At 43.7% G+C, this 57,671-nt stretch carries 48 protein-coding genes and 1 pseudogene (2 of these 49 running past the window's edge); 11 read left to right on the top strand and 38 right to left on the bottom strand.

Going from position 1 to position 57,671, the window contains the following annotated elements:
- The 6 genes and pseudogenes from IGI76_RS06115 to IGI76_RS06090 form a co-directional block, all read right to left on the bottom strand.
- A protein-coding gene (locus tag IGI76_RS06115) for a DUF4091 domain-containing protein (protein ID WP_194192968.1) crosses the window boundary here: on the bottom strand, positions 1-551 show its start. It extends 1,150 nt beyond the left edge of the window; the window shows 551 of its 1,701 coding nt (coding positions 1-551); it begins with the start codon at positions 549-551; its stop codon lies off the left edge, out of view.
- A gap of 2 nt (positions 552-553) precedes the next feature.
- A complete protein-coding gene (locus IGI76_RS06110) occupies positions 554-1,525 on the bottom strand; it encodes an alpha/beta hydrolase (protein WP_194192969.1) in 972 nt (323 codons plus the stop codon).
- A gap of 3 nt (positions 1,526-1,528) precedes the next feature.
- Positions 1,529-2,892: pseudogene (locus IGI76_RS06105) on the bottom strand (glycoside hydrolase family 1 protein).
- Positions 2,885-3,790, bottom strand: a complete 906-nt coding sequence (locus IGI76_RS06100) for an ROK family protein (protein WP_194192970.1) — start codon at positions 3,788-3,790, stop codon at positions 2,885-2,887. The pseudogene IGI76_RS06105 and the gene IGI76_RS06100 overlap by 8 nt, the downstream one beginning before the upstream one ends.
- A 9-nt stretch (positions 3,791-3,799) precedes the next feature.
- A complete protein-coding gene (locus IGI76_RS06095) occupies positions 3,800-5,152 on the bottom strand; it encodes a PTS sugar transporter subunit IIC (RefSeq protein ID WP_194192971.1) in 1,353 nt (450 codons plus the stop codon).
- Positions 5,153-5,171: 19 nt separating this feature from the next.
- Positions 5,172-7,373 (bottom strand): glycoside hydrolase family 3 N-terminal domain-containing protein, encoded by a 2,202-nt coding sequence (locus IGI76_RS06090; protein WP_194192972.1) that lies wholly within the window; start codon positions 7,371-7,373, stop codon positions 5,172-5,174.
- 100 nt (positions 7,374-7,473) lie between these two features.
- On the opposite strand from IGI76_RS06090, the gene IGI76_RS06085 reads away from it, so the two are divergent.
- Positions 7,474-8,709 (top strand): helix-turn-helix domain-containing protein, encoded by a 1,236-nt coding sequence (locus tag IGI76_RS06085; protein ID WP_194192973.1) that lies wholly within the window; start codon positions 7,474-7,476, stop codon positions 8,707-8,709.
- Positions 8,710-8,818: 109 nt separating this feature from the next.
- The gene (locus tag IGI76_RS06080; RefSeq protein WP_194192974.1) at positions 8,819-9,076 is read left to right on the top strand and encodes a hypothetical protein; all 258 of its coding nucleotides are present in this window, start codon (positions 8,819-8,821) and stop codon (positions 9,074-9,076) included.
- Between the two features lie 163 nt (positions 9,077-9,239).
- Here the strand turns inward: IGI76_RS06080 and IGI76_RS06075 are convergent, their stop codons facing one another.
- Positions 9,240-9,362 (bottom strand): hypothetical protein, encoded by a 123-nt coding sequence (locus tag IGI76_RS06075; protein ID WP_438792254.1) that lies wholly within the window; start codon positions 9,360-9,362, stop codon positions 9,240-9,242.
- A 74-nt stretch (positions 9,363-9,436) separates the two neighbouring features.
- Between IGI76_RS06075 and IGI76_RS06070 the strand changes: the two genes are divergently transcribed.
- Positions 9,437-9,622: a hypothetical protein gene (locus tag IGI76_RS06070; RefSeq protein WP_074931802.1), complete on the top strand. Its 186-nt coding sequence runs from the start codon at positions 9,437-9,439 to the stop codon at positions 9,620-9,622.
- Positions 9,623-9,672: 50 nt separating this feature from the next.
- On the opposite strand, the gene IGI76_RS06065 is transcribed toward IGI76_RS06070, so the two are convergent.
- The 3 genes from IGI76_RS06065 to IGI76_RS06055 all read right to left on the bottom strand — a co-directional run bounded on the left by IGI76_RS06065 (position 9,673) and on the right by IGI76_RS06055 (position 14,148).
- Positions 9,673-11,142: a glycoside hydrolase family 1 protein gene (locus tag IGI76_RS06065; protein ID WP_015509445.1), complete on the bottom strand. Its 1,470-nt coding sequence runs from the start codon at positions 11,140-11,142 to the stop codon at positions 9,673-9,675.
- Between the two features lie 91 nt (positions 11,143-11,233).
- A complete protein-coding gene (locus IGI76_RS06060; RefSeq protein ID WP_010747921.1) occupies positions 11,234-13,135 on the bottom strand; it encodes a beta-glucoside-specific PTS transporter subunit IIABC in 1,902 nt (633 codons plus the stop codon).
- Between the two features lie 170 nt (positions 13,136-13,305).
- Complete coding sequence (locus tag IGI76_RS06055; protein ID WP_005225677.1) at positions 13,306-14,148, bottom strand: PRD domain-containing protein; 843 nt, start codon at positions 14,146-14,148, stop codon at positions 13,306-13,308.
- A 1,065-nt stretch (positions 14,149-15,213) separates the two neighbouring features.
- Here IGI76_RS06055 and IGI76_RS06050 point away from each other — a divergent pair.
- The gene (locus IGI76_RS06050) at positions 15,214-16,077 is read left to right on the top strand and encodes a helix-turn-helix domain-containing protein (RefSeq protein WP_194192975.1); all 864 of its coding nucleotides are present in this window, start codon (positions 15,214-15,216) and stop codon (positions 16,075-16,077) included.
- Positions 16,078-16,334: 257 nt separating this feature from the next.
- Here IGI76_RS06050 and IGI76_RS06045 read toward each other — a convergent pair whose 3' ends face one another.
- The gene (locus IGI76_RS06045) at positions 16,335-18,128 is read right to left on the bottom strand and encodes an oligopeptide ABC transporter substrate-binding protein (protein ID WP_194192976.1); all 1,794 of its coding nucleotides are present in this window, start codon (positions 18,126-18,128) and stop codon (positions 16,335-16,337) included.
- A gap of 376 nt (positions 18,129-18,504) precedes the next feature.
- Between IGI76_RS06045 and IGI76_RS06040 the strand changes: the two genes are divergently transcribed.
- The 5 genes from IGI76_RS06040 (at position 18,505) to IGI76_RS06020 (ending at position 23,262) form a co-directional block, all read left to right on the top strand.
- A complete protein-coding gene (locus IGI76_RS06040; protein WP_194192977.1) occupies positions 18,505-19,806 on the top strand; it encodes a DUF1576 domain-containing protein in 1,302 nt (433 codons plus the stop codon).
- Positions 19,803-20,153: a hypothetical protein gene (locus tag IGI76_RS06035; RefSeq protein ID WP_005225673.1), complete on the top strand. Its 351-nt coding sequence runs from the start codon at positions 19,803-19,805 to the stop codon at positions 20,151-20,153. The genes IGI76_RS06040 and IGI76_RS06035 overlap by 4 nt, the downstream gene beginning before the upstream one ends.
- A gap of 167 nt (positions 20,154-20,320) precedes the next feature.
- The gene (locus IGI76_RS06030; RefSeq protein ID WP_010747916.1) at positions 20,321-20,683 is read left to right on the top strand and encodes a YxeA family protein; all 363 of its coding nucleotides are present in this window, start codon (positions 20,321-20,323) and stop codon (positions 20,681-20,683) included.
- Positions 20,684-20,690: 7 nt separating this feature from the next.
- Entirely contained in the window at positions 20,691-21,443 is a 753-nt protein-coding gene (locus IGI76_RS06025) for an ABC transporter ATP-binding protein (RefSeq protein WP_194192978.1), read from the top strand.
- Positions 21,444-21,456: 13 nt separating this feature from the next.
- Complete coding sequence (locus IGI76_RS06020) at positions 21,457-23,262, top strand: ABC transporter permease (protein WP_194192979.1); 1,806 nt, start codon at positions 21,457-21,459, stop codon at positions 23,260-23,262.
- Positions 23,263-23,366: 104 nt separating this feature from the next.
- Here the strand turns inward: IGI76_RS06020 and IGI76_RS06015 are convergent, their stop codons facing one another.
- From IGI76_RS06015 to IGI76_RS05905, 23 genes are all read right to left on the bottom strand, one after another.
- Complete coding sequence (locus IGI76_RS06015) at positions 23,367-24,074, bottom strand: demethylmenaquinone methyltransferase (RefSeq protein WP_194192980.1); 708 nt, start codon at positions 24,072-24,074, stop codon at positions 23,367-23,369.
- Positions 24,075-24,322: 248 nt separating this feature from the next.
- Positions 24,323-28,366 (bottom strand): pectate lyase-like adhesive domain-containing protein, encoded by a 4,044-nt coding sequence (locus IGI76_RS06010; RefSeq protein ID WP_194192981.1) that lies wholly within the window; start codon positions 28,364-28,366, stop codon positions 24,323-24,325.
- A 21-nt stretch (positions 28,367-28,387) separates the two neighbouring features.
- Positions 28,388-29,014, bottom strand: a complete 627-nt coding sequence (locus tag IGI76_RS06005; RefSeq protein WP_087627265.1) for a hypothetical protein — start codon at positions 29,012-29,014, stop codon at positions 28,388-28,390.
- Positions 29,007-29,630 carry a hypothetical protein gene (locus IGI76_RS06000; protein ID WP_194192982.1) on the bottom strand — a complete coding sequence of 208 codons (624 nt, stop codon included), beginning with the start codon at positions 29,628-29,630 and terminating at the stop codon, positions 29,007-29,009. The genes IGI76_RS06005 and IGI76_RS06000 overlap by 8 nt, the downstream gene beginning before the upstream one ends.
- A 2-nt stretch (positions 29,631-29,632) precedes the next feature.
- Complete coding sequence (pilM, locus tag IGI76_RS05995) at positions 29,633-30,679, bottom strand: type IV pilus biogenesis protein PilM (protein WP_087627264.1); 1,047 nt, start codon at positions 30,677-30,679, stop codon at positions 29,633-29,635.
- A gap of 107 nt (positions 30,680-30,786) precedes the next feature.
- Complete coding sequence (locus tag IGI76_RS05990) at positions 30,787-31,539, bottom strand: prepilin peptidase (protein ID WP_008378680.1); 753 nt, start codon at positions 31,537-31,539, stop codon at positions 30,787-30,789.
- A 71-nt stretch (positions 31,540-31,610) separates the two neighbouring features.
- Positions 31,611-32,129 carry a prepilin-type N-terminal cleavage/methylation domain-containing protein gene (locus IGI76_RS05985; RefSeq protein ID WP_074536889.1) on the bottom strand — a complete coding sequence of 173 codons (519 nt, stop codon included), beginning with the start codon at positions 32,127-32,129 and terminating at the stop codon, positions 31,611-31,613.
- 80 nt (positions 32,130-32,209) lie between these two features.
- A complete protein-coding gene (locus IGI76_RS05980) occupies positions 32,210-33,421 on the bottom strand; it encodes a type II secretion system F family protein (protein ID WP_074536890.1) in 1,212 nt (403 codons plus the stop codon).
- Between the two features lie 3 nt (positions 33,422-33,424).
- The gene (locus IGI76_RS05975) at positions 33,425-34,735 is read right to left on the bottom strand and encodes a type IV pilus twitching motility protein PilT (RefSeq protein ID WP_015509432.1); all 1,311 of its coding nucleotides are present in this window, start codon (positions 34,733-34,735) and stop codon (positions 33,425-33,427) included.
- A gap of 91 nt (positions 34,736-34,826) precedes the next feature.
- On the bottom strand, positions 34,827-36,401 hold the full coding sequence (locus IGI76_RS05970; protein WP_008378687.1) for a GspE/PulE family protein: 1,575 nt from the start codon (positions 36,399-36,401) through the stop codon (positions 34,827-34,829).
- Between the two features lie 14 nt (positions 36,402-36,415).
- Complete coding sequence (locus IGI76_RS05965) at positions 36,416-38,464, bottom strand: type II secretion system protein (RefSeq protein WP_194192983.1); 2,049 nt, start codon at positions 38,462-38,464, stop codon at positions 36,416-36,418.
- Positions 38,451-39,137 (bottom strand): type II secretion system protein, encoded by a 687-nt coding sequence (locus IGI76_RS05960; RefSeq protein ID WP_074536892.1) that lies wholly within the window; start codon positions 39,135-39,137, stop codon positions 38,451-38,453. The genes IGI76_RS05965 and IGI76_RS05960 overlap by 14 nt, the downstream gene beginning before the upstream one ends.
- Positions 39,138-39,180: 43 nt before the next feature.
- Positions 39,181-39,876: a type IV pilus modification PilV family protein gene (locus IGI76_RS05955; RefSeq protein WP_194193209.1), complete on the bottom strand. Its 696-nt coding sequence runs from the start codon at positions 39,874-39,876 to the stop codon at positions 39,181-39,183.
- Positions 39,877-39,901: 25 nt separating this feature from the next.
- Positions 39,902-40,225, bottom strand: a complete 324-nt coding sequence (locus IGI76_RS05950) for a hypothetical protein (RefSeq protein ID WP_016610400.1) — start codon at positions 40,223-40,225, stop codon at positions 39,902-39,904.
- 38 nt (positions 40,226-40,263) lie between these two features.
- Positions 40,264-41,718, bottom strand: coding sequence for a hypothetical protein (locus IGI76_RS05945; protein ID WP_194192984.1), 1,455 nt, complete (start codon positions 41,716-41,718; stop codon positions 40,264-40,266).
- A gap of 13 nt (positions 41,719-41,731) precedes the next feature.
- Complete coding sequence (locus IGI76_RS05940) at positions 41,732-42,775, bottom strand: hypothetical protein (RefSeq protein ID WP_061054321.1); 1,044 nt, start codon at positions 42,773-42,775, stop codon at positions 41,732-41,734.
- Positions 42,768-44,147 (bottom strand): glucosaminidase domain-containing protein, encoded by a 1,380-nt coding sequence (locus IGI76_RS05935; RefSeq protein ID WP_194192985.1) that lies wholly within the window; start codon positions 44,145-44,147, stop codon positions 42,768-42,770. The genes IGI76_RS05940 and IGI76_RS05935 overlap by 8 nt, the downstream gene beginning before the upstream one ends.
- The gene (locus IGI76_RS05930) at positions 44,080-44,454 is read right to left on the bottom strand and encodes a hypothetical protein (protein ID WP_005235091.1); all 375 of its coding nucleotides are present in this window, start codon (positions 44,452-44,454) and stop codon (positions 44,080-44,082) included. The genes IGI76_RS05935 and IGI76_RS05930 overlap by 68 nt, the downstream gene beginning before the upstream one ends.
- Positions 44,451-45,758 carry a hypothetical protein gene (locus tag IGI76_RS05925; protein WP_194192986.1) on the bottom strand — a complete coding sequence of 436 codons (1,308 nt, stop codon included), beginning with the start codon at positions 45,756-45,758 and terminating at the stop codon, positions 44,451-44,453. The genes IGI76_RS05930 and IGI76_RS05925 overlap by 4 nt, the downstream gene beginning before the upstream one ends.
- Positions 45,759-45,895: 137 nt before the next feature.
- The gene (locus tag IGI76_RS05920) at positions 45,896-46,981 is read right to left on the bottom strand and encodes a DivIVA domain-containing protein (protein ID WP_167826742.1); all 1,086 of its coding nucleotides are present in this window, start codon (positions 46,979-46,981) and stop codon (positions 45,896-45,898) included.
- Between the two features lie 790 nt (positions 46,982-47,771).
- On the bottom strand, positions 47,772-48,500 hold the full coding sequence (locus IGI76_RS05915; protein ID WP_194192987.1) for a GntR family transcriptional regulator: 729 nt from the start codon (positions 48,498-48,500) through the stop codon (positions 47,772-47,774).
- Between the two features lie 101 nt (positions 48,501-48,601).
- The gene (gene celB / locus IGI76_RS05910) at positions 48,602-49,957 is read right to left on the bottom strand and encodes a PTS cellobiose transporter subunit IIC (protein WP_016610408.1); all 1,356 of its coding nucleotides are present in this window, start codon (positions 49,955-49,957) and stop codon (positions 48,602-48,604) included.
- A complete protein-coding gene (locus tag IGI76_RS05905; RefSeq protein WP_194192989.1) occupies positions 49,941-50,453 on the bottom strand; it encodes a hypothetical protein in 513 nt (170 codons plus the stop codon). The genes celB and IGI76_RS05905 overlap by 17 nt, the downstream gene beginning before the upstream one ends.
- Positions 50,454-50,871: 418 nt before the next feature.
- Here IGI76_RS05905 and IGI76_RS05900 point away from each other — a divergent pair, with 418 nt between their 5' ends.
- A complete protein-coding gene (locus IGI76_RS05900) occupies positions 50,872-51,240 on the top strand; it encodes an iron chaperone (protein ID WP_077454582.1) in 369 nt (122 codons plus the stop codon).
- Positions 51,241-51,318: 78 nt separating this feature from the next.
- Here the strand turns inward: IGI76_RS05900 and IGI76_RS05895 are convergent, their stop codons facing one another.
- Positions 51,319-52,659: a peptidoglycan DD-metalloendopeptidase family protein gene (locus IGI76_RS05895; protein ID WP_194192990.1), complete on the bottom strand. Its 1,341-nt coding sequence runs from the start codon at positions 52,657-52,659 to the stop codon at positions 51,319-51,321.
- Positions 52,660-52,943: 284 nt separating this feature from the next.
- Here IGI76_RS05895 and IGI76_RS05890 point away from each other — a divergent pair, with 284 nt between their 5' ends.
- A complete protein-coding gene (locus IGI76_RS05890; RefSeq protein WP_194192991.1) occupies positions 52,944-53,375 on the top strand; it encodes a GNAT family N-acetyltransferase in 432 nt (143 codons plus the stop codon).
- A 197-nt stretch (positions 53,376-53,572) separates the two neighbouring features.
- Here the strand turns inward: IGI76_RS05890 and IGI76_RS05885 are convergent, their stop codons facing one another.
- The 3 genes from IGI76_RS05885 to IGI76_RS05875 all read right to left on the bottom strand — a co-directional run.
- Complete coding sequence (locus tag IGI76_RS05885; RefSeq protein ID WP_438781210.1) at positions 53,573-54,979, bottom strand: glycoside hydrolase family 1 protein; 1,407 nt, start codon at positions 54,977-54,979, stop codon at positions 53,573-53,575.
- Between the two features lie 13 nt (positions 54,980-54,992).
- The gene (locus tag IGI76_RS05880; RefSeq protein ID WP_074535112.1) at positions 54,993-56,879 is read right to left on the bottom strand and encodes a beta-glucoside-specific PTS transporter subunit IIABC; all 1,887 of its coding nucleotides are present in this window, start codon (positions 56,877-56,879) and stop codon (positions 54,993-54,995) included.
- A 95-nt stretch (positions 56,880-56,974) separates the two neighbouring features.
- Positions 56,975-57,671, bottom strand: the 3' portion of a protein-coding gene (locus IGI76_RS05875) for a PRD domain-containing protein (protein WP_074535111.1). It continues 143 nt past the right edge of the window; 697 of the gene's 840 nt are visible here — the last part of the coding sequence; its start codon lies off the right edge, out of view; it ends in the stop codon at positions 56,975-56,977.

Raw genomic sequence — 57,671 nt, 5'->3', positions numbered from 1 at the left:
ACGTCAAAGGTGCGAGCCAAATTGCTGGGCTGCTGCCACATATTTAAGTGGAACGTCTCTAAATAGTCTTTTGGAAAAGTAAAGCCATCCACTTCAATCGTTAGGTTCTTTTCTAACAAGCACTCCTCATGGCTAGTCAAGTGTGCCCGATAGACCTTGATTTTCACGGGATATGCTTGTGGTTTGATCGTCTCATCGATCTGCCACTCTAAATAAAGAGGCGCAAAGCGATCGCCAGGATAGGTTTTGGCAGTTCGTTCAAGCAATTTATCGGCGTACGCCAATTCCTGCTGACCGACATAATAATCGACGAATTGCGCTTTGACCGGCAATTCGCTAAAAATCTCAACACGTATCATGGGAATCTCGATTTCATCGGGGATCGAAAACTCGTCGCCAATAATATAATGATTGCGATTGCCATCGTGCAGCAGCAGCTGACAAGCAGCAGTACTGTTACGAACAGCTGATAACTGTTCAATCGCTTGTGGTTCTTGGGTGATCAATTCTGTTGAAGCCTTATAGCTTTCATGGACCAGGATTGCTTTCATTTTTACTCTTCCTTTCTAGGATCAATCAGCTGCGATACAAGCTTTTGATAAGAAACATTTTCAAACGCTTCTGGCATGATTGTTAGTAGTTGCTGCAAGCTGATGTTTTTTACGATTTTTAAGCGGCTTTTGTCTGCCCATGATGGAAAAGCCTGCAACAGCAAGCGTCTGTTTTCCCCTGATTCAAGCAACGCTCGAATTGGCCACTGCCCTAAATCAGGAAACAAAGCTGGCTGGGCAACTTTATCTGCCCAGTTCAACTCTAGCCATTCGACGCATTCATCAAACCAACGGGCAAAGCGTGGATCGACCATTTCTTTGCGATTACCGAAGCGTTCGGTCGCCAAAGAAAGACCGTGACGTCCTTTTTGGAAAATATGACTTTCAAAGGGAACCTCGTGATCTTCTAGGGCTTGCAGATACGCCAATGAATTTTCGATAGGAACGACATTGTCTTCAAAGGTTGAAAATAAAAAGGTGGGCGGCGTATCTTTTGTGACACATTCATTTAATGAAGGCGCGTCAATCTGCATGACTGTGGCAAATGAGGACAAAATCGCTGGATAGCCTAACAGACATAAACTTGGTTTCATATGGGAGATCGTCGATAGCGCCGCCGCTAGATGACCGCCGGCCGAAAAACCGATCACAGCGATTTTTTCGGCGTCGATTCTCCATTCACTGGTTAGTTCTTGGATTTTAGCAATCGCTTTTTCGGCATCTACTAAGGAAAGGCTGAAACTGCGATGCACCCCCACATGATAGCGTAAGACCCCGGCGTGAAAGCCTTGGGCAGCAAAGTTTAAAGCGATCGGCTCGGCTTCTCGCTCACTGCAAAAGGAGTAGCCACCGCCAGGGATCACCAAGACAAACGGTCGATCCCCCACCCGATCATACTCCGCTTTTTCCTCGTGCAGATAAACCGTCAACCCGGCTTGTGCTTCTTGATCAAATAGATATTCCTGAATAAACACCGCTTACTCTCCTAACCCGTTTTTATCGATGACGTTTTGATACCAATAAAAACTGTCTTTCTTGTATCGCGCCAAGTCCAACAGCTGCTCATCCGTGCGATTGACATAGATAAACCCGTAACGTTTAGCGATGCCTTCATGAGTACTGACAAGATCGATGGCACTCCACGGGCAATAGCCGATCACATCGACGCCGTCTTCGATCGCCAATGCCAGCTGCTTTATGTGCTGCTGCAAGTAGTCGATGCGATAATCATCGTGGATTTTTCCATCAGTTGTCAAAACATCTTTGGCACCGATCCCGTTTTCCGTGATCAAGAGCGGTAGACGATAACGGGAATAGATTTCGTTCAACGTAAAGCGAAAGCCCTCTGGATCAATCGGCCAGCCGAATTCAGTCATGGGCAAATGAGTATTTTCTACTGCTTGGAAAAAGCCAGGAATCCCGAAACCAGACTGTTGATCGAGTTTTGTCTCTTTTTGAAAATAGCTGCTGACGGTCATCGTATTATAATAATTCAATGCGATGTAATCACAGGTTCCAGCTGCCAAATCTTTCGATCTGCTTCAGTGACTGTCGGTGCTGCACCAATCGTCTCTAACAAATGCCATGCGTTATGGTTGTATGTGCCGAAAACAGCCGCATCTAGGAATAACCAATTTCTCAGCGCACTCATAGAAAGAGCTGCCAGCTGATCAGCTGGTTTTTCAGAAGCTGGATAGACACTGGCGATATTCGGTGCTGGGCCAATCTTGCCGCTAAAATTACCTGCATGAAACTGTTGGGTGACCAATGCTTGGGCCACTAGCATATGGTGATTTTCTTGAAATTTTTCTTTCATGGATTTTTGACTCGTCCCAATGACCGAACCAGCAAGTGCCATCACATTTTGCTCGTTGATGGTTTGCCATAGCGGGACTTGATGACCAAAGTTTTCGAACAGTACTTGGCAGTAATCAGCAAATGCTTGGATCGTCTCTCGGTTTTCCCACCCACCTTGCTTCGCGATCGCAACAGGCAGGTCAAAATGGAAAACGGTGACGATCGGTTGAATCTCGTTTTCTAGTAGCAGATCGATCAGTTTTTGATAAAACGCCAATCCTGCTGGGTTGACCTGACCATCGGGCATGACTCGACTCCATGATATGGAAAAACGATAGGCTTTTAACCCTAATTCTTTAAACAATTTCACATCTTCTTCATATCGGTGATAGTGGTCTGATGCTACTTTAAAATCAGTAGTCCCTTGCGGAATCTCTTTGATATCTTGCACTGAGGGACCTTTGCCGTCTTCTGCCCATGCGCCCTCTACTTGATAAGCACTAGTGGATGCTCCCCACAAAAATGCTTCCGGAAATTTACTCATCCCACGGTTCCTCCTTGGCTGCGCCGATCAAATTGGCGTCCGCTTGAAAATAAGCGGCTTGGATCGCAACTGGCTGCAGCGTTTTCTCAATGATTGGTGCGGTTTTAAAAATAGCTTGATAGCTGCTAGCTATGGCTTCGATCAAGCGTGGTTGACGGCTGATTCCGCCACCGATAACGATTTTCTCCAGAGCTAAAAGACACTGAAGATCGAAGCACAAGACAGCGATTTCTTTGGTATAAGCTAAAAATAATGCTTCTGCCTCAGGATCGGCAGTTTTCGTAAGGGTATCAAAGACCAAAGGACCCTCAGGCGCAACAGCCATACTAGCAGCCAAACGCTCAATCAATCCGACAGCCGAAAGACCGATCCCCACAAAAGAGTCCGCGCCTCTCATTTGTCGGTCACGAATCATAAAACTGACTTCACCAGCTTGTCCATGATGCCCGCGATAGAGTGTTCCATTGAGACAAAGGCCGACCCCTACGCCAGTTCCTAAAATGATCGCCGCACCATTTTGGATCCCTTGCAGATTGCCAGCTTTCATTTCCCCTAGCGCGGCGGCTTTTGCGTCGTTTTCGACACTAACCTCTGTCACCATGCCATCGCTTAACTGGCAGATCAATTCTGGCAAATTTACCCCATCAAGGTATGGCAAGGCACCACCAAAGAAGACCGTCCCTGTTTCATTAACTGAACCAGGGACTGCGATCGCCACTTTAGTGAAAGAAACTTGACGGGCATAGCTTTGCAATAGCCCTTTGATAGCTTCTTTAAAGGGTTCCAAAGCTGTAGGAGTTAAAATGGTCTGCCGTTTGCTGACCTCGTTGTGTTCGACCCATCCCGTTTTGATGTGCGTCCCACCGATATCAATTCCTAAATAAACCAAATGTGCCACTTCCTTTGTTTACGCTTGAATTTCTTCCACGACTTTTTCTGTCATTTTTGCTGCTTCACTTGCTTGCTTTTTTTCAGCAGCCATTTCTAATTCGTACTCTTTTTTATCCGCAATTTTTAGGAACGGATACCACATCACAATACCGATCAGCATACAGATGATCATTAAGATCGTGTAGTTAAGCCCTCCTGAAAAGGGCATTTTGATAAAAGTCGGTGTCGTCCATGGCAATAGACTCATGGTTGGATTCAAGCTGATTGGGAGGATCGTAGTCGCCAATCCCCAGGTCACAAAGCCAGCGATCAATTGTGTGAAGACTTGCGGAATAAAGAACAACGGATTCAAAATAATCGGCATCCCGAACATGATTGGCTCTGTGATATTAAAGATCGACGGGATAAACGACAATTTTCCTAATTGTTTCATTTTTGCCGATTTGCTGCGGATCATAAAGAAGGTCACAAAGCCCATGAAGCCAGCAGCATACATGCCCATATAAATCACTGAAGGAATTAGATAAGGCAGGTCTTGTCCTTGTTGGTAAGCGGCAATATTCGAAACGACCATGGTCATACTAATCGCGCCGAGCGGTCCTTGTAAAACTGCATTATGAATTCCGAAAAACCATAAAACGGCTAATAATTCCATAATGATGATGATCGATAGCGGGCTGGCAACTAAGGAGTTCAGCGGCGCATTGATCACATCGATAAAGAATTGGAAAATCGAACCAGATGAAGTAAACCCAAATAAGACACGTAAGACAAAGACGACTGCAAAAATGATCGTGACAACAAAAACTGGTGCTAAGGACTGGGTCACCATTGGGGGAACACTGTCTGGCAGTTTGATCATAATATTTTTTCTCGACAAGAAAGCATAAAAGCGAGTGACCAACAAAGCGGTCAGCATGCCGATAAACAGTCCTTGACCGCCTAAGAAATCAAGCTTCAAAGCACCAATCGTTTGTTCCACTGCTTGGCCATCTTGCATGACAGTTGTTGCGACGGTTTGGGGCATCAACATAATGAAACTAGCTAAAGAAATAATCGCCGAGTTGCGTTCGTTGCTTCCTAACTGTTTTGCGTAAGAATACGCCAAACTGTATACGACATACAAGGCAAAAACGCCAGTTGCTCCGTTGGTGATCGCTTCAACATGTTGGAAAATGCCAATTTTCGTCAAATAGTCCGTCCAACCGGGAATCGGAAAATTTCCAATGATTGTGATAAACGCAATTCCTAAAGTGATGGGACTTGTTCGAATAAAACCCTCCATCAAAGCGGCCAACACTTTGTTTTGTTGTAATTTTTGTGACATTGGTAATAGTTTGCTACTTAAAAATGCTTCTAATTTTTCCATTTTTTCTCACTCCTTTAGTTTAGATCGTTACACTAAGCATCGTTTCTTTTTGATCGATCCGCATTAGGAATCGATAAGTACCTTTGGTAAAATGTTTGGACCCTTGATTGTCATAGTAAACAAGTTCTGACAACGGCAGTGACAATCTGCGCTCTTTTTCTTCTTGGGGCGCGAATGAGATGAGGTCACTTGCGATTAATTGACGACTTGGACGAACCATTGCCGCTGGGCGCTGCATGAGATAAATTTGGATGATGGTTTCTGCAGCTGTTGCTGATTGGTTTTTCACTCGATAAGCCAATTGGATCGTCTCGCTAGATACTTCACTACCAAGCCATTCACCAGTAAACGTACTGTAACTAAGACCTGTACCAAATGCGAATAAGGGTTCATTTGATTCATCGCGGTATTTTGACAAAAAGCGATCAGAATGCTCACTATCTGTCAAAGGTCTGCCTGTTGGCATCTGGGCACTGTATAGTGGAATCTGTCCTTCACTACGAGGAAAGGTCATCGCCAGTTTTGCCGTCGGAGAAGCCTGCCCACTCAACAGATTGGCGATCCCGATCCCGCCCATCGTTCCTGGATACCAGACGAGCAACAGACTATCAAATAATGCTTCCACTTGTGTTAAGACTAACGGTCTGCCAGTGTAAAGCACGCCAATCAATGGCTTACCAGTTTTTTTCAACGCTTGGATCAAACGCATTTGTTTCATTGGTAGCTGCAAATGAGCTTTTGATGCCCCTTCGCCGCTCTCCAAAAATTGTTCCCCAAAAGTCAAGACGATGACCTCTGCAGCCTCAGCCGCTTTGACGGCTTCTAAAAGCAGCTGGTCTTCTGGTTCGATCGGTCCATTCAGCTGTTCGATCCCGACTTTTAAAGGACCAAATTGCTCATACGAATCGAATAGATTGTATCCACGTGCAAAGATTAGGTTTTCGGGTGCGAAGTGCTTCAGCAAACCAGTTTTTAAAGGAATCGTATCTTGTGGCTTGCCGCTAACTGACGCCCAAAAGCCTAACGTCAACCGGCTTTCTCCATAAGGACCGATCACAGCGACGATTTGGTCTTTTTTCAAAGGTAAGCTGCCCTCATTTTTTAAAAGCACGCAACTTTTTTCCACTAACTTAACGGCTAGCTCTTTGGCTTCCTCCGACAAAACCTCTCCAGTCTGTTGCGTTTTCAACCCTCGATAGGGTTCCTCAAACAAACCTAATTGATTTTTTAATACGAGAATTCGCCAGACTGCTTCATCCAGCAACGCGGCTAATTCGGGTTGTTTGATCAGTTCTGGCAAGTGCGTCGCATAGACCGATGTCATCATATCAAAATCAACGCCCGCTTCCAAACCTTTCTGAGCGGCCTCCCGTTCATCTTTGGCAAAGCCATGAGGGACCAATTCTTTGATGGCCGCATGATCGGAGACCAATACCCCATCAAAACCGAATCGTTCGCGCAAAATCTCTCGGTTCAGCCAGCAGCTACCCGTTGCAGGTTCACCATTCAATAGGTTGAAGGCCGTCATCACTAGCAGTGCTTGCGCTTCGATCGCCGCTTGATAGGGTTGCAAATATTCATTGAATAAGCGCTGATTCGACATATCGACCGTATTGTATTCTCTGCCTGCTTCGGGTGCACCGTAACCAGCAAAATGTTTGATGCAAGCAGCAACGTGATTGTCTGCCACTCCTTGATCAAGATTACCTTGGTAACCGGTCACGACGCTTTTAGCAAAACGTTTGGCAGTATAAACATCTTCTCCTGGCGACTCCATCACCCGCCCCCAGCGAGGATCGCGAACAAGATCCAGCATGGGTGAAAATATCACATGAAGGCCATTTTGGTAACATTCTTTGGCGGTCATCTCAGCGGCTTGCTCGATCAGGTCAAAATCATAAGAACCTGCTTGCGCAAGGGGGATCGGAAAAATCGTCCGAAACCCGTAGATGACATCAGACATAAACAGCATGGGAATCTTAAGTCGGCTGTGTGCCAACGTTTCCCTTTGTAACTGAATCAACTTTTGGTAATCGTTCACATTATAAATCGAACCAATCTCGTGAATCTTCAAATTTGGTGGAAGCCCTAAATCTTGCATTGGGCCAGTAGACATCACCTCATTTTCAATGACTAAACTGCCATTCAATTGAATCGTCTGAGCGATTTTTTCTTCTGGCGTCAATTGCTGAAACAATTCTTTCAATTTTTTACTATCCATGTTTGCTCCTTCCTGTAACCGTTTTATTTATCTGAATTATAGGAAGAATTCTTCCTTAGATATACTAAAAAAATATTATTTATAATAAAATATTTATTGAATGCGAAAAAATTTACGTTATACTAAAAGAAAAAACAATGTTTGGACTTTGAGGTGTCTCATGAACAAAACAACACTTACGACCGCCATGGATCTGCTGTATCGCAAATATTTGATCCCGATGATCCTCTTGGATCAAGAAGGAACTCCTTTGTATCCCCCACTCACCTTAACAGCCCAGAATCCTCTGAAACACTATTTGGAAGAAACGAACGGCCCAGTTGCGAATCTCTATCATTACGGCAAATATATGCTTGGTTGTTTTGCATTTCAGTTAACTGGAAAAACCTGTTATATGGTCATAGGCCCTTGTGGTGTGATTGGTACACCAGATACGTCTTACCTATTTCTTGAACACGAATACCACTACAATGTGCACTACTCAAAAGAAGACAAATACTCCTTTGAAGAGTACATCCAGCTGCTTTATACGCTGTTTGCGGAGCAACCTCTTGCAAAAGACCAAATTCATTGGCATTACCAAAACGAGCCTCATGACCGATCAATGCAAACAGATCTTAGTTTGGAAACCAATCTTTACGAACGTCGGGTGCATGAAGCCACTTTTGATTCCTACCATTTTGAATTGCGTTATCTCGACTACATCAAACGTAATGAGCCTGAAAAAGTGGTTTGGGTGTTCAACAAAATGAAAGAGACCTACAGCGTTTCGCTCTCTCCTCATGAACTTGAAGGCTTAAAACTAAAATTTTCGGCATTTGTCGCTGTCGTGACCCGCATGAGCATTGATGAAGGAGTACCAGTCAACCAAGCATTCGGCTTATCTGATTCCTTGATTCAAGGTCTGGTTTATATTCATTCTGCAGAGGAATGCCTTCGCTATATCAAAGAAGCGACCTACCGCTTCATGGAGCTTTTACATAGCTACCCGCTAGCGCAAAAATCACTGCTAGTCAAAACGATCGTGAATCATGTTGATAGCCATCTCTACGAAAAAGTGACCATTGATGACCTCGCTGCCATTACTCAAAAACACAAGACCCATCTGTGCAATCAATTCAAAAAAGAAATGAACAAAACGATCCACAGTTACATTCAGGAACGAAAAATCAGTGAAGCCAAACATTTATTGTTGTTCACAGACTATTCCTACGAAAAAATCAGCACCCAATTAGCCTTTGCCAATCAGAGCCATTTTATCCGCAATTTCAAAGCAGTGACGGGGCAAACACCAAAAGAATTTAAAGAGCAGCATTACGCCCATGCCTTAAGTTGAAAACACACGCTTCGAAAAAAAAATACTCATAAGCAATGGCTATCATTTTTAATAACAAGCGTTTTAAGCTATCCTTTTACTCAAATCAATACGAATGAGGAGAGATAAAATGATCCAACTTGCTCGCTTGATCTTTTGGGTACCAGTCATCTTTTTTTCGTTAGGTTTGGTCTTCCTAACCAAACGACTGCCGCGTTTCACATGGGTTTCTCTAACGATCACTGTTTCTTTGATCATCTTTGTTTGTAAAATCTTAGAATACTCCTATGTCATGCCAGATATGAAACTAACCGTTTATTTTATGGGTTTCTTGAATTCTGCTAGTCTGCTTGGGTATATTTTTTATTTGCGTAGTAGAAAACGTTGACTGCAGCTGCGCCTGACTCGCGCCAAAACGCCCTCTTAATGCCTTTTGACTACAACAAAGACGATCTATACCTATGAAGTAGCTCCTTTCATCCCCTTCGTAAGGATTACGGCTCATGATCCCCTTTCGAGGGGATTTTTTTATTATTCATCCTCACTCATTCTTATTCAATCTGCTTTGATGAAAAAATCACTTTTCGCCGATCAATGCGTGCCAAGTCTTTCTCTCTGATTCCTTTCGTTGCGACACTTGCGATTCCCACGTACACATTGCCTTTCCGAAACATTAAATATATAATGAAATTGTAAATTACCACACCGAAACAAAGAATCATCAAACCTCTTGAAAGGAGCGTTTCCTATGAACTGGCTGACCTTTGTCGTCCAACCACTGACCCTGCTATTTTTTCTCACGGTTTTTTCCCTTGTGTATTTGATGCCTGAATCCGTTGTGCCTAAGCCAAAAATGAAGAAGTGGGCGCTGACTGTATCTTTGATTTTTCTGGCATGGCAGCTGCTGATTCCCTTTTTCTTCTTTGTTCTCTAAACACAGCAAAAAAAGCGGCTCTCACAAAAGAGAGCCGCTTTGGTTTATTTTTAATCCTGTAACAAACTACCGCCATTGGTGGCAATGACTTCTTTGTACCAGTAGAAACTATCTTTGCGAGAACGGTCAAAGCTGCCGTTTCCTTCATCATCCGCGTCTACATAGACAAAGCCATAGCGTTTCGACATTTCTGATGTGGAAGCCGAAACTAAGTCGGTACAACCCCAAGGCGTATAGCCCATCAATTCCACACCATCTTCGATCGCTTCATACATTTGCTCGATATGCGCCTTCAAATAATCGATGCGATAGCTGTCATGGATTGAACCATCTTCTTCCACCGTATCCAAGGCACCTAAGCCGTTTTCAACGATAAACAACGGTACTTGGTAGCGGTCGTACAAGTTATTCAAAGTCACACGCAAGCCGATTGGATCGATTTGCCACCCCCAGTCAGAGGCTTCCAAGTAAGGGTTTGATTCGCCTAAAGAAAAATTGCCAGCAGTTGCTTCGCCGCCTTCTTCAGGATTGTGGCGAGCAATAGAACTCATGTAGTAAGAAAAGGACATGAAGTCGACAGGGTATTGCGCAAGAATGTCTAAATCGCCGTCTTCGAAGGTCACTTCGATGCCGTTTTCTTTAAAGAAGCGCTTCGTATATGCGGGATACTTCCCACGAACTTGGACATCAGAGAAGAAAAGATTCTCGTGGTCACGCTTGATTTCTTCCATCACATCTGCTGGATTTGGTGTAGCTGGGTAAGCTTGCATCCGTGCTAACATCATCCCTACTTTGATGTCAGGATTGATTTCGTGGGCAAATTTTGTTGCTAAACTAGAAGCCACAAATTGATGATGCACAGCTTGATACATGTCAGAAAGGTTTTGTGTGCCGTCTTCGGATAGTAAGGCACCGCCAACATAGCCAGAGATCCCCATGATATTGATTTCATTGAAGGTCAACCAGTATTTGACTTTGTCTTTGTAGCGGGTCAACACGGTTTCTGCGTATTTGACGAACAAATCGATCACTTGGCGATTTTTCCAGCCGCCATAGTTTAACGCGATCCCAATAGGTGTTTCGTAGTGAGAGAGAGTCACTAAGGGTTCGATCCCGTATTTCGCACACTCATCAAACACATTGTCATAAAATTGCAAGCCTTCTTCATTTGGCTGAGCATCGTCACCATTTGGAAAAATTCTTGACCAAGCGATGGACAGACGGAAGGTTTTGAAGCCCATCTCTGCGTACAAGGCGATATCTTCTTTGTAGCGATGGTAAAAATCTGACCCCCAACGTTTTGGATACAAGCCTTCTTTGTCATTTAAGGCAAACAAGACTTTTTCCCGTGTCATTGGTGCAGCAAATTCTGCCATGTTTTTGCGGTCTTCTGGTTTGACAGCGATCGCTGTATCAGATGTGGCTGGACCACGTCCGCCTTCGTTCCATGCTCCTTCAAATTGGTTGGCTGCAGTGGCGCCGCCCCATAAAAAGCCTTTTGGAAATTGTTTTTCTGTCATGATTAGCCTACTTTCTTTTTCTTTAATAATCGACACAGCAGATCAGCAAGAAAGCATTCTTACTGATCCGACGACGTGCCGTTAAATGCATTTATTTTACGACTTCGATCAAATCGTCCTGCGCTGTTACTTCTTTTGACTGTGTCGTTTGGATGTCACTGTAGTCGTTAGAGTTCGTGACGATGACTGGTGTCAGTAAAGAATAGCCTTCCGCACGAATCGCCTCTGTATCAAAAGAGATCAGTTTTTGACCGGCTTTGACTTTGTCTCCTTGGTTGATGTAGGCAGTAAAGTGATTGCCTTCAAGTTCTACCGTATTCATGCCGATGTGGATCAATAGTTCTGTTCCATCTTCTGTCACTAAACCGATGGCATGTTTTGTTGGAAACAAGATTTTGACTTCTGCATCTGCTGGCGCAGTGATTTCACCGATCGCTGGTTCAACGGCGATCCCTTTTCCCATAGCACCTGAAGAAAAGACTTTGTCTTCCACATCTGCTAAAGCAACCACTTGACCGGTTACTGGGCTTTTGACTGTTTCGTCTTTGACGCTAGCAGAAACGGTTTTTGCTTCTGGCGCTGGCGCTGCTGGTGTTGCTTGACCGTCGACTGGTGAATCAACAGTTGTATACAATGTTGGTACTTTCAACAACATCATGATGATAAATGACGCTACGATCGCAATCACTGTACCGATCGCCAAGTGGATCACGCTATGGAAGCTGCCTGTTGCTGGATCGATATATGCAGGATACAAGAAGATCCCCATACCACCCATTGCATAACCAGTGACGTTAAAGATTGACAAGTAGATACCGACGAAACCTGAAACTAAACAAGAAACGATAAATGGTGTTTTCATTGGCAACGTGTACCCGTAGATCGCAGGTTCAGTCACACCGAAGATCGATGAGATCAATGCTGGCATTGCGCCTTGTTTGACTTTTGGTTCTTTCGTTTTCAACCAAATCGCTGCTAACACACCCGTTTGCGTGAAACATGGTAGCACTGCTGCGGTCAAAATAATCGAAGAGCCGTTTTGCGCCATATCCATGATCGCCAATGGCACAAGACCCCAGTGAAGACCAAACATAACTAATACTTGCCATAATGCCCCTAAAGCAAATCCGTAAATGATTGGGCTGAAATCGTACACTGCTTGGAAAGCAACACCGATCCAGCTAGAGGCTGTATTTGCGACTGGACCTACCACAAAGAAGGTCAACGGCACAGTGATCAAAATCGTTACAAACGGAACCACAAACATTTTGACTACGTCAGGTGTGACTTTGCGCATAAACTGCTCAATTTTTGAAGCGACAAAAATCGCTAAAATAATTGGCAATACGCTGTTGAAGTAGCCGCCTGCTGGCAAGGTCAAGGTTAGACCGAAGACTTTGCTCGCTTCAGCCACACTTTCTGCTAAGCCAGGATAGACCATTGCACCTGCGATCGCTAATGCTGTATAGGTGTTCATCTTGAATTTCTTCGCTGCAGTGACGGCTAAGATCATTGGTAAGTATTGGAACAAACCATCGCCTAGAGTATTCATTACTACATAGATACCATTGGTCGCTTCCATCCCTGTTGCTGCCAGCAACGCCGTGATCCCTTTTAAGATACCGGCTGCCGCTAATGGGCCTAAGAACGGTTGAAACAAGCTTGAGATGACATCGATAAAGCGGTCAAACAAGCTGCCTTTTTGCCCGTCGCCTTCATCGATATCAAGACTGCCACCATCGGCTAATCCGCCGACTTTCAACACTTCATCATAAACATCTGGCACATGATTGCCGATAACGACTTGGTATTGTCCGCCTGCTTTGACGACGGTCACGACACCGTCACGTTTTTGCAAATAATCAGTGTCCGCTTTGCTTTCGTCTTTTAAGTGGAACCGTAAGCGAGTCACACAGTGTTTTACAGATGAGACATTTTCTTTGCCACCAACGTGGGCCAAAATGTCTTGCGCTAATTCAGTATATTTTGCCATTTTGATTGCTCCTTTTTTATTGGTCATTTAATAAAAATAAAAAGACCAGCCATTTCTACAATAAACAAGCATGAGAGACCCCCTAAAAAAAGAGCGAGGGGTTTCCTCATCGAGTATTGTAAGAAAGTGCAGGTCTTGCCAGCCGAACTGTAACGAATCCATTTCCATTCTTAGGTTAATTTTGAGTGAGCGGCTAAGTTACCGATATGCAGAATCAAATACATCAATTCCATATCGTTGACATGCCAGCCCTTTTGTTCAAATAAGTATTCTTTGATTGAATCTGCGGTTTCTTTTTCTTTTGGATAGCTGCTGAAGGCCAAGGCAATCATTGGATTTGCCAATACTGGTTCTTCTTTTTCTTGACTTTGTCGAATTAAATAATAGCGAATGTGGGTCACGAACCGTTGGAAGTAAGAAGAATTCTCATCAAACTCGATGTTCATGCTGTACTTAACGATCCGTAAAATATTGTTCGTCAACTCGGTGTGCTCATAAGCACTTTGATTGGCGCTTTTTTCAATTTGCGCATTGACGAAATGCAAAGTGATAAACGCAGCTTCTTCTTGAGAAAAATCGGGATACAGCTCTTTGCGGATCAACTCGACCGCTTGGACACTGACCGCATATTCCTTGGCATAGATTTTCTTGATTTCCCAATGCATGGGATTGGTCAAAACAATTTCTTGCTTTTGACGACTGATGGCAAACAAGATATGATCCATCAGTGTGAAATAAACGTTTGGATTGAAATCGGTTCCAACACTATCCCGAAAAAGACGCACGATTTCATAAATGACGGCCATTTGTTTTTCGTCAGCCTTCGTCATGACTTTCGACATATGTTCCACTGTCAAATCATCTTCTGGATAGTATTTTTTTTCGATTCGCTCAGCTGGAATCGGGTCACCCGGTTTCGTTTGAAAGCCGATCCCTTTTCCCATTAGGATCACTTCAACTTCATCTTCTTTTGAAAGTACAACATTGTTGTTGATCCTCTTGATAATCTTCACGAACGATCCTCCTTGATCAGCATAGCCCGTAAAAAACGTTGCATCCTTTGACGTCTATGCAGAAGGTCTTGTATTTTTTTCTTTCTCTGACGTGCCGTTAAGTGACGAGGTGATTGACTGCTCCAGATAGTGCTGCAGGCTATCGTCAAACCTAGCTGGCAGTTCATTGCGTTTTACTTCTCCCCTCCTTTGCTGATCAATGACTGGACCTTACCTTGGAACCGGTTCTTTTTTTAGCGAATAGAAATAATGGAGCAAAAAAAGAAGACCAAAGCAAAAAAGTGTACAACCCAAGAAACTTTGGGTAATCAACGCACTTTTTTCCTCTGGTCTTGCCTGCCGAACAGTAACGAATCCAGTAATGAGAACACTCTCATGTTCCGTTGAGATAATAGTACTCATTCTGAGAAAAAATGTCAACACTTTTTTTGCAAACGTTTTTCTTTTTTCGTTTTTGGCTTCGTTTCACTCTGATTTGCTCGTAGTTTTCTTACTGATAGTGAGGATATTTTCTGTATAAATCCTCTGAAACAGCTTTGGCATCTTTTATCCAACAGCACACAACACAAAAAACCGTAATCTTCGTACATTACGGTCATAGCTAGAAGGATGATGCTTTACAAAAAACGATCAATCACAAAGAATCAAAGAATTGGGGAAGGTCTGGTGCATGACAGACATTCAATGTGACTGACCGCTTTTAGCGATTCATGCGCTTCATGACTTCCACAAACGAAAAGGTGTCTTTGAGAGGGGGAATCAATCAAATAACCTTTCGATTCTTCAAGATGTTGCTCGATCCTGCGATGAAGACCGCAGAGAGCGAGGAAAATGCTGTTCCTATCATAAAGGAAACAGTCACAAGACTTATCATTGAAAGGTCAACGATAAGGTTTCGCAGAAAAGGCAGTACTAGTTTTTAAATGGGTTGATTTCCCAAGGGCCGAATGGTTCAAATTCCATGAAAAACTACCTCCTTTATTATTTGCTATACCTTATTATATTTGATAACATGTTATTAAAATCACATTGTTCAGAAATGCGTCACAATTAAGGAGGTCCCCCATGAAACAGCAAGGCTCTTTAATCAAAAAACTGCGCACAGATCGCAAAATCTCGCAAGCCAAGCTTGCCGAAGGTATTTCCTCACGTACTACCCTTTCTTCATTCGAAAATCGTAAAACAAACCTCTCTTCACAAACCCTGTTTGACTACTTAGACAAAATGAATATTACGGTTCATGAGTTCAGTCTGTTGATCGACAGCGAAGCCACGGATCAGAAACGTCAGCTGGTGCAAGATTTCTATACCCGTTACTATGAGCGAACACTGACTCTCGACTACTTGACTAGCCTGGAAAAACGCTACTTTGAGACACAAAATTTTTTCTATTATTCTTTGTATGTCCAAGGATTGCTGCTGCTCAACCGTGAATCATTTCTGATGAATCAAGGAGCTTACACCCAAGAAGTCGAACTGGTAAAGCAATACTTGTTTGATATCGAAACCTGGGGGCGCTTTGAGTTAAATTTATTCTCAAATTTGTTATTTATTTTTGACCAAGAAACAATCAGTTATTACTTAGATCACGGGATCAAAAAAATCCTTCGCTACGCCAATGATCCATTTTATGCAAATCTGTTAAGTGTCGTGATCCTAAACGGCTGTGCCTTTGCCAGCGAAAATAAAGATGCCTATCTGCTTAACAAGTTTCTGCTCTTGTCTGAACCGCTACCCAATACACCCCTCTATTTTTATTTAAAAATCCATCAAGTGCTGTATCAGGAAATTTACTCGTATTTGCAATCCGCTCAGTTGAACAAAGAGATTCTTAAAAACACCTTAGTCGTTATTGAACAAGCGGGTTACCAGAACCATAAAGACGATCTCCAACAGTTGCTTGCTGCTGTTACCAATCGTGCGATTTAGCCGCTTATTAAATGGGCATTTATGTAATGTTATCTATCAAAAAAAGCTGATCTGTCAACGGAGCTCAGCTTTTTCGTCAATGTCATTCCAACCCGCCCACGAAACAGCCGCTCGAAATGAAGGGGTCAACATTAGACTTGCTTCTTCCTTCTGCATTGACCAAGAAAAAACCAGTTAGGTTTTAGCCCTAACTGGTTTTGTTTGGCAAAAGCAACGAACACGCTGCTGCCGTTTCATTTGTGTAATTTACTAACCGATTAACGAGATTCTGAAGTCACACCGATGGTTGCCCATGGGTTATGATCGGCGTCATATGCCCAGGTAAAGTTTGCGACACGATCAGAGATTGGTAAGATTTGATTTCGATACAACGTTGGGATCGCAAAAGCTTCTTCAATCGCATATTCTTGCCATGCATCAAAAGCAGCCTTCCGTGTTGCTTCATCAAAGGAATCGATTGAATCGATCGCAGCTAACAATTCAGTATTTTCATCTGACTCAAAACGAGTGTAGTTAAATGCTGAATTTGGTCCCCATAAGCTTGTTGGTGATGGATCTGAACCAGTAGACCAAGCAGCTTGGAAGACATCGATATCTGGATCGTCGTTTTTCAACTTGTCATAGAAGGCTTGGAAATCGATCAAACGACCTGTTGAATATTGAACATCTAAACCGATTTCTTGCCATTGTTGAACATAGTAGTCCGCCAATGGTTGGGCAACTTCCCCACCAGACATTGACGCAAAGTTGATGGTCAATTTGTTGCCATCTGGATCTTCCCGGAAGCCATCGCCATCCACATCGATAAAGCCAGCGTCATCTAGAAGTTGGTTTGCTTTCTCCATATCTAAATGGTATCCTTCAGCATCGCTATTGTGCAACGTACCATAAACAGGTGGTATCAATGTTGAAGCATTTGAACGCAAGCCGTGGTAGAAACGCTCACCGATCGCATCATTGTCGATGGCATAGCCCATTGCTTGACGCAATGCTTTGTTCGCCATTTTTGCATTTGGATCAAAATCAACACTGTTTGTTTCATCATTCCATGAACCTAAATTAAAGCCAAGATACGTGTAAGACTGTTCTGGACGACCTAACATTTGGTAGCCATCCATGTTTTGATACGTATCAAAGGTATCTGTTGGCATTTTTAAGACTAAATCGTATTGCTTCGCATTTAATGCTTCATTGATTGAAGCAGAAGGGACGTTACGCATCACGATTTTTTCTAAGGTCGGTGTATCGCCATAGTAATATTCATTCGGTACATATTCCACCGTTTCACCTGGTACGATATTACTCATTTTGTATGGGCCAAAACCGATTGGATTGGTTCGAACGGGATCACTTGAAGGCATATCTGCTACTTCAATGCCTTCAAAGGCATGTTTCGCTAGTGCAGAATGCCAGATCGCTCCACCGGATTGCTGCATACCTGGATGCATTTCTTTAAACTCGATTTCAACGACTTTGTCGCTGACTGCTGTGATCCCTGAGATCGTATCGGCATCGCCGCTGTGGTATTCTTCCATACCAACGATATTCGTAAAATCATTGTTGTAACGAACGCCATCATAGTCTTGATGTCCAATCACTTCATAAGAGAAGATTACGTCTTCAGCCGTTACATCAACCCCGTCAGACCATTTCAAATCCTCGCGCAAAGTGATCGTTGCTTTGTTGTTATCGACATCTAATTCTAAATCAGCTGGTCCACCATTTACAACTCGAAAATCTTCATCTTGTAGGAACAAATATTCATGGCTTGGCAACATGAAGTCACGGTCATAAGCATCCCGATAAAACTCCCATTGAAACAACCCTTGGAATTGCGTATCTGTTACTACCGCAACATCTAAGACGCCCCCATCGATCACTTCATCGTTATTTTCAACTGCAAGCTGCAAATCATTGATATCAAATCCAGCTGCCTCAGTTGATGATTCTTGTGTATCTGTCGAACCTGTTCCACCTCCGTTACTTTGTCCGCAAGCCCCTAAAACAAGCGCTGCCAATAAAGTAATCATGCCAAACTTCGTTTTCTTCATACTCTTCCTCCTTATTTAAATCCCTTCCTCGTGATTCAGTGACCACTCGATCTTCGAATAAAAAAACCAAGCAAACAGTTTTTTTATCTTAAAATGGCTTTTTTATTAGAAAATCTGAACGAGATTAACTAAATTATAACAATTTTCGTAAAATTCTTTCTGTCAATAATTTCACCGATTGATGAAATTATTGAAAAAAGGGCGATTCTCCTTGATACATCGCCGTTATTTTTATTCGCATTTTCTTAAATTTTTCTTTTTCTCCCTTTTTTTGTTCTCATTTACCTTGTTCTCCCGCTACTTAAAACTGTCAAAAAATACTTTTTTGTCGCTAAAAGGTGTGATACTATGAAAAAAAGGAGCGTTCAATGAAACTATGGCAGATAAACGAGTTTTCTTACAAACAAAATCGAAACCCTTTGCACCTATCTCACAGCTCTTAACCCAGCGCTTGCTTTTGGCGTATAGCATCGTCTTGATCCTCATTGGCTTGGTTGCTTCCCCTCCTCAAGCTTTGTGGCAAGGCTCGCTGGCAATCTTAAATGCCCCCAGCAATTTGATTTCTGATTATTTTGCGATCGGCAATCTTGGAAGCGCCTTTTTAAACAGTGGCTTATTGACATTGATCAGTATCCTCCTTGCGAAAAAGCAAGGAACGATTATTAGTGGACCAATGATCGCTGCTTTTTTTACCATATCTGGCTTTTCTTTTTTTGGAAAAAACATCTTTAACTCGATTCCCATTCCACTTGGTGTCTATTTATACTCTTACATACAGCAACGCCCCGCAACACAATATTCACTGGTTGCCTTATTTGGCAGTGCCGCCTCGCCGGTGATCAGTTACTTAGCATTCGGTTTAGGGTTGCCTTTACCAGTCGGGATCGCTTTCGGTTATGGGATCGGTCTATTGATCGGTTTGGCGCTCCCTCCTCTAGCAGCTCAATTTTTACAATTCCACCAAGGTTTTTCTTTGTATAATATTGGGTTTGCTGCTGGCATCATCACTATGTTTTTCACGAGTTTTTTACGCCTGTTCGACTTAGAAGTCTATTCAAACAAACAGTTGACAACGGAGTATCACTATTACCTGACTGCGTTCTTGCTTCTTCTTTGTCTTGCCATGTTTCTTATCGGTTATCTTCTAAACCAGCGATCCCTCAAAGGCTTGCCTGAGCTTTTTCAAACGTCAGGGAAATTAATGACGGACTATGTCACGATTTTTTCCCTTGGGGTCACGATGATGAACATGGCAATGATGGGAATGTTGATGCTGTTCTTTGTCTTCTTCTTACAAGGCGAACTATCTGGTCCCCTTTTAGGCGCAATACTGACCGTGATTGGCTTCAGTGCATTCGGGAATCACTGGAGAAATAGTTTGCCTGTCATGATTGGGGTGGTTTTAGCAACCAAGGTCGGTTTGACCTCTGATGTATCGACCTTCAGCTTATTGCTGACAGCGATCTTCGGTACCAGTCTAGCCCCCATCAGTGGGTATTATGGTCCAGTTGCTGGCGTGATCGCTGGGGTGGTCCATGCAGCCTTGGTCACAAATATCACCTATTTACATGGAGGATTGAACTTATACAATAATGGCTTTTCCAGTGGATTTGTCGCGGCAGCAATGGTACCATTGTTAGATGAATACCAGCAAATCAGAAGGCGGAGAAAAAAATGATTGAAAAAGAACGGGCACGGCGAATCGTCGATGAAGTGGTCACCTACTTTTTGTCCCATGACTGTCAAAAGATAATAAGTGAGATGGCCTTTGAAGCAGAGGGGTTTAAAGCAGTTGTGCAAGGTCAATTTCCAGAGCAGCCCTCTGATTTAGAACACTTTATCGACATGCTCAACACACCAAGAGATAGCACGTTAGAAAATTATTATGTGGAGCTGTTAGGCGGTCATCAAACGATCCATGAAGAAAAAGATTACTATCTATTAGGATTAATGATCGACGAAGCCGCCATTATGTATGACGAGGGCCAACTAATCGTTGAACTATTTCGCAAAAAATACAATTGAAGAGTAACCAGCAGGAAACGTTTCTGATATGTGGATTCCACAATTCAGAAACGTTTTTTGTTCGTTTGTCGTGACAAAAATGAAAGTTTATTGATAGATTTTTCACACTACTTTTCAGAAAACCAGCGTTATACTTTCATCATAATAAAAAACGAGGTGACCGATAGATGAAAAAACTTCTGATTGGACTTGCAGCGCTCCTCCTCATAGGGTTCGGCGCATTGCAAGTCGCACAAACCGTCATCATGGGCGGCGACAGCTACTATGTCCAAATCACCACAGATGGTGAAAAGACGACTTCTAAGGATGACAATGGGAATGTCTATACGCAATACCATTACGAATTGCCAGGGTATGATGAGAACGGCAAAAGCAAAACCCTTGATTTCAACGGTTTCCAAGAACGACCATTGCGCAAAGAAGCCTATTTGAAGCTTACTTGGAACGAAAAAAAAGGGGTAACTGGCTATGAAGAGGTCAAAGAAAAAGACATCCCAGCCAAAGCATTAACCCAATTAAAAGGAGCGTAACGCAACGATGGAAAAAATTATTCAAGCAAATGAACTGACCAAAGTATACGGAAATGCCAACGAAAAACAAACCGAAGCCTTAAAAGGCATCAGCTTTGATATTGAAAAAGGCGAATTCATTGGGATCATGGGGGCTTCTGGTTCAGGGAAATCCACCCTACTAAACATTCTTTCAACGTTGGATCATCCGACAAAAGGTGCCATTCGCATCAACAATAGCGATATCACCAAACTAAAAGGCGATGCCTTGGCAGATTTCCGCAGCCGTGAAATCGGCTTTATTTTCCAAGACTTCAATCTATTAGAAAACTTGACGGCTTCAGAAAACATCGCTGTCCCATTGTCTTTACAAGGAGTCAAACCAAAGATCATCCAACAACGGATCAAACAAGTCGCAGAACGCTTGTCCATCACACATATTCTCGACAAATATCCAGCAGCGATCTCTGGTGGACAAAAGCAACGGGTGGCAGCCGCTCGAGCCTTGATCACGGAACCAACGATCCTTTTTGCGGATGAACCGACGGGTGCCTTGGATTCAAAAAGTGCAAAAGATTTATTGAATATGATGGACGACTTGAATACCAATGACCAAGTATCGATTTTATTGGTCACTCATGATCCCCTTTCTGCCAGCTATTGCCAACGTATTTTATTTATCAAAGACGGAAAGATCCATCAAGAAGTCAAACGTGAGGATCAAAGCCGCGAAGCATTTTACCGCCAGATCCTTGTCATTCTAGGAAACTTGGAACAATAAGGAGGAAGAACACATGCTTTGGAAACTATCACTTACCGGGATCAAAGCTCGGTTGAAGGATTATATCGTCCTCTTTTCTGGTTTAGTTATGGCTTCAGCCATCTTTTATATGTTCGAATCAATGGCAAGCAATGAAGCCTTTTTAAAAAGCAACTCGATCATCAGTATGGTGGTCTTTATCTTTCGTTTTGGTTCGGTCTTATTAGGGATCATCACCTTTGCCTACATCTTATACGCCAATTCTTTCTTGATGGCGATGCGACAAAAAGACTATGCCATGTTTATGATGTTAGGAGCCAAAGGACGAAAGATCGCCCAAATGATTTTTATCGAAACCTTTATGGTAGGTATCGTTGCCACCGCCGTCGGCTCTATCTTAGGGATCGGCTTAGCAAGTGGTGTCAATACTTTGCTAGTCAATCAATTAAACTTGCAGATCACCCATTATGCAGCATTTAGTCCCGAGGCATTGATCGTAACCGTCGTCTTCTTCTCGATTCTCTTTTTGATTGCTGCCATCTTTAATGCACGGGCAATTGCCAAAAAATCGATTTTAGCATTATTACGAGAAACTAGCACACCGGCGCAAGTCAAACAACGGCCATTCTTGCTCTTCTTGCAAACGGTCTTAGGAATTTGTTCTTTAGCAGTCGGTTATTATATGATGAGCGATTTAATGACCTTCCAATTGATCGGGATCGGCATCGCCCTTGTCACGATCGTTCTTGGCACATACCTAGTCTTTCGTTCGGTGATCATCGCTCTTTTATCCCTATTAAAGAAGAACGATACGATCGCATTGAAAAAGTTAAACAATTTCACCTTGTCGCAATTAAGCTTTCGGATTCGTGAGTATACCCAGATGCTTTCGATGGTGGCGATGCTTTTTGCTCTAGCATTAGGTGCCTTGACGGTTGGTCTTGGCTTTAAAAACGAGATCCCTATCTTGGCAAAAACTGTTGCCCCTTATGACTTGTATTTGAACAATGCCCAAAACGCCTCTGACGAAAAAGTCAATGCGTTAAACCCGACCCTTGATGTGACCTACAGCATGAAAGAAACGGATGACACCATTTATTACGTGAAGGAACAATTCAACGAAAACAACTTGCTCAGCTCCAGTATGGATCAGTTGAGTGTCGATGTCACTTACAACAAGCTGACTGGCGATCAATTAGCTTCTGATGTGACCGCCCAAGACCAATTGCGTAGCTACCTCTTACCAGAACAACGAGGTAAGGAGATCCAAGTCGTCGATCAAACCGCTTTTGGTGCGGTCAATGCATCGGAAACCAGCTTGCGAATGGTACAAGTCAAAGACTTCCAAGCAAGCTACGATGGGCTGCGTGATTTGGCGCAAGCAAATCAAGACGCAAATTCTTCAGAAACCGCCGATATGAATTTTTCCCAACGGGTCTTCGCTTACGACAGCTATAACGGGATTTTCTCTGGTTTTGAATTTATGGGCTTCTTCCTGGGTATCGCCTTCTTGACGATGTTAGCTAGCTGCCTGATGTTCAAAATTCTTTCAGGGGCAAACAGCGACATTCAACGTTACACGATGCTGAAAAAAATCGGTACCCGCACGCGTTTACTGAAAAGCTCGATCCGTAAAGAGATTGGCGTGCTCTTCCTAGTTCCTGGCATCTTAGGAATGATCCATGTCTTGTTCGGTCTAAAAATGTTCACCACCTTGATGATCGATCCGTACCATGACCTATGGCTACCTTTTGGCATCTTTATCGCCCTCTACGCCATTTATTACGTGGTGACCATCTGGTTATACACCAACATTGTTTTAAACCCAAAGAAAAAATAACAATCACTCTCTGAATTGCTCAACGCAAAGAGACCATCAAGCCATGAAGGGCATGATGGTCTCTTTCATTTTTTCGTTTTTTCTCGCACAAAGGGAAAGCAAGCTTAGGGTTTGAACCCTAGATGCATCGCCGCCGCACCTCCTGCATAGCTTTTGACTTGCAACACATCAAAGCCAGCTGCCTGAAACTCACGTTTCAATGCCTCTTTGTCAGGAAAATCCCGTGCCGACTCCTGCAGCCAGGAATATTCCTGATAGCTTTTGGCGAACAGTTTGCCAAATAACGGCATGACATGGTGAAAATAAAAAGTAAACAGCTGCCGCCAGCCGATCAGTGTGGGCTGTGATGTTTCGAGACAAACGATTTTCCCGCCTGGGCGCAACACCCGATGGATCTCCGCCAAGACTTGTTGGCGATCTGCGACATTTCTCAACCCGAACCCGATCGTCACATAATCAAAGTGCTCGTCTGGAAAGCTTAATGCCATCGCATTGCCCGTCTGCCACTGGATCTGCGTTTGTTGCTTTTTCTGTGCCTTTTCTTTGGCAACCGTTAACATTTCTTCGCTAAAATCAACGCCGGTCACTTGCCCCGTCGGACCGACCGCTTCATTCAACGCAAACGCCCAATCCCCGGTCCCGCAGCATAAATCTAATATCTCAGCACCCATTGGTACTGCCATTCGTTTCATGGTGTCCTTGCGCCACCGTTTGTGCAGCTGAAAAGAGATAATACCGTTCATTCGATCATAACGGGAAGCGATCGATTCAAATACATCATGTACTTTGGTTTCTTTGGCTGTTGTTGCCATTGCGGCACGTCCTTTCTTTGTTCCCTTCGTTTTGCTGTTGCTTCACGTGCTTCTGCTTTTTAGTCTAGCACGAAAAAACCTGCGGAACAAAAACTCTGCTTTCTCCTTTTCCTCCAGTCATTTTCCCACCAAAAAACAGCCGTTCCTACATAGATCCCCGCGTTGTTGACCGAGGCAATTCGGTCAGCAACAAGCGGATCCAGCAGTGAAAGACTGTTCTTCTAGCTTTTAAAGCAGGTTATTCAGGTTTAATCGATGAAGTCCCAGATATTGTTCCAATAAGAAACACGGTCTGCGCCATTTTCATCTTTGTAGCGCACAGAAATCAAATTACGGATGTCATGGACAGGAATATCAAGGGTGACAGAATCCGTGACAGGTCTTTGCTGCACGTTGTATGTTCGATAAAAGGTTCCATCCATATAGACGTCAAAGGTACTAAGATTGGAGTAAAAAATCTGCAGCTGATTGTTATGAACAGCAAGGTTGATCAACTCACCAGTGACCGCGCGTGTACCGGTCTGAAGCGTGAGACTGTCTTCCCCTATCAGGATGTTTTCCGTCTCTGGTTGATTCCCCGAAACTCTTCCGTTGATCGTTACCGGGGTCAGAACATTACCAGCAGCTGCCTGTTCATCCACTCGAGCAGTCAAGTTCCATTCCATGCGATCCCCCGGTGCGATTGGTCGTTCTAAGTGGATCGTGATACGATCGCCAGAAAGACTAGCCGAGGCTATATTGTCTTGGTACACGAGCGCATCGACATTTAAGAACGTCAATAAATTCGGCGAGATATCTAACGTCACGACAGCATTCTCAATATCGTCTTTCCCAGAATTTCGCGCATCGTTGCTTTCTACGATCGTCCGCAAGATCAATTGATTACCCACTGTGATAATCGGATTGCCTTCTTCATCACGATCAAAGCTTTGCGGTACTCGCAACGTAATCGATGGGTCAGAAGGTCGAATACTGGTGACTTCAAAGGATAGTGCTGGTGGGAAACGATCATCGCCAATGGCATCACGATACCCTAAATAGTCCTCGTAATCGCTGGCGGACGGATTCGTGCTCCCCAACTGACCATTGGGTTCCGTCGTGGTCGTATCTGGTAAGGTTCCTACGAAATCGTCGTAACGATCATTGGCAAAATCTTTTGCGTAAAATTCGATATACACATCCTCTTCAGGAACAAGGCGACGAGGTAATTGATACTGCCATGGTACGGAATTGCCTTGTTCGGCATCAAGCGTAATGACATATGGGTCACCTGAAGCATCACGGATCAATCCTTGCGCGGTACTCGCATAAATGGCGACCCGCTCTTTTGGCTGATCGTCTTGCGGAGAATGAAAATCCATGATCCCCGAAACTGTTGTCGTCCGTTCATTAAAGACCTGATCCTCTGCCACTTGCAGACCAGTCGGTGGTCGTACATCCACGACGACCGCATCAGGCAAAGCGGCAATACTCTCTTCTGTTGCATGAATAAAAATCGAATCGTCAACACCCTCCATCGTGGGGTCTAATCCCCGATGGGCACGCAGCACTTCAAAACGTTGACCTGTCTTGAAAAAGTCGTCCCGCGTCCATGCGATCACACCATTATGCACCTCACCAAAAACATCGACAGTTGATTTGGAGGAAAGCCATTGTGTTTCAAGCTGGTTGCCTGCTTCGTCCTTCAAAGCAACTTCCACCCAGACCTCATCATCCCAGGCATCGCGAATCGCCCCCGTGTATTCATACGGAACGACCGCTTTGGCATAAAAGGTTTTGTCGGCATTGGTCGGGGTCACTAAGTGCTGGATCATTGGCGGATAATTATTGGCAGAAAATCGCGTGTAGGCATTCCCGCCCCTAAAAGTCGTACTGTTGAATTCATTTGAAAAAGGCTCTCCCGGCTGCGGACTAACGATTTGTGCAAAATTGACATTGCCTAGTTGATAGCTCAATGGATTCCAGAAATTGTCCGGATCACCATCTAGATTCACGTCGTTGCGCTTTTCCCATACCGCTAGTCCGACACGATTAGACGTAAAGGTACTGTTGCGATTTGTGTTTGAGAACGCTTGTCCGCCATTCGGACGGTTATTTCGGAAGTCATAAAACAGTGGTTCATCAATCACAAAATTGCTTCTTGCAACCGAACTGATTATTCCATTATTTGCACCTAGGGTCCGACCTTCCATTCGAAAGGTCGCGTCTTTTCCAGCTAAGAACTCGGCTTCTCCGCCTTGCATCCAAACAGCAGGTCCACGATGTGCATAGATGTGGATTCGACTGTTTTCACCTTGTGCACTAAAGACCGAGGTTCCACTGCCATCAAGGGGAAATTGAATCCCTTGTCGACCAGCCCTATCTTCACCATTACTGGCAGTAATGGTGGAATCAGCAGATGGATCAAATTCTCGATCTTCATCATTGTACTGATCAAATACGGCAAAACCTGTTTCATCAATATAGATGCCATCATCTGCCGCAGTCCTGGTGCCTGCATGGTTAAAGATATTCAACTGACCGGCTGACTCCACATAGAACTCGTTATCTCGACCATACATCCGCACAGCAGCCGAATTCCCATGGTATTTGACGATATTCATCCTCCCTTGGTCGGCAAGCACAAAGGTCTGTTCCCCGACTAAGCGAAACCGCATGACAGAAGCATAGTCATGATTTTGACCATCGCCAAATAGATTAAACTGCGACCCTTCCCCAGTTACCGTCACATTGCCACCGAGCTCGGTGTCTCTTGACGCTTTGGAAATTTGATTGACAAAAGCAGCGGTTCCTCTCGGTACACCATTCGTGGGACTGGGGGCTCTAGAATACGAGTTTACGACCGCACCACCAGATATAATCGTACGAGAAAACTTGTTATTCCCCTCATCCCGTTGTCCAATCAAGGAAATGATTGCACCGTCAGCTCCCGCTAAGTCCATTTGTGATGAGGCATTTAAAACCGTGCCTTCACCATCGACTTCAAAAATCACCTCATTTGTGCGATTTTCCATATTCGCCCAAATTACTTGTCGCTGAACGCTGTAGAGGTCTACCTTGGAACCCTTATTGACTCGAAACGAGGTTGAAATATTGTTGTTATTTGGATGAAGTCGAAAAATTGGCCGAGTATTTGAGATCTTGACATCCGCCTCATCCGTAATCAAGACACTTTTGACATTAAAGCTGCCAGTATCTGAACTGTTGCCCGCGGCTGCGTTCCTGTGAGCCACCCAATGGAACGTTCCGCGAATCTCGAGATTTCCTTGCTGCAAATAAAGGAAATTATTGCCCGTACTTCCCTCTAGCACACCACTTTTTGCCTCGATATTTTCTATTTTGACCGTCCAAAAAGCTGAAGCTGCCAACGATTGTTGATAGATCAACGCGTTTAATCCTAGATTGTTCCCCTGAAAATCGATCGTCATATTTTTTAACTCAAAGACCGCTGGCTGACGATCATGGGTAGTCGTCAGTTCAAAGAAACGTCCAGTAGGATTCGTGCTATAGTTTGGTGTCCCGTTCGTGTTGAAACGCTTCGGTGTGGTTAAGGTAAAACCATTCCCATCGATGGACACTGACCGATTCAACGCAGTTAAACGATTGTTGGCCTCATTCGTATAATCAGCGGTAATGTCAGCGAGAAACACGATTTCAGAGATCGATGAATCACTAAAAGCAGCCCGCAGCTCTTGATAGTCCGAAACTTCGGCACGCTCTCCTTGCGTCGCCCGTTCTGAAAGCAGTTCGACTGCCGCTGACTCATTGGTTTCCTGCTGCTGAATGTCAAGCAAGGCTGCTGCTTCTGCAGCCTTGTCGGCTTCAACTCGCAAGGCTTGTCGTTCCTCGAGAGAAGGCGGAGCGATTTTTTGCAGCGTCCGGTTTCCCCGCTTAAGAACAAATTCGATGGCGTCTTCTTCTCCTAAAGAGACTGGTAATGCCAAGGACAACGTTTCTTCCGTAGGCGCCACTTCGATTTCCACACCATAAACACCCTCTTGTTCAGCTGGATGCAAGGTCGCTTCTTCCAGCTCAAGCATTTCAAACATTTCTAATGACACCAGCGCTTCATGATTCGCCATCAAGAAAAGCGTCTCGCCTGCGGCTTGTTCCGATTCGATCGTCAATACATATTGTCCTGTTTCTGGGTCAAAGTGACCGGACACTTCATAAGAATTGCCACCATGGATAGCAAAGACCGCATACAAAACAGAAATAACGATAAAGACCCCTAATACAGCGACAGCCAGTTTGATTTTCGAGACAGTCGCTAGAACAGTAAATGATTTCATCTAGGCACCCCTTTCCTTTGATTACTCCAACAGTTCTTGTCCCGTTTCAAAGCTTGATAGATAATACAGCTTGATAACGACACTTGCCGAAAACGCATCTGCTCCTGACGTATTGCTTCCTTGCCGATATTCGACTGATTCCACTTTTAAAAAGCGATTCAGGTTTTCCATCCGATCAATAAAACGCACGATTCCTTCATTCGTCTCACTCAGGAGGTCAAAGCCGATCCTTGTGACCCGAAATTGCGTAGCCAAAGGATTGTCACCAGTCTGATCTGCCATTTGTTCTGGTGTAGGGTAAAGCATCTCCTCATTAAAGGTCGATTGCAAAATCGTGATCGGCAATTCCGTTTCAAGAGCAGCGAGATCAGTAAAATAAGACTCGATCGCCATGCCATTGGGAATGATCGGCACCTCATTGACCGTCTCTGATGAAAGAAGGTCTGGTTCCCCTTGCAGGTAGACTAGCTGTTCTTGAATGTCGCGGATCTCAGCTTCGATCCCAGCTAATTCCTGAGCCAATTCGATCCCTTCGGCACGTTTGGGGTTCAGTAAAAATAGCCAAAATATGAGTACGGAGGTAGCGAGAACTAGTGCAATCACCGCGGAGATGATGATGTGTTTTTTGGAGAAAAAGACTCTAGTCATCCGCTTCCACCTCGCTTTCTTCTTCGCTGTCTTCACTGGTCACTTGTGGTGCATTGATTCGTGAGAGATAAACAGTGATGCGCCCATCTTGCGGGATGGAACTATGGGAAAAGGATTGATAGGTCACATGATGTACCCAATCGATTGCTTCAAAAGCTGATTTAAGGCGAATCAGACTTTCATAAACATCCCCTTGGACCGCCATGCTCACCAAAGGAAACAAAGGTGTGCCGTCTTGGGCTGTTTCTGACGTTCCCCCATCGCCATTTAGCAGCAAATTATACGAATTGATGGTCACATCGATCCCTGATGCCACTTCTTCAAAAGTCTCCATAATAGGTGCCGTGAAATATTTCTCTTGCTTTTGTAGGGCAATGAATTCTTGCAGGTCTTGAGATTTTGACGCCAGCATCTCTTCTAACTGGCGCTGAAAGACGATACGCTCTGCTTGACTAGACATGATATTGCTTTGATTATTGGTCACCAAACGTTGATAATACCAAAAGCCTAACCCGCAAACCCCAACGACAACTAACGAAAGGAGAAGCGACACCGAAAGAATGACTTCAAACGCCCGATTACGAATAAATTTATTAGGCAATAGATTGATGTTCATGGTTACACCTCTTTCGTCGCTAATCCCGCAGCCAAGACATAGCGGTCGGGAATTTTTTTCTTGCTGGTTTCACTTACTTTTGCAGAAATCGTTTTGACTGGCAAAGAAGACACGTCGTGAAAAATTTCTTGGACTTCTTTGCGCAGCATTGGATGACCGCCGACTAAGTAGATTTTTTTCAATTCACAATCAGGCGAGATTTCCTGATAATAGTAAGCAATCACCGAATTCAGGGTTTCTGCCAACCCTTCCAGTGCTTGGATCTCCGCGCTTTCCCTAAAGTTCACTTGCACAGATTGGGCTTTTTCAATATATTTCCAATTGGCTTGATTATAATCTTCATACTGCAAGTATGTCGGCACCAATTCTTCAAAAAAGGTAATATTGGCGATACCAGCATCTAACTCGACCAGCACGAAATTTTCACTCCAGTTGATCTGTCGCTGAAACATACGACTATACGCCAGAAAACTGCAATCGACGCCCATCAGCTGATGGCCGCCTTTTTTCAATGTGTCGCCGAGTTGAATCAAAATCGGCTCTGATGTGACCACGACTGGCACATTGCCATTGATGGTAAACCGATTCCGCTGGATGACCACAGCTTGCGGCTCTGCTTTTTCTTCCTTCTTGCTGGCCCTTTTCTTTTTCTCTTTTGGCACTTTTTGCTTGTTGCCTTTGCCTAGGATCAGCAAATCAAAAATCGGGTTTTCAAAAGGCAAGGAGATGGACTCCCCCAATTCAAAATACAAGTACTCGCGAATCTCTTTTTCCGAGTTCATCTTGCCGATCGGGATCTGTTTGATCAGCAGACGAGAATTCAGCGCCGTGATCACCACACTCATCGTGCGTAATCCCAAACGTTTGGCAATCTCATTGAAGGCGGCTTCAAGACTATCAGGATTGCGCAGCTTATCATCTTTAAAAATCGTACCATTCACGACCAGCTCGCCGTATTTGAGGCGATCACCTTTTTTGGTACAGTAACGGATGCAGTTTTTTTGGATGTCGATCCCAACTAAGCGGGGAATTGTTTTTTTGCCAAACATACGAGGACCTGCTTTCTTCTTGTTGGTTTTTATGAAGGAACCAACGTTATTTCTATGTACAACGCTTGCTTAGCAAATCAAGCAAACGCCAAGGTCAGCAACCCGATTCAAAGGAACCAGCCGCTGCCAAGATAAACCATGCCAGTAGCAATGGCAATAAAGGGACCAAAAGCAATGTAGCGGCTTTTGACTTTGCCCCGTAGCATTTGGATCACGTAAAAGATCACTGCCAAGCAAGAAGCGACAAATAAAACGGTCAAGACTTGCACTGGGCCGATATACACGCCTAAGACGGCAAATAATTTGATATCGCCGCCACCCATGCCTTTTTTACTGAGCTCCGCTAATAGATACAATGGCAAGAAGCCAGCAAAGAAGCCAACGAGCCAATACCACCAAAATTCATTTTGCGGTTGGATCAACCGTAAACCGATCCCTCCGGCGAAAAAAGGGGCTAACACTTTATTGGGGATCAACTGATAGAAGATGTCGCTGGCAGAAATAATGGCTAATAAGGCTAATAAACACCAAGCGGCAATCACTTCAGCAGTGCCCCAAAACAGCAAGGTCGTACCCGTAAATAGCATGCCGATCAACACTTCATAAAGAAAAGCAATCAGCGGGATCTTTTTTTGACACTTGCGGCACTTGCCTTTTAAAATAAGGTATGATAAAACTGGAATGAGGTCCCTTGCACCTAATGTCTGTTGGCAGTCATCACAGTGCGAGCGAGTCAGTAGGGATTCCTTTTTGGGAACCCGCCAACCAACCACTAGGAAAAAAGAACCTAGACACATTCCTATGATGAAAAGATAACCAATGATTAGGCCCATTGGGATCTGTTGCAAAATTTCGTTCATAAAAAACTCCTTTTTTCCTGGGGGGTTGAGTTGCCGTACACCTTAGGTCAGGTTAGTGACTTAAGGTGTTTTTAGTTTCCGCCGCCACCGCCAGCTGGCGGATCTGGGAATAATGTTTTACGACCTAGATCACTAACTTGTGTTTGTGTTAACGTCATTCCTACGGAGCGTTTTGTTCCGGCAGTCAAAGCACCGTCTTCTAATGTAATGAGCAGAGTTCCATCATCCTGAATTTCAAACTCAACTTCGTCTACATCAGCAAAACCTCCACCACTATAAAGATTAGCACCTATAACATCCTGCAGTGTGAATTCATTCGGATTCGGGTTAGCTCCAGAACCGCTGTTAGGTGTTACTTCCGTCGACTGATACAGTACCGCTGCAGAGTATGCTGTTTGAACATCTGAAATAGCCGCATCTTCACGCGCATTTTGGATGATATTTCCAATAGCAATTACCCCGATACCTGCAATGATTGCAATGATAACAACAACAGCAAGTAACTCAACCAGCGACAAACCTGTCTCATCTTTCATTAATTTGTTAAAACGATTTTCTGTTTTTTCTTCTACTAAAATTGCATCAAGCATATGTTATTTACTCCTCCTACTTTTCCTAAAAAATATATATCAAACAGAACGTCTAGGAATTCTGTTAATATCACAAATGATTACCCCTGTACGGCACCAAAAAGATCAAACATTGGTACCATGATCGCAGCGACGATCAATCCAACAATGACACAAATAACTAATATCACTGTCGGTTCAAGGACTGTTTTGATTCGTTTACTGGATTCGTCCACTTCTTTTTGAAAGATAATGCTTAGTCTTTTTAGCATATCTTCAAGGGATCCAGTACTTTCACCGATTTCTACCATCTGAGTGACTAATAAAGGAACGGTTAGGTTCCCACGAAAAACATCACTCATTTTGCCCCCTTCTTCTATTTGAAAGGCGCAATCGTCAATGACTCGCTTGATTGATTTATTGGACACAACATCCCGACTCATATTCAATGCCGTGACCATACCAACCGAACTACCAAGTAAAGTCGACAAAGTTGTCATAAACAGTGAATAATTATTTTTTATCGCTAATTCACCGAACAACGGTATTTTTAAAATGAAACGATGAACAGCAAAATCGATTTTTTCATTTCGACGAATGAGCCAAAAGCCGATCATAATGCCTACAATAAAGACTGCTAAAACCCATCCTTTAGTTTGAAGAAAGTCGCTGATTGCCATGGTAGCCACGGTAATAGCTGGCAAATCTGTATCAAAACTTTCAAATACTTCGACAAACATCGGGACGATCATGACTAGTAAAATGATACCTACGACAAACGTCATCAAGATCAAAATGATTGGGTAGACCATCGCTGTGATAAGACCACTTCGATTCTCAGCACTTTTTTCATAATAATCCGCCATATCCTTTAAGTTTTTTTCCAAAGACCCTGACATTTCCGATACGGCAATAACACTTGTCAACAAAACTGGAAAAGCATTAGGATGGGCTTTATAGGCTTCTGAAAGTGGTCGTCCGCCATCAATCTCATCCCGAACTTCACCAAGAATTTTCTTGAAATTCGGATTTTTTTGCTGTTCTTCCAGCATTCGTGAAGCATCAACAATCGTAATCCCCGAAGCGATCAATGTCGAAAACTGGCGTAAGTATGCAACTAATAATTTTAGAGATACTTTGTTGAATAATTGAATCTCTTTATTCGCCAAGGTTTCTGGCTGTTCGATCAAGCTGCTGACTTTGATGTGCTTTTGGCGCAGTTTTTGGCGGGCTTCGACGGAGGAATTGGCACGCAAGCTGCCAGAAAACGTTTCGCCTCGGACATTGGTGCCTTGATAGGCAAAGAGTGCCATCGGCTATTCGCCCCCTTCCTCCATTAAGTTATCTGCCACATCAGCATCGACCCGTTCCGCAGCAACCAGTTCTTCTAAAGAGGCGCTCATGGTATGCATACCTTCGTTTTTCCCCATCTGCAGCATATTATGGATCTGGTGGGTTTTCCCTTGACGGATCAAACTGGCGATCCCTCGGGTATTGAGCATCATTTCGGTTGCTGCTACCCGTCCATTGCCATCGATCGTTGGCAGCAAGCGCTGGGACAAGATCCCTAGTAATGCGCCAGCAAGCTGTGTACGAATCTGAGTCTGCTGATCGGCAGGAAAGACATCGACGATCCGTTCAATGGTCGCTGGGGCACTTGACGTATGCAAGGTTCCTAATACCAAGTGTCCCGTTTCCGCTGCCGTCAAGGCAATCGAGATCGTTTCAAAATCCCGCAGCTCCCCTACTAAAATGACATCTGGATCTTGCCGCAGGGCAGCTCGTAAGCCATTGCCAAAGGACATGGTGTCGCTGCCGACTTCCCGCTGGGCAACGATGCTTTTCTTGTGGTTATGGATGTACTCGATCGGATCTTCCAACGTCAAAATATGCGTCTTTTTGGTGTCATTCAAATAGTCCAGCATCGCAGCCAGTGTCGTTGATTTCCCTGAACCGGTCGGCCCTGTAACTAAGAACAAGCCCTGGCTTTTATGGATCAGGGTCCGCAAGACGGTCGGCATACCGAGTTTGCTTAATTTCGGGATCTCGATGGGGATCTGCCGCAAGGCGATCGAAACGGTATCTTTTTGACGGAAAATATTGACCCGAAAGCGGCAGATGTCGCCTAATTCGTAGGCCAAATCGGTTTCGCCTTTTTCCTTGAATTCCTCCCATTGCCGTTGGTTGCAAAGGATTTCGGCAATGGCTTCGATGTCCTTGGTGTCGATGGTCGGCACCCCTTCAATCGGTAGCAAGTCGCCGTGGCGACGAAAAATCGGTGGGACGCCTTCGACTAAATGGATATCCGATGCTTTTTGTTCCACAGCGATCATCAGCCAATGATCGATCCGCTCTTTAGGTGACATGGCAGCAAACTGCGCCGCTTCGTTGCGATTGACGCCTTGTGCACTGCTGGCAGTCGTCGTTTTTGTCGCTGCTTGCCGTTCTGCTTTTTGAATGATCTCCCGCGTCGAGACAGATCGGTCTTGATCGCTCTGGCGATTACGGGCACGTTTTTTTTCTCTCAGTTCACGATTTTCACGGATGCGGGTACGGGTCGGAGCTGTTTTTTCTCTCGTCGCCCTTTTGGTTGCTCGCTCTTGTGTTGCCACTCTCGTTTGATCCATTAAACCAGCCCCTTTCTATGTGCATTTCCTTTTAAAACAATGTATGTAGTTCTTCGGTGATCCCTAGATCACCGATAAATCAATCCGTGCCTCACTCTTCTGCGGCGACCACCTTCAAGACTTCTTCGATGGTGGAAAAGCCTTGTTGCACTTTGTCTAACCCATCATCCAACAAAAAGCGCATCTTTCGTTCCTGAACATAATCCATCAGCTGGTCGTTGGTCGCTTTGTTCGTGATCATACGGCGCAGCTTAGCATCGATCGTCAACAGCTCTTGGACGGCCATTCGCCCTTTGAATCCCGTATTGCCACACTTTGGACAGCCCACAGGTTGTGCCAGTTCCGTAACCGTGATGCCATAGGATTCAAATAACTGCTTGTCCTTGTCGCTGGCTGGTCCTACTGTCTTACAAGAAGAACAAAGGGTTCGGACGAGCCGTTGAGCTAAGATGCCTTCTAACGCATTGGCGACCAGAAACGGTTCTACCCCCATATCGACTAAGCGATTGATGGTACTGACGGAATCGTTGGTATGCAGGGTGGATAATACCAAGTGCCCAGTCATGGAAGCCCGAATCGCAATCTCCGCCGTTTCGCCATCCCGAATCTCTCCCACCATCACGACATTGGGGTCTTGCCGCAAGATCGACCGTAACCCAGCGGAAAAAGTCAAACCGACGTTGCTGTTGACTGCCACTTGGTTGATACCTTGCAGCTGAAACTCCACAGGGTCTTCGACGGTGATAATATTGATCTCCGGCGTGTTCAACTCTTGCAACGCCGCATACAAGGAAGATGATTTCCCTGATCCTGTCGGTCCAGTGACCAGAATGATCCCGTGGGGTTTATGCAAAATCGCTTTAAAGGTTGCCAATACCTTCGGTTCAAAGCGAAACTCATCTAGGCGCCGAATGCCACTGGAGCGATCCAACACCCGAATCACGACTTTCTCCCCATGAATGACAGGCAAAACCGAGACCCGCAAATCAACCACGTTGCCCCCGTTACGAATCATTGCCCGACCATCTTGTGGCACACGTGTTTCGGTGATATCCAAGGAGGAAATTATTTTCAGTCGTGAAGTAACCCCAGTCTGAATACTCTTAGGCAAGTTTTCATGGGTGCGAAGCTCCCCATCAACCCGTAAACGGACAACTAATCCTTTTTCTTGGGGATCGAAATGGATATCACTGGCGCCCCGATCCACTGCATCTTGCAGCAGGGTATTGACCAATTTGACGATCGGCGAATCATCTAATTTTGAGTCGCCTTCTGGGTCGATGGTTTCAACGAGAGAGTCGCTCAAGCCATCCAAACTGATCTCAGAAGGGTAATCGCGAACGATCAGTTGTTGGATATCGGCATTGTGGGCTTTTTGCGGACGAATCAATAACCCAGTGATCAAACGCATTTCATTGATCGCCGCATAATCCCCAGGGTTTGCCATCGCAACGGTCAAACGATTGCCTTTTTTCTCTAACGGAAAGACGCTGTGCTGTTTGGCAAACGAGCGGGGGATCAGGGACAAAACCTCTGAGCTGATCTCTAAGTCAAACAAGTTGCCTGTTTGTGTTTTCTCAGCGGTGGTTGAACTTGGACTACTCTCTGACTTTTTGAGAGGCCTTCTAGGTTTTCTACGTGGCGTTCTTTCACTTGATTGCGGCAACTGGCGCCCTCCTTTCAATAATCGAGTTTGTTGATATAGTCAAACATTCGCGTAACGGTTAAATATGCTTCATCATCAGACCACATGTTTCGATCCAAAAAACTTCTGAGGATCGTTACCTCCCCCGGTTGCGCCTGACTTTCAAAATCGCGGACGCGATAATTGACGCCTAATTGTTGCAGTTGATTTTCCAGTTCCACCTGGTCATCCATATAGTAAGGTACGAGTACGACCGTTCCTTCAAGACGACGGTTATGAGCCCCTGTTGCTAAAAAAGTCGGGTCAAATAATGCCAAATCTGGCAGTATTTCCATGACAAAGGTCGACTCTCTATCCACAGCTAAATGAAAGGGTTCAACGCCTGTATGACCCAAGATCAGCTGGGCACCATTTTTTAAGGTGATTTGATTCCAATACGCTGGATCTTCATAGTAAGAATCAAAAACCGCTGAACTGCCGGCTTCTGCTAATGCCAGTCTTCGAGCAGTCTTCGGGGCATCGATAAATGAAAGTCCGTGAACCTCCATTATGGTATTGCTGCCATCCAATGTGATTCTTGACGGGTCATGAGGCACTGTGAATTGATTTTGATTCTGAAAATACGAGAAATCATCGATCGTTCCACCACTAGGCATCATCGTATTCGTCAGCATAAAATCACCATAAACAGTAATCCTTCGTTCCGTATCTTCGGTACTATGCACGATCGAGCCTTCCGTGACTGGTCCCGCATAAAAATTGCTGCTCGTCAGAACCATCGACGGCTTCATAAACGTCAAACTACCATCTGCTGCAGGGTTTTGTTTCGTGGCTTCTCGATGATAGAAATTAAAATAATTGCTATTTAATTCGCCTAATCCAGAGCCCGCATCTGGTGAATTTACGGAAACATTCAGATGGCCTTCAGCAAAGAGAACCCCCTCTTGCTCAACTCTCGAAGCCGAACTATTGGTATTGTTGATCCATACGTTTCCAGCAAAAATATCCGTATAGGCTTGTGACAAGACCAAGCGGCTACCAGCTCGACTGCCCAAATCGATATACATTCCTAGACCCGCTTGCAAGAAGATGTCTTTGATCAAGTTCAACCCGTTGCTAGGCTGCCCGCCGTCATTCTGGATCGCAAGCAGACTTTTTGCCGAAAACTGCCCGCTTCCCTGTCCTTCCATCTGGATCCCATGATTAAAGAAAAAGGAACCATCGAAATGTAGCCAGTTAAGAATCGGCTTTGTTCGAAAATCTAAAAATCTGCCGTCTTGAAAATCTTGCAGGACATTGTTAGCAAACCCGAATTGCAAGAAGTCATCCGATTCAAAAGCGAGATAATCAAACGATGGACGTACGCGCTGAAAATCGGCAACTTCGAATAATTTTCGAACCCAGGTATCGGCGGATACCGCTTGCCCTGCTGTAGAGGGTAAGTAATAGGGATAAAAAATGTTTCGCCAAATATCCAGCTGTGTTTGTCTTTGTTCGAGGTCTTCTTCTTCAAGCTGCATTTCATAGATATATTCGGCAGAAGCTGTATGTACTCGCGGCTGTCCTTCATCCAGTTGCGTCTGATCCGTGACTTGCGATTGAATTTGAATAATGATTTGAAGATTGGTTTTATCTGGCAGCATCGATGCTGCTTGGATCCATCCTTGCTCCCCACCAGATTTCGTCATTACATAAGGGGCGATCTCATTATATTCATAGTCAACGATAGAGGAGGTAAAAGAAAATTTATTATCGATGGTCTCATTCACATCGACTTCATCCAGCACAGATCTCAATTCGTTATCTAGATGGTCTTGCCAGTCATTATTATTAGAATAGAAGCCGCCAGACTGCATGGTTCGAGTGATTAAATCATCTATTCTCAGTTTTAGGTCCTGAGAAGCGAGTTGAAAGGAATATTCGTGTACATCTTCCACGCGACGGAAGCTATCTACCGTTCGAATTTGTGAATTGACATTTCGAGCAACTAGGAAGACCAAGCCAATCATCAAAGAGGAAAGAATGATCGCCGCGAGGGCATAAATCAGCGCAAAACCCGCTTCATTTTGTCTACCATCGTCCATTCCCCGGTACCCCCCCTCTTGCTTTCTCATTGTCCCGATAATTGATCGTAAATTCTCGTCTATAGATAATCTGCTCGTGGTAATCAGTGACCAGATCCTCCATCTGCCACCAGCCAGTCAAATCATCATAATAATCCGCAAAATTGATCGTTTCCGTGTAAAATAAAACGAAAAATTTGGTCTGGATACTAAACGTATCGCGATAATTTGGCGTATAGTGATGGGTCAGCGTCGCTTCATTCTCATTTTTTTGTTGAATGATCTTTAACTTAATGGTAGGGTCTTTCGTATCATAGACTCTGGCACGGATATTGTTAGTATCTGTGATATCCGTCACAACCATTCGCGGACTGCCCTCTTCCGTAATTGCTGCCCCTAAGGTTCCTTCGGGCATGGTTTTGACAATATGTTCCTCGTGGAAAAGAAGACTATCATATTTTCCTAAATACCCCGCATGCTCATAGATGCCGTCAATTTTGGCGATTTGGTCTGCTTGCGCCATGATTTCATTCGCGATCCCTTGAAAGGCAGCAATTCGACCTTGACGGACAGAGGCTTGGACGATCAGAAAGAGTGTCCCAGAAAAGAGAGCAATGATAATGCCGAATATCACGATCGCCCCTAACAATTCGACAAGCGTGACTCCTTGCTCATCCTGTAACCGATGCTTCATCTGCGCCCCTCCTTTGCAACTTCCGCAAGAACAGCCAGCCCTTTCAATAGTCAACTACCCAATGCAGATACGTTTCTGTCAAAAATGCGCCCGTTTGTTTATCGAAGACCTGAATAATAAGTCCGATGCCCAGCTGCCGACGATCATAAGTATCTTCTCGCAGTCCATGCCTGGGGTCTTCACGAATGGAGACCTTGACTAAATAGTTGGTGGTTTCTTCATTCTCCGACAAGTACGTTCCCATATAGAGGCGATTCTCTTCCGAATTTGCCAAGGGCTGCGGCAAATGAGCGCCAGAATGATCGTATGCCACTTTGCGAATAAATCGTCCCCGATTGAGATCATCTACAGCAATCGGGATTTCTTCATACATCGGTTGCCCTTGCGCATTGTATTGAATCCCTGAATTATCGAGGACCAAATGGTGTCTGCGAATTTCTGAGGGGTCATCTGGATCGACCATCATCCAAGATGGTCGAGCAGTAAAGATCCCGATATTCAAATCCGCCAAATCTTGGGTCTGCGCTCGGTAGATTAGCCATTCCTTGACGTCATCTCGTGCTGCGATAGCCTCTTCCATTCGGGTATTGTAGCTAAGGATCAGGTTGTTTTGGATGATCAGCATGGCGATCATGACCATCGCGATCCCGAGAATGACGATCGCTCCAAGGATCTCAACAAGGCTGAACCCTGATTCATCAAGTACTCTATGTGCTTGTCTGCCGTTTTTCAGTTTCATCACCTGCTTTTTGCCTAGCCCCCGATCAAGGAGAATCCTTTTCTTCTAGCTGGTTGATACTTGTATCTGGGTCAAGAAAAGATAATTTGCTAAGGGTGAATCCCCAGTGAATCAGTTTATTGAAATCAGGGTAGTCAGCTAATGGAATACTTTTTTTGGCTTTGCGTGTGATGCGGATTCGTTCCCTGATATAATGATACCTTTCTTCTTCAACCAGTCGCTGAATCTCGGCGATCCCTTTTTCAACATCAGGATCTTCGACATTCGCTTGCATGTATTGTTGGTAGAAATAATCCAAATACTTCCCGTATTGAAGAAAATAACGGTATTCAATTTCTTCAATGACCATTTTCACGTGAATCTCTCCTTGACTTATTTTCTAGCAACTTATTGAAGTGAGTGCAAATGCCGATAGATGATCGCAGTGGCACTCTCTGGCCGATCATTGTCTAACTGAAAGACCTCCTTTAATGATTGTCGATCAGAAGCCTGAATGACTTCGACTTTCGGTAAAAGTTCGTAGGCAAGATGGCTATCGTCTGCGACACTTGTATCGATCATCACTTGTTCGATCAGTGAACGGGTGACGCCATAACCGTCTTCACTTTGATAGGATCGGTCCAAAGGGAAACTATAATAAAACCAGCCATCATCGGGATTATAGATCCAAGTGTTTCGATCGATCTGACGGTAATCGCTCAAAGAGCCGAATTCGATCATGATGGCTTCTGAATCGATCTGGGCGGGACTTTCAGAGACAAAGCTGCTTAGCGTTTTCACCGTTTGGGTCGGATACAACCCAGCAGCATCGGGAAACGCACTGATCATCTCTGGCAATTGAAAGGCACTGCCTAACCCAGATTCTGTCGTCGTGTAATCAAATGACGACTGGTCAATCGTTCCCTGTTCTCCGAGATACGTGAATCCCGTAGGTTCTTCATTGGTGGAAAAGGGGCTGGCTAGCTGCGACTCTGCCCAATTTCGAACAAAATAACGATACCCTTCAAGATAATAACTATAGGTCAAGTTGGCTGCTTCAAAGGTCCACTCAGCAACCGGATCAGCAGGATTGAGCAGCAGCAGTTCCCCACTCATTTTCTGCATGACCGGTTGTTGGTTTCGCCGAAAGGAATAGCTGAAGTGCGCTTCGACAAGGACCGGTTCTTGCCAGAGATCTGGCGGACCATCGATCAAGTCTGATGACGGTTGCTCCTCCATTTCTTCATTGCCTTCGGTGTGATCGTAGAAGCTCTCAGGATTATCCTGTCCTTCAGCGTCTAATTCCCCCAATAACTCCTGCATCTCTTCGCTATCGAAGGCATCCAAGGCAGGCGTGGGTGCCAACTCTTCGATCGTCTCATCGCTGATCCAAACCATCACTTGACCATCAAGAGCATTTCCAATGAGTTCTGGGATCTGCTGGGTCACGTTCTGATACCCTCTTGCTAAAATTTCGTTTTCATCAAAGCGAGACAGTACTGGTAATAAGTCTGGCGCATCACTCGCATCTGCCGCCTGCTCAAAGGCTGCTTCCTCACTGTCTGGCGCGATATAGCGCAGCACTTCTTCAAAGCTTGCTCGAACAAACACTGGCACTTCACTAGCGTTCATTACCCGAACGAATCGTTGGATCGTCGTCCCTGTAAGGGTCATTCGTTCCTGCCATTCTTCCAAAATCTCGATTTTTTCGAACACTTCATTTTCATCCGCTAAACGTCGAATGCGAATAGACTGATTATTCTGCCAAATCAAAATGCTAAGCAACAAAAGAAAGAAAAGCAGACCCGCGATACTATTTCTTAACACTATTTTTTTTTGCAACCTTGTTTCCTCTTTTCTCAAGTAATGACGGCTCTCAAGTAAAGAGATAAATGCCTAATAGAATGAATAAGGCGATCAATGATACACAGAAGATGATAGATAATATCAAGTTTTGATCAATAAAACGAAACACATCTGCTACATGGTTGATACTCATTGAGACTTCCCCAACGAAACGGTCTGCTTCGATGGCTTCTTCCCCAAATGCCTGTCCATCACCAATGACGGATAAATGATAGCCTTGCTCTTCGTCAGCCTCGATCGATAGCACTCGGCGGGCAATATAGCCTGTTCCTGAGCTATTTGTAAAGACTCCGATCCCGTTTGGCTGTACTTGAGTGAAGGCTTGTTCTCTTAAAATGATCAAATCTTGTGTGCGTAATGCAGAGCTGTCAAGATTCGCCATCCCATTATCAGATAAACGCACCACCCGATGATTGAAAACCGTCATCTCGTTTTGATCAGCTACATATAAGCCGATAAACGTAAAGAGGACAGTCATGCTACAAACCAAGAAAATCAGATAAATGATTTTCAGTACGAGATCACCAGATTTCTTTTTAGCTGTTGGTTTCTTCGTCGCAGCTTTGCCTTTTTGCGGGGTTGGTCGTTTCTGGGAAACCTCCGCTGGTTTTTTGCCTTGCTTGTGGGTCCCTTTTGATTTGGCATTCGGATTACTTGATTTCTTAGTTTTCCCCTGCTCGTTGCGCTGGCTTGGACGTGCTTGCTGCGGTGGACGCTTTTTCTTTTTGCGTGGTGCTTCACTGGTCGTACTGGCAGCTGCTCTTTCTTTTTGCTTGCTAGGATGCTGCTTTTCGGTCGGTAATTTGGGGCGATTCGCTGTGCTAGCCGCTTTTTTTCGTTTCTTTTTCGCAGGCGCCTGTCCTGTCGGTTCTTTTTGAGGTGGCTTTTTTGGTCGTTTCTTGCCACTTGAAGGGCTGGCTTGCTTGCCTTGCGCTTGAAACTTTTCGATTCGGGGATTTCTCGGTGTGTCCTCTGGTTGTTCTCGTTTTTTTTCACGTTTGGCAGGCTGTGGCGGACGTTTTTTTCTTCTAGGTGCTTGCGACTGATTACTCATTGGCATCTACCTCGCTGCCCGCTCGTTCCATCCCTCTTAATTGGTTTGCATAAGTATTGGCATTGGCATTTTCCTGCAAGCGATCCTTGACGGTCCGAATGGACGCTGGCAAATTCCCTGAGCCTCGACGATTTGCCGAGCTTCTTTGCAAGTCTTCAAACAACGAACGGGTCGTCTTCGCTTCTTCCTTGCGAGCTGCTTCAATTGCTTGTGCACGTGTGCGTTCAATCTCTTCCAAGACCTCTTCGGTCGGCTCATTGTCATAGATGGTTAGATCATACGCTTCGATCAACGCATTCAGCTTTTGGTCATAATGGATGTCCGTGGCATAGCGCCCGGTCAACCACGCAGTTGCTTCCCGATAGGTTGGGGCATTTTCTTTCCAAACGGGAGCATAAAAGCGCGGGTTACCTGTGATGCCTCCTCTTAGTAAGCGAGCGTAATCTTCGATGGATTCACGGTAACTTGGGTATTTACGGAAATTGGAAGAAATCGTATACCACGCACCACTTCCATCATCTTCTTGCGTATTGAAGGTCACTTTTTGCCCACGAAAGCTGCCCTTGATGCCGAAAAGATTATGGTTTGGCGGACTGGATAAGGCGCTGTTTCCTGAGCCGGTCTCCAAGATAGCTTGTGCGATCATCACTGAGGCATAAAGATCATTGTTATAGGCAACATCTTGCGCGTCAGAACCAATCTCATTGATGAATTGTTGTGTCGTTAGATTACGAGAAACCGAAAACTGAAAGTTGCTTTCCCGCTCTTCTTCATCAATCGGCGATTCGGGTTCTTCAGTGATTGGATCGGGATCTTTTTCTTTGTCCTGATTGGTTTGATTCCCATTTGATTGGTTGTTTCCGCTATTGTTGCTGCTGTTGGTATCGTTGGTTTCTTCCTCATTCGTTTCAGGTCCAGCAGGCTGATTCGGCTGTTGATCGCCTTCTGAAGGCTCTGGCGTCGGCGGAACATCTTCAGTCTCTTGGTCTTCTGTTTCATCGGTGCCGCTCTCTGTTTCTTCCTCGTCTGTCTGCCCATCATCTGCCGGTCGTTCAACATCATTTACGACTTGGACTTCCGTTCCTTTTTCGGCCTGCTCCGCTTCTTCTGGGAAGGTTTCTTTTGTTTGTTCTGGAGGAGTATCAAGTGGCTCCGTTATCCTGTCAGCTCCTTCGTAAGAGACCGGTCGGAGGGCATCCGTTATCGATTGTCCGCGACTTTCTCGTTGTGCATCGATGGTTTCCATATAAGTAGATGGTTCTACACCTAAGATCGATCGAACCATGGCTTCAGAAATCGTTTGATTATTGATGATTCCGATAAATGCTCCGATCGCTAACAGACTTTTTACGTTTCTTCTGGGCTTTTTCATCTTCTTGATCCTCCTCCTTGGGGCTGTTCTTGCTGGTGCCTTTTTTTGGTCGTTCATGGTCTTTGCTTTCATTTTTCTCGAGCTGCACAAGTAACAATTGATAATGAAAGGCATTGTTCCGCAAATACATCGTAAAACCTAGCAAAAGAGCGAGTAAAAACAAGTGACTGATAGTGACATATTCTCGAAAGGCAGAGAGATAAAAATAGGCGGTCAGCTGCAAAAATACCGCTAATGGGATCAAAGAAGCAATAAAGTAGATGCGGTATAAGAATAAGAATCGTTGCTTTTGCTTTTGGGTTCTCATAGGCTGCTCCTAACGTCTGTATTGCCTTCGATCAATGCTTTTTTTTCTAACAGATAACTTTCGCTTTGGAGAAGATCAAAGTACGCGGCTTTTCGTAAAAGATTGTCATAGTCCATCTTCATAATGCGTGCGTAGGGTTTTCTAAACCATGGTCGCTCATACAATTTGACCCGTGACTCAATCACGCTGCATTCATAAAAAACCAAGCTGATATCTTTAGCAGAAAGGTTATTGTCGACCACTTGCTGCACTTGTCCTCTCTCATAGGTCAACTCTTTTTCGTTCAACGTCATTTTTTCGATCTTTTGTACGAGATTGTCATTGATGCGCCAAACCTGTTCGAGGTATTTGGCTTTTTGAAAAAGATAGGTATATTCTCGTAAGCTAATCTTCAATTGCGTATGCCAGTTCTCGTCTTCTTCATCGGTCAAGCTGTTTAAATAGTGGATACTATTTTTGATCAAAGAAGCTTCTAAGTTTTCGATGTAGATCTCAAGCTTTTGATTGGCCAAGCGCAAGCGCTCTTTGCTTGCTCGTTCTCGTTTCGCCTCTTCTTCCAACGCTAATTCATTGGCGTTGACTTTGGGCAATTGCTTGGCTTTTTTTGACTGTTTTTTTTTGCTGCTTTTTTTGCGAACTTTCTTTTTGAACTTTGGTGGCTCATCCGCACTGACCTTTTGGAACTCGAGCGTGTCTTCCAGCTCTTTTTTCACTGCATCGGTTTTGCCTTGCCGTTTTTCTTCATGGACTTGCGCTTTCGGGCGACTCACAAACGTGACATTTTGTTCGTCGATCACGCTTTGTACGATTTTTGCCAGTTGCTCTTTAAAGTCGTTCGCATCACTTACACCAGCGGGGGCTTGCTGCTGCAAGCTAGCATCCAACTGAATCGTAAAGGGAAACTCTTCTTCTGTGTATGCGATTGGTACAAACTCCAAAAACAAATTGCTTTTCTCATCGGACACATGATTGATGCCGATTTGCGTCCACACAAACTGAGGAAATTGCTGTTCCAAGGGAATGCGTAATTTTGAGTAATCGATTTTTTTCCGTAAGATCTCCATCTCGATATGATGGGTGAAGGCTTCGATGGAATAAAATTGCTCAAAGTAATGCGTCACTTGTTTGCGAATCGACGATTTGAGCGGCCACTTTTTTTGATAGAGGTTGTCACAGGCAGTGATTACTGATGGAAGTGCCTCTTGTTTGTAAAATAATTCCTCAAGATTTGGACTCAAGGTTGGATAGATGGCAATTTTTAAAATATCATTCGTCACATTCGTCCCAATAACCAACATTCTCATAAGAAATCAAGTCGTAGTTGTTGCCTGTGATTTCTTATACAGCATATATGGTCCTAGTGGGTTTCCCTCCTTTGTCGTGTCGCTCTCGGAAATTATTTAGCAGACCTTTTCGTCTATTCCGACTCATAACCTTCTTTTTAGTCTGGCAGATTCAACACTTTGCTATGCTGGATCAACTGCTCAAACAACCCTTTCGACTCATGATGAAACGCCGTAAGTCGTTCTTGGTATTGCTTGATCTCTTGACGGATCTTCATCACTTCCATCGATGCTTCTGAAATGATTTTGTGAGCTTCATTTTCCGCCACTTGACGTCTTCTGTCGGCTTCCAGTTCTGCTTCAGCAGCGGTTTCCCGTGCTTTTTCTTTTGCTTCGATCAAAATCGTCGCCAGCTCGTCCTTCATTTGTTCGACCTTAGCCAGTTCACGTTCCAAGTCACGCTGTAAAACATTCTTATCTGCCAGTTGTTCGACTCTTGAACGTTCAAGATCCCGATATTTCGCTTCCGCTTCTTGCAAGCGCAAGTTCAACTGTTGATTTTCATTTTCAAGCGAAGTGATTCGCCGCATGCTTTCGACTTCTTTTAATTTGTAGTTTTCGATAATCGCTGCTTTTTCTTCTAAATGAATCGCTTTTTCTTCAAAAGCTTGGACTTGCTTGCTTTTCTCTTCTAATTCTTTTAGCAGTTCATCTTCTCTTTGACGCAATTGTTCGAGTTCTTCTTCTACTTCGATCAATTCGTCTTCTTGACTTGTCAACTGCTCAATTTCCTGCTCATAATTGGTTTTGAGGGCTTCTTGTTGACGTTCTGCTTCTTTTAACTGCTGCTGTAACTCGTTGTAACGCATTTGCAGTTGCTTGTTTTCATAAATGATACTTTCTTGTTGCGTCGCTTGTGAAGCCATCCGATTGATGGATTCTTGTTTGTTTTCCAATTGCTTGGTCAAATGTTCGACGGTTTTGGTCAGTTGTGAAACGGTATTTTCTAATGCCAGTAGCTCTTCTTGGGCATCATCTTCATACTCATCTTCCTCATATTCCTCTTCCTCGTACTCATCATCCTCGTACTCGTCGTCATCATATTCTTCATCGTCGTACTCATCGTCATCATATTCTTCATCATCGTACTCGTCTTCGTCGTACTCTTCTTCATCATATTCCTCGTCGTAGACATGAACGCCTTCGTAAGTTTCTTCATCTTTCTTTTTGCGAAATAATGCCATGTTACCCCTCCTGATTCCTCACTCATCGATGATTTGATTCGTTGAACAATTTAGTGTGTCTACAAATGGGTCTGCTTGAACGTCTACTTTCGTGAAAGTTTGCACTTTGGCTGTTCTATCCGCGGTCGTTCTTTCAAACGAGCTGACGTTTCTGCTGTGACCTTTTGAGCAGTGATGTCCGTTTCCTTCTTGCCGTCATTCGCTCAAAAAAGAAAGCAAAAACCACCACATCCCATCATTTCCACGATCTCCAATTATTTTGGAAGATAGAAATCAAGTAAGTGAATCGGCCTGTTTCTCAATAAAATAGCCATTAAACGAAAAGACGGCTTCCGTTCGCAGAACATCTGTTGTCTATTTGATAGTATCAAAGCAAAAACAGATTGAAAAATCAGATATTTCTTCACTTGATGAAATATTTGTCAGAGCAAGCCGATTATCCACATGATATTGTTAAAAAATGAGCAAAATATCCTCGTATTAAGGAAACGAATGGTCTTCTTTAATCGATCTTTATCTTGAATCAACAATCACGCCTTCTTAAACCCTGATCAATCCCCACAAAAAAAATCAGCGTCCTTATAAACCAAGGTCGCTGATCGATTCTTTACCTATTATATAGTTTTACTGCTCAGTCAGGGTTCAGCCATTGGAAGCGATCCCTTTTTTCTCAGTTTGAAAGCAAGTTCCAGTCCGCTGCTCCGCAACTGTAAGTTTTTTTCTCCCTAATAGGCTGCTTTTCTCTTGCCTTCAAAAAAAGAAAGAACCGTTTCTTGAAAATCCGTTTTCTTTAAACGAACAACTTTTTATGCATGTACAATGTCGCCATCCGATAATCATAATGGATCATCGAAAAGGCTAATAGCTCCCCATTTCTCAGATAGCTGTCGTCTCGTACGATCAGTGCGGGCATGCCTTCTTCTAGATGAAAGAACGCAGCTTGTTCCTGTGTTAGCGGTTTGCTTTGGATGAACTTGTCGATGAAGGCGACTGACAGTTGTTTTTCTTCTGCCAAAGCTTGGAACATTGACCCCTCCATCATCGTTTCGGAGATCTCCCCTACGATTTCAGGTATATAATAGGAGCGTTCAATCAAATAGGGTTTGTCATCTAGCGTGCGAAACCGTTGGACTTCGATAAAGTGTTGATCTTTCGCAAATTGTTTTTGACTTGGAAGAAACAGCGCCTCTGATACTTTGACCAGCCGCTTTGAGGCTTTGATCGTTCGAATGTTTTTCTCGCCCCGTGTCAAGTCTTCATTGAAGCCAAGATCTCCTTGTTCAATGGTCGGTTTTTGGTTGTTTTGAAAGCGAATATACGAGCCGCGGCCTTGCATCTGGTAGATCCAGCCCATCTTGCTCAATTTATTGAGGGCTTGACGTAACGTATAACGAGAAACTGGATAAATCGCCAAAAGCTCTCGTTCACTAGGCATCTTCCCCTGCTCATTTCCAATGTCACCCGCTTCGATCTTTCTGATCAATTCTGCTGCTAAGTCTTCAATACTGAGTTTCGTCATTTGCCTACTCCTTTCCTTCGGATTCTCTACTACTATTATCATCTTTGGCGTAAAAAAAGCCAGCTATTTTTCATAGCCGGCTTATCAAAAAAACGGATTGATTATGCCTTCGTTGCGTTTGCTTGTTCGTCCTTGTATAGTTTGCCATCATACATTTTGATGAATGGGAACCAAATCAAGAAAGCAACGACTGCACAGATGATTGCTAAGACAAAGGCACGCCAGTCACCACCTGAACCAATAAAGCCGGATAAGCCAATTGGGGTTGGCCACGCTACTTGAGCAATCGGTGGGTTAACAAAGCCTAAGTTGATGCCAAAATAAGCAACGGACATTGAAACCATCGGTGCTAAGAAGAATGGGATCGCTGTGTACGGGTTATATACCACTGGCATCCCGAACAAAATCGGTTCATTGATATTGAAGAAGGATGGCACGATCGCTGCTTTTCCTAAAGCACTTAACTGCGCTGATTTTGCAAAGAAGGCGATGAAAATCACCATTCCTAACGTCGCTCCTGAACCACCGATCGTAACAAAACTGTTGTTAAACTCACCCGCAAAGGCAATGTTGGCACCATTTTGGTTTTCCACCATATTTGACAACACGATGGGCGTCAAGAATGAGGTCACGATCGTTGCCCCATGAATACCGACGATCCATAGTGCATGCATGAAGAAGTAGATAACAAGTAGTCCGATCCAGGTACTGGTCAATTGCGTCACGAAACTAAAAGGAATCGCAATGACTTTGAAAATATCTGTGCCCATTGCGACTAATGCACCATTGATAACGATCACAGTAAGTGCGATTAGCGCTGTAGGAATCAAAGCAGTAAATGAGGAAGAAACACCTGTAGGTACTGTATCAGGCATTTTGATGACAATATTGCGCTTCACACAAAACGCGTAGATTTTTACCGCAATGATTGCCATGATGATCGCTGTAAAGATCCCAGTTGTTCCTAAACGAGTAACGCCTCCTCCTATTTCCCAACCATTAATGATTTTTTGATCGTCAGAAATCACTTCAACTAGCGTGGCTACTCCGCCTTCAAACACTAGTTGCGGTAAGCACATAAAGAACGCCATCATAGAAAGTAATGCTCCATTGACTGGGCTTAAAACAAGTTTTTCTTCTTGTGCTTGAATCTTGGTATACTCATATCCAAAAACAATACAAAAATATAGTGCTAAAATTCCCATTGTTGCAGTATTACCCAGCATATAGAGATTAACTACTTTATCAAATGATGTACTCCAAATGCCCTCTAATACAGGAAAACTTTGTGGCAAAACGCTGATGATCAAGAACATTGATCCTACGATAGTGAAAGGAATCGACGCCATCCCGGCTGCCATGACCCCACGAACGATCCGTAATTGTGAGATTTTCCCCATTGGACCCATTAAGTAGCGGTCCAAGAAGGCAAACATTTTGTTATTTTCTGAATCCATTGACTGTTCCTCCTTGAGTTTCAAATGTAGTCAAATACGTGAAATATTTGTCGCGGTCATGCTCGATCAACCACGCTTTACGCTGGATGAACAAACACGCCATCATGCCGACAGAAAACAAGGCAAGTAAGATCCCTCTACCCGATTGATTCATAAAAGGAATCAACGTTGCTTGCTGTCCGATCAAAATAAATAGAATTGCAATCAGATTGACGCCAAATTGCAGCCAATATCCGATTTTTGTCACCAGTAAACGATTCGATTGCTGCCAATATTTTTGAGTTTGTTCAATAAGTATAAGTCCATCAACGATCAATAAGGCAATGGGAATCAAACCAGCCCATGTCCATTGAGACAGACTCAATATGGTCCAATAAAGATTAACAAAGAAAAAGATCGCAGTCATATAACGAAAAAGTAAAAAACGATTAAACCGCATACTTTTGTTTGCATATTCTTTCTTGGCTGCTTGGGTTACCGGTTTCCTTTTGGTCACAAGTCCTCCTCCTTTCTTTTGCTTTCGCTCGACAACTTGTTCGAACAAGTTATATTCTAGCAGAATTCTTGTTGAATGCAAACGATTTCTTTTTGAAAATGTTCTCTGAAAATAATCTGCTTTTTCATTTGATGTTTCTGAAAAGTTAAGCTGATCTCAAGGAACCGTCCAGGATAATAATGGAAGGTTCCTCACGTTTGGTTTTTGTCTAAGTAGAGAAAAAGTTATTTTTTGTATTCGTTTTTGCAAAAAATATTTGTTTTTGAAGGCTTTATCCCCCACACAAGGCAACAGGTTTGTCAACTTGCTAACTTTACAGTACACTCTAAGTAACAAAATGTTTGATTTCAAACGCACGTTATTTTTAGCAATCGACATTCCCTGTACTCGTTCCTTAAAACGAAAGGAGATCCTCCCAATGGATGTATTAGAAACTTACTTAACCAGCATTGAAGATCCAGTAAAGCAAGAAAAACTGCGTGCCTTATTTGCCGCTATTACCAAGAAATTTCCTGACCTCGTTCCAGTCATCAAGTGGAATCAGCCGATGTTCACCGCCCATGAGACCTTTATTATCGGTTTCAGCGTTTCAAAACCGCATTTTTCTGTCTCCCCTGAAACCAAGTGTCTTGAACAGTTTGCCGATGCCATCGAAAAAGCTGGTTACAGCCATACGGATAACATTTTTCGCATCAAGTGGACTGAGCCGATCGATCAAGGATTGATTGAGGACATGATCGCTTTCAACCTGAAAGACAAAGCGGAGATGACCCGCTTTTGGCGCTGAGCCAATTTAGACTTCGTAAAAGAAGAGCAACCCAAAAAAACCGCAGAAGCCTGTTCGCTTCTGCGGTTTTTCTGACTATTATAAGCCTAATTCTGGCGCTGGGTCAAAGAATCCTGACCATAAGCTTGTTGACATCCCTAAATGTAGATGGACGCCAGTTGAATTCCCAGTCGTTCCCATACCGCCAACATATTGTCTAGCTGAGACGCTTTGTCCGACCGAAACAGCTGGCAGCGTACTAAAGTGCATGTAGTAGCTGTAAACGCCATTGGCATGTTTGATGATCACATAGTTACCAGTTGACGGACCATAGCCCGCTTCAACGACTTCGCCTGCTTGGATCGCATAGATCGGCGTTCCTGTCCCCCCAGTAAAGTCGATGCCATTATGTTGATTTCCTGATGCACCTGTTGGATCTGTTCGATACCCAAAACGACTCGAAATATGAACCGAATCGACTGGCATTTGCCATCCACCTGTGCTTGCTTGTTCCTTTGGCTCAGCTGCTTGCTGCACGGGTGCAGGCGTAGTTGCAGTTTTTTCTGACGACACCGATGTTTCTGACGACACTGCGGCTTCCGTCTTCGGCTGGGCTGCTGCCACTGCTGCTTGTTGAACGGCAGGACTTTCGGCGGTTTCAGCTGACTTGGCTTCTGCTGCTTGCTGGCGTTTTGCTGCTTCTTCTGCTTCTTTGCGCGCTTTTGCTTCTTGTGCTTCTTGCTCAGCCAGTTGCTTCAACGCTGCTTCTTTTTGCCGTTGTGCTTCTGCTTTGTCCGCTTCCAATTGGTCTTTTTTCTCTTCTTCAGTGTTCAACGCCAAGGCAAGGTCGGCTAGTGCAACTTCTTGATTCAATTTGACATCAGCTAATTCCGCTTGTTTTCCTTGCAATGCGCTTGACTGCTCTTCGATCGCAACCAATTGTTCCTGCAACTCTTTTTCCAATTTCTGGCTCGTTGCGATATCTTCTTGCTGTTGTTCGACAATGCTATTGCTGGCATTCATGATCGTTACTGAAGCGATCGCCCGTTGAATAGCTTCTCCGATGGACTCCGCATCAACGATTTTTTGGAACAAACGATTGGAAGGTTCCGACGTTTGAATGTCACGCGCTTGATTCGCCAGTACTTCTGTGCGCTTGATGATTTTCTCTTCAAGGACTTGGATCTCTTGTGCCAAGGCATTGACTTCTTCTTCCGTCGTCGTTTTCTTTCGTAGGATTGCTTGGATTTCTCCTTCAATCGATTGAATCTCTGCCTCTGTGGAGCGTTTCAGTGATTCTAATGAGGTGGATTCATTTTTTATGTCATTGATTTTTTCATTTTGCTGCTGGATCTTCTGATCAAAGCTGTCTGCGGATACCGTCACGACAGGCAGCGTCAGCAAAACAAGTGAACTTGCAACCAAAAGTGTCTTTTTCATTTTTTCTCCTTAACTAGATGTGTCTTATCGCTTTCTCTAGCATACCGAAAGATGTCACTCTTGGGGCTGTTTTCACACAAATAACATCTGGCTGCAAGAAATTGACATCTAGCTGAAACAAAGTTGTTAGAATATTTCAACGAAAAAGATTGCTTTTCTTCGCCATTTAACCTTCGTTACTTGTCAATTGGTTCATCTCCTGTCCGATTGCCTACGAAAATACCGCGATTTGCAGTAATCAGCAGTGGTCCTATGCTATACTGAATAAAAAAACGGAGGTTCTCATGATACAACAAGTGACCCAATTTACCGATTCTGAGTTAGAAACTATCGCCCAGATTTGGCTGCAAAGCAATTTGGATGCCCATGACTTTATTTCAGCTGCCCATTGGCAAGATAACTATGACTTTGTGAAAAAAGCCTTTGCTGATGCCCTTATCTACACCTATTCGGTTGATGATCAGCCCGTTGGCTTCATCGGGATGTTGGATGATTATATCGCTGGTATTTTCGTTTTGAAAGACTATCGTGCCCACGGCATTGGCAAGCAGCTATTACAAAAAGTACAAGCAGAACACGAGAAGTTGACTCTGAATGTCTACCAAAAAAATACAGCTGCTATTGCGTTTTATCTCAAAAACGGCTTTGCCATCGTTTCTGAACAACTGGATTCTGATACCAATGAAATTGAAAACACCATGGAGTGGCATCGTTGATGCTGCTCTTTTTCACCTGCCTTTTCTCCTTTTAATCAATCGTACGACCATAACCGCTGATGAACAGATTTCTAGTTAATCAAAGCAGTAAAACCACTGATCGGCTTACCCGTTGAATCAATGGACACATTAAACACAAAAAGCATTGCCTTCCATTTGCTGAATCGGCAATGCTTTCTTTATTTACTAGCGGTATTTCAACCAATGGTTCCCCCATTGGTGACAATCACTTCGCGATACCAATTAAAGGATTTTTTTCGATACCGTTTAAGTGAACCAGTTCCATCATCGTTTCGGTCTACATAAATGAACCCATAACGCTTTTTCATCTCTGCGGTCGAAGCACTTACTAAATCAATACACCCCCACATGGTATAACCCAATACATTGACACCATCATCGATGGCTTTAGCAACGGCTGATAGATGATCATTTAAATAATTGATGCGATAATCATCAACAACGGTTAATTCTCCGTCAATTTCAATTAACTGATCAACAGCACCTAAACCATTTTCAACGATAAAAAGTGGCAACTGATAGAGATGCGAAAAACGGTTCAAGAGAATACGTAATCCGTCTGGATCAATCTCCCATCCCCACTCCGTTTCATCAAGGTAGGGATTTTTTAGAACGTTTGTCATATTTCCTTTTCCCTGTTGGTACTTTTCAGGCGTAGCAGAAACACATCGGGACATATAATAACTAAACGATATAAAATCAACGGTATTTTTCAATAATTCGAGATCGTCAGGTTCCATCTCGATAGTTGCATTATACCTCTGCCATTCTCTTTTGATCCAATCAGGATAATATCCACGAGCTTGAACATCCATAAAATAGTTTAAGTTTTTATCCGCCTCCAAAACAGCCAAGGTGTCTTTCGGGTTTGAAGTCATCGGATAATTATAGATCCCTAACACCATATTCCCTACCTGCATCTGTGGATCAATTTCATGGGCGGTTTTGACTGCTTGGGCACTGGCAACAAGCTCGTGATGTGCTATTTGAAAGAGATCTTGCTTAGATAAGAAATCTTTTTTTGTCATCACTCCTGCTCCCATTAAGGGAAAATTCCAAAGCGCATTGATTTCATTGAAAGTTAACCAATATTTCACTTTCCCTTGGTAACGAGTAAACACAGTCCGACAAAAACGATTAAAGTAGTCTACCAATGCCCGATTACGCCAACCATCGTAACTTTTTGTAAGGAAATAAGGTGTTTCATAATGAGAAAGTGTAATTAGCGGTTCGATCCCATGAGATAAGCAGCAATCGATCACCTCTTCATAGAACTGCAATCCAGCTTCATTTGGTTTTTCTTCATTGCCATTAGGGAAAATTCGTGTCCAAGCAATCGAGAATCGTAAGACTTGAAAGCCCATCTCAGCGAACATTTGAATATCTTCTCGATAACGATGATAAAAATCGATGCCTTCTAGTTTTAAGTTTTGTAGATTTAGTTCAGGATCTAGTGGCTTTGTGACTCCATTTGATAAAAAATCTTGAATGGAAAGTCCTTTGCCATCCTCGTTGAAGGCACCTTCTGCTTGATTGGCGGCAATCGCACCACCCCATAAAAAAGTTTCTGGAAATTTTGCCATGTTTGTCCCCTCTTTATTCAAAAATCGATACTAAAACATCACCCTGCTTGATGGTTTCATCCTCAGAATGGACAATAACGTCTGTAAAATCTGCTGTGTTTGTCACTACGATCGGTGTCACTGTTGAATATCCTTGACTAGTAATATATTCTGGATCAAAAGTCACTAGCAAATCGCCTTTTTTAAAGGTATCTCCTACTTTGATTGCTGCAGTATAACCTTTGCCATCAAGTTCGACCGTATCGATCCCAATGTGGATCAACAGCTCAACTCCTTGCTTATTTCTGATCCCAATTGCGTGATTGGTGGGAAAAATCGTCACTACTTCACCATCAAATGGGGCAACTACTTGACCGTTTTTAGGTTGAATAGCCACTGTTCTCCCCATAATCTCATTGGCAAATACACTATCAGGAATTTCATGAGTCGCCAACCGATCCCCTGCCAAAGGACTGCTGATCTCTAAAGGTGTCCGTAATGGTCGAAGTGGTTCAGCAACCTGATTCGGATTTAACGTTTGACTTTGTGAAGACACTACTGCTTTTTTCTTTCCTTCTGCATTCACAAAAAACAAAGTAAGTGCAAAGGACATTGCGAATGCAATAACAATACAAATCACTGCGTTAACGATATTTGACAGATCATCCGTTAAATAGACTGGCAACGCCAAAACACCTGCAGTTGCTGATGCATAAGTTCGCATGTTGGTCAAACCTGCCCATAAACCAGCTACTCCTCCAGAGGCTACCACGACCCATAAAGGCGTTTTTAGTTTCATCGTCACCCCATACAAAGCAGGTTCGGTGATTCCAAATAGCGCTGTAGTACTAGCCGAAAAAGCCGTTTGCTTCATCACTTTATCTTTGGTTTTTAATGCTACTGCCAGTGAAGCACCCGACTGAGCAATATTTGATGCCAACATTCCCGGTCCTAATAACGTTCCATAGCCCAATGTGGCATATTGTGCTAGTTGAACAGGCATAAAACTGTAATGCATCCCTGTCATGACGAAAAATGGGGTGAACGCCCCCATCAGGACTGGTAAAACCCAGCGTGCTTGTTCATTGAAGAATTCAAAGACTACTAATAACACATCACCAACTAATGCTCCTAGTGGACCGATAATGATCCAAGCTAACGGAGCCGTAACCAAGAAAACCAATAATGGGACCAGAAAAATCTTCACAGGATTAGGCGATATTTTTTTTGCTAAACGTTCAATGTGCGCCATTGCCCATACAATCAAAATTGGCGGTACAACTGCCGAACCATAGGATACAGCTCTGACAGAAAGACCTGCAAATGAAATAGGTTCACCAGCTGCAACCATAGCAGTAAAAGCTGGGTGAATCAGCATAGCGCCTAAAACCGCTGCATAAAATGGATTTGCTTTAAAGTATTGTGCACTTGTTACAGCTAACATTACTGGAAGAAAATAAAATGCTGAATCGGCTAGTAAACTTAATAGCTGATACGTTTGAGCTTCAGCATTTAATACTTCAAAGAAAACAAGTAAAGCTAAAACAGCTTTTAACATTCCTGCCCCACAGATTGCTGGAATAATCGGTTGGAAAATTGAGGTGATCGCTCCTAAAACTCGATTGATGACTTTTTCTTCTTTCGGTGACGTTGGTTCTGAAGAATCACTTCCAAAGTCCCCCATTTTGTTGATTTCTTCCGTAACATTTGCTACATCTGTTCCAATAATTACCTGATATTGTCCGCCTTTTAAGGCTGTTCCTTGAACACCTGGTGTTGCTTTAAGATGATCTTCTTTGACTTTTGAATTATCTTTTAATACGAATCGTAACCGTGTCATGCAATTCGTTACAGACTCAATATTTGACGTTCCACCAATATTTTCAACGATATTCTGTGCAAGCTCTTGATACTTAGTCATTTTTTTCCTCCTTATAAATAAAACAGACCAAATAAAAACTAAGCCCATATTTGGCTCAATCTTTATTTGGTCTTGCCCATTCGGTAACAAAACATTTAATCTAGTTCTCTTGTGGTCACTCGATTGATATGAATGACAAAATATAACAATTCTGAATCTGTAATTTTCACTTTATATTGACCAGCAATATGCTTCTTGATTTTCAAGCCAGTTTCGTAAGCTTTCGGATATAATTGCTTCACATGTTGCAATAAATCAGCTTCATCTTTTACTTCTTTACTTTCTGAAAAAATTCGGCTTACAAAATAGCGTATATGGGTCAAGAATCGATCATAGTTCATGGACGTCTCATCCAACTTCATCCCATAATCATACTCCACGATCTGAACAATCTCTGCAATTACTTTTGTCGTAAAAATCGTCTCATTTTTAAATCGTGAACTTGAGCTAGCGTTTACAAAATGCAGGGCTATAAAGCCAGCTTCATCTTCAATAAAACGAATTTTCTCTGATCGTTCAATAAACTGCAACGACCGCTTTGCTGCTGCAAATTCTCGTGGGTAATATTTTTTGATTTCCCACATTAAGTCATTGGTGATCGCTTCTCCTTTAAGATTACGCTCAATTGCGTAATTAATGTGATCACCAAGAAATAGATAGATGCTGGAATCAAATGTTCGCGCAAGATCCTTTTCTGCTTCTTCAATAATTTTGGCAGTCAGAATCACATGCCGTTCATCCATTCCTGCCATCAGCGACCCAAATTTGTTTTGGGTAAATTCTGCATCTAAG

The sequence above is a fragment of the Enterococcus sp. DIV2449a genome (genome assembly GCF_051711225.1).
Taxonomy (GTDB): Bacteria; Bacillota; Bacilli; order Lactobacillales; family Enterococcaceae; genus Enterococcus_D; species Enterococcus_D casseliflavus.
This window is presented reverse-complemented; position numbering and strand designations above follow the sequence as displayed.

Coding starts and splice junctions, on each gene's coding strand:
- IGI76_RS05980 (WP_074536890.1), bottom strand. CDS start 33,421: ATGGCACTCTTTGCCTATCAAGGCACCAATGTCCGAGGCGAAACGTTT.
- IGI76_RS06095 (WP_194192971.1), bottom strand. CDS start 5,152: ATGGAAAAATTAGAAGCATTTTTAAGTAGCAAACTATTACCAATGTCA.
- IGI76_RS05930 (WP_005235091.1), bottom strand. CDS start 44,454: ATGAGAACCCAAAAGCAAAAGCAACGATTCTTATTCTTATACCGCATC.
- IGI76_RS06040 (WP_194192977.1), top strand. CDS start 18,505: ATGGCAGATAAACGAGTTTTCTTACAAACAAAATCGAAACCCTTTGCA.
- IGI76_RS06080 (WP_194192974.1), top strand. CDS start 8,819: ATGATCCAACTTGCTCGCTTGATCTTTTGGGTACCAGTCATCTTTTTT.
- IGI76_RS05880 (WP_074535112.1), bottom strand. CDS start 56,879: ATGACTAAGTATCAAGAGCTTGCACAGAATATCGTTGAAAATATTGGT.
- IGI76_RS05940 (WP_061054321.1), bottom strand. CDS start 42,775: ATGAGTAATCAGTCGCAAGCACCTAGAAGAAAAAAACGTCCGCCACAG.
- IGI76_RS06085 (WP_194192973.1), top strand. CDS start 7,474: ATGCGAAAAAATTTACGTTATACTAAAAGAAAAAACAATGTTTGGACT.
- IGI76_RS05985 (WP_074536889.1), bottom strand. CDS start 32,129: ATGCTTGATGCAATTTTAGTAGAAGAAAAAACAGAAAATCGTTTTAAC.
- IGI76_RS06020 (WP_194192979.1), top strand. CDS start 21,457: ATGCTTTGGAAACTATCACTTACCGGGATCAAAGCTCGGTTGAAGGAT.
- IGI76_RS06000 (WP_194192982.1), bottom strand. CDS start 29,630: ATGAACATCAATCTATTGCCTAATAAATTTATTCGTAATCGGGCGTTT.
- IGI76_RS06065 (WP_015509445.1), bottom strand. CDS start 11,142: ATGACAGAAAAACAATTTCCAAAAGGCTTTTTATGGGGCGGCGCCACT.
- IGI76_RS05920 (WP_167826742.1), bottom strand. CDS start 46,981: ATGGCATTATTTCGCAAAAAGAAAGATGAAGAAACTTACGAAGGCGTT.
- pilM (WP_087627264.1), bottom strand. CDS start 30,679: ATGTTTGGCAAAAAAACAATTCCCCGCTTAGTTGGGATCGACATCCAA.
- IGI76_RS06005 (WP_087627265.1), bottom strand. CDS start 29,014: ATGACTAGAGTCTTTTTCTCCAAAAAACACATCATCATCTCCGCGGTG.
- IGI76_RS06045 (WP_194192976.1), bottom strand. CDS start 18,128: ATGAAGAAAACGAAGTTTGGCATGATTACTTTATTGGCAGCGCTTGTT.
- IGI76_RS06075 (WP_438792254.1), bottom strand. CDS start 9,362: ATGTTTCGGAAAGGCAATGTGTACGTGGGAATCGCAAGTGTCGCAACG.
- IGI76_RS05975 (WP_015509432.1), bottom strand. CDS start 34,735: ATGGATCAAACGAGAGTGGCAACACAAGAGCGAGCAACCAAAAGGGCG.
- IGI76_RS06050 (WP_194192975.1), top strand. CDS start 15,214: ATGAAACAGCAAGGCTCTTTAATCAAAAAACTGCGCACAGATCGCAAA.
- IGI76_RS05900 (WP_077454582.1), top strand. CDS start 50,872: ATGGATGTATTAGAAACTTACTTAACCAGCATTGAAGATCCAGTAAAG.
- IGI76_RS06015 (WP_194192980.1), bottom strand. CDS start 24,074: ATGGCAACAACAGCCAAAGAAACCAAAGTACATGATGTATTTGAATCG.
- IGI76_RS05935 (WP_194192985.1), bottom strand. CDS start 44,147: ATGAAAAAGCCCAGAAGAAACGTAAAAAGTCTGTTAGCGATCGGAGCA.
- IGI76_RS05895 (WP_194192990.1), bottom strand. CDS start 52,659: ATGAAAAAGACACTTTTGGTTGCAAGTTCACTTGTTTTGCTGACGCTG.
- celB (WP_016610408.1), bottom strand. CDS start 49,957: ATGGATTCAGAAAATAACAAAATGTTTGCCTTCTTGGACCGCTACTTA.
- IGI76_RS06025 (WP_194192978.1), top strand. CDS start 20,691: ATGGAAAAAATTATTCAAGCAAATGAACTGACCAAAGTATACGGAAAT.
- IGI76_RS05915 (WP_194192987.1), bottom strand. CDS start 48,500: ATGACGAAACTCAGTATTGAAGACTTAGCAGCAGAATTGATCAGAAAG.
- IGI76_RS05960 (WP_074536892.1), bottom strand. CDS start 39,137: ATGAAGCATCGGTTACAGGATGAGCAAGGAGTCACGCTTGTCGAATTG.
- IGI76_RS06035 (WP_005225673.1), top strand. CDS start 19,803: ATGATTGAAAAAGAACGGGCACGGCGAATCGTCGATGAAGTGGTCACC.
- IGI76_RS06030 (WP_010747916.1), top strand. CDS start 20,321: ATGAAAAAACTTCTGATTGGACTTGCAGCGCTCCTCCTCATAGGGTTC.
- IGI76_RS06010 (WP_194192981.1), bottom strand. CDS start 28,366: ATGAAATCATTTACTGTTCTAGCGACTGTCTCGAAAATCAAACTGGCT.
- IGI76_RS05950 (WP_016610400.1), bottom strand. CDS start 40,225: ATGGTCATTGAAGAAATTGAATACCGTTATTTTCTTCAATACGGGAAG.
- IGI76_RS05890 (WP_194192991.1), top strand. CDS start 52,944: ATGATACAACAAGTGACCCAATTTACCGATTCTGAGTTAGAAACTATC.
- IGI76_RS05925 (WP_194192986.1), bottom strand. CDS start 45,758: ATGAGAATGTTGGTTATTGGGACGAATGTGACGAATGATATTTTAAAA.
- IGI76_RS06060 (WP_010747921.1), bottom strand. CDS start 13,135: ATGGCAAAATATACTGAATTAGCGCAAGACATTTTGGCCCACGTTGGT.
- IGI76_RS05955 (WP_194193209.1), bottom strand. CDS start 39,876: ATGAAACTGAAAAACGGCAGACAAGCACATAGAGTACTTGATGAATCA.
- IGI76_RS06090 (WP_194192972.1), bottom strand. CDS start 7,373: ATGGATAGTAAAAAATTGAAAGAATTGTTTCAGCAATTGACGCCAGAA.
- IGI76_RS05965 (WP_194192983.1), bottom strand. CDS start 38,464: ATGGACGATGGTAGACAAAATGAAGCGGGTTTTGCGCTGATTTATGCC.
- IGI76_RS06070 (WP_074931802.1), top strand. CDS start 9,437: ATGAACTGGCTGACCTTTGTCGTCCAACCACTGACCCTGCTATTTTTT.
- IGI76_RS05885 (WP_438781210.1), bottom strand. CDS start 54,979: ATGGCAAAATTTCCAGAAACTTTTTTATGGGGTGGTGCGATTGCCGCC.
- IGI76_RS05990 (WP_008378680.1), bottom strand. CDS start 31,539: ATGAACGAAATTTTGCAACAGATCCCAATGGGCCTAATCATTGGTTAT.